General features: G+C 64.7%; 49 protein-coding genes and 1 pseudogene. 25 read left to right on the top strand and 25 right to left on the bottom strand.

What is annotated here, in order from left to right; genetic code table 11:
• The first annotated feature begins 13 nt into the window (after window positions 1–13).
• The 8 genes from JV551A3_RS24960 (at window position 14) to JV551A3_RS24925 (ending at window position 8,348) form a co-directional block, all read left to right on the top strand.
• Entirely contained in the window at window positions 14–910 is an 897-nt protein-coding gene (locus JV551A3_RS24960) for a nitrilase family protein (RefSeq protein WP_133974894.1), read from the top strand.
• Window positions 911–920: 10 nt separating this feature from the next.
• Window positions 921–2,075: a hypothetical protein gene (locus tag JV551A3_RS24955; RefSeq protein ID WP_133974892.1), complete on the top strand. Its 1,155-nt coding sequence runs from the start codon at window positions 921–923 to the stop codon at window positions 2,073–2,075.
• Window positions 2,072–3,061, top strand: coding sequence for an asparaginase (locus JV551A3_RS24950; protein WP_133974890.1), 990 nt, complete (start codon window positions 2,072–2,074; stop codon window positions 3,059–3,061). Before JV551A3_RS24955 ends, JV551A3_RS24950 begins: the two co-directional genes overlap by 4 nt.
• Window positions 3,062–3,153: 92 nt before the next feature.
• Complete coding sequence (locus JV551A3_RS24945; protein ID WP_133974888.1) at window positions 3,154–3,705, top strand: UPF0149 family protein; 552 nt, start codon at window positions 3,154–3,156, stop codon at window positions 3,703–3,705.
• A 5-nt stretch (window positions 3,706–3,710) separates the two neighbouring features.
• Window positions 3,711–4,268: a UPF0149 family protein gene (locus JV551A3_RS24940; RefSeq protein ID WP_133974886.1), complete on the top strand. Its 558-nt coding sequence runs from the start codon at window positions 3,711–3,713 to the stop codon at window positions 4,266–4,268.
• Between the two features lie 279 nt (window positions 4,269–4,547).
• Window positions 4,548–5,177, top strand: coding sequence for a glutathione S-transferase family protein (locus JV551A3_RS24935; protein ID WP_085622725.1), 630 nt, complete (start codon window positions 4,548–4,550; stop codon window positions 5,175–5,177).
• 27 nt (window positions 5,178–5,204) lie between these two features.
• Entirely contained in the window at window positions 5,205–7,241 is a 2,037-nt protein-coding gene (locus tag JV551A3_RS24930; RefSeq protein WP_133974883.1) for a pyridoxamine 5'-phosphate oxidase family protein, read from the top strand.
• A 210-nt stretch (window positions 7,242–7,451) separates the two neighbouring features.
• Window positions 7,452–8,348, top strand: coding sequence for a LysR family transcriptional regulator (locus JV551A3_RS24925; protein ID WP_133974881.1), 897 nt, complete (start codon window positions 7,452–7,454; stop codon window positions 8,346–8,348).
• A gap of 1 nt (window position 8,349) precedes the next feature.
• Here JV551A3_RS24925 and JV551A3_RS24920 read toward each other — a convergent pair whose 3' ends face one another.
• From JV551A3_RS24920 to tssA, 15 genes are all read right to left on the bottom strand, one after another.
• Entirely contained in the window at window positions 8,350–9,054 is a 705-nt protein-coding gene (locus tag JV551A3_RS24920; RefSeq protein WP_177421363.1) for a hypothetical protein, read from the bottom strand.
• Window positions 8,966–9,622: a hypothetical protein gene (locus JV551A3_RS24915; RefSeq protein ID WP_112253427.1), complete on the bottom strand. Its 657-nt coding sequence runs from the start codon at window positions 9,620–9,622 to the stop codon at window positions 8,966–8,968. Before JV551A3_RS24915 ends, JV551A3_RS24920 begins: the two co-directional genes overlap by 89 nt.
• Before the next feature lie 10 nt (window positions 9,623–9,632).
• Window positions 9,633–13,988, bottom strand: a complete 4,356-nt coding sequence (locus JV551A3_RS24910; protein ID WP_133974879.1) for an RHS repeat-associated core domain-containing protein — start codon at window positions 13,986–13,988, stop codon at window positions 9,633–9,635.
• Between the two features lie 9 nt (window positions 13,989–13,997).
• Window positions 13,998–14,432: a DcrB-related protein gene (locus tag JV551A3_RS24905; protein ID WP_133974877.1), complete on the bottom strand. Its 435-nt coding sequence runs from the start codon at window positions 14,430–14,432 to the stop codon at window positions 13,998–14,000.
• An 11-nt stretch (window positions 14,433–14,443) separates the two neighbouring features.
• A complete protein-coding gene (locus JV551A3_RS24900) occupies window positions 14,444–16,381 on the bottom strand; it encodes a type VI secretion system Vgr family protein (protein WP_133974874.1) in 1,938 nt (645 codons plus the stop codon).
• Window positions 16,382–16,392: 11 nt separating this feature from the next.
• Window positions 16,393–19,068 carry a type VI secretion system ATPase TssH gene (gene tssH / locus JV551A3_RS24895; protein ID WP_133974872.1) on the bottom strand — a complete coding sequence of 892 codons (2,676 nt, stop codon included), beginning with the start codon at window positions 19,066–19,068 and terminating at the stop codon, window positions 16,393–16,395.
• Window positions 19,061–20,077, bottom strand: coding sequence for a type VI secretion system baseplate subunit TssG (gene tssG, locus JV551A3_RS24890; RefSeq protein ID WP_112253432.1), 1,017 nt, complete (start codon window positions 20,075–20,077; stop codon window positions 19,061–19,063). The genes tssH and tssG overlap by 8 nt, the downstream gene beginning before the upstream one ends.
• The gene (tssF, locus tag JV551A3_RS24885; RefSeq protein WP_112253433.1) at window positions 20,074–21,936 is read right to left on the bottom strand and encodes a type VI secretion system baseplate subunit TssF; all 1,863 of its coding nucleotides are present in this window, start codon (window positions 21,934–21,936) and stop codon (window positions 20,074–20,076) included. Before tssF ends, tssG begins: the two co-directional genes overlap by 4 nt.
• Window positions 21,933–22,448 (bottom strand): type VI secretion system baseplate subunit TssE, encoded by a 516-nt coding sequence (gene tssE, locus JV551A3_RS24880; RefSeq protein WP_133979211.1) that lies wholly within the window; start codon window positions 22,446–22,448, stop codon window positions 21,933–21,935. The genes tssF and tssE overlap by 4 nt, the downstream gene beginning before the upstream one ends.
• A complete protein-coding gene (locus tag JV551A3_RS30850; RefSeq protein ID WP_177421361.1) occupies window positions 22,442–22,882 on the bottom strand; it encodes a hypothetical protein in 441 nt (146 codons plus the stop codon). Before JV551A3_RS30850 ends, tssE begins: the two co-directional genes overlap by 7 nt.
• On the bottom strand, window positions 22,879–23,319 hold the full coding sequence (locus JV551A3_RS24870) for a type VI secretion system amidase effector protein Tae4 (RefSeq protein ID WP_133974868.1): 441 nt from the start codon (window positions 23,317–23,319) through the stop codon (window positions 22,879–22,881). The genes JV551A3_RS30850 and JV551A3_RS24870 overlap by 4 nt, the downstream gene beginning before the upstream one ends.
• A 69-nt stretch (window positions 23,320–23,388) precedes the next feature.
• Window positions 23,389–23,877 (bottom strand): Hcp family type VI secretion system effector, encoded by a 489-nt coding sequence (locus JV551A3_RS24865; RefSeq protein ID WP_112253436.1) that lies wholly within the window; start codon window positions 23,875–23,877, stop codon window positions 23,389–23,391.
• Window positions 23,878–24,062: 185 nt separating this feature from the next.
• Window positions 24,063–25,559, bottom strand: a complete 1,497-nt coding sequence (gene tssC / locus JV551A3_RS24860; RefSeq protein ID WP_133974866.1) for a type VI secretion system contractile sheath large subunit — start codon at window positions 25,557–25,559, stop codon at window positions 24,063–24,065.
• An 11-nt stretch (window positions 25,560–25,570) separates the two neighbouring features.
• Entirely contained in the window at window positions 25,571–26,086 is a 516-nt protein-coding gene (gene tssB / locus JV551A3_RS24855) for a type VI secretion system contractile sheath small subunit (protein ID WP_025340314.1), read from the bottom strand.
• Window positions 26,087–26,158: 72 nt separating this feature from the next.
• A complete protein-coding gene (tssA, locus tag JV551A3_RS24850) occupies window positions 26,159–27,196 on the bottom strand; it encodes a type VI secretion system protein TssA (protein ID WP_133974864.1) in 1,038 nt (345 codons plus the stop codon).
• Between the two features lie 396 nt (window positions 27,197–27,592).
• Between tssA and tagH the strand changes: the two genes are divergently transcribed.
• From tagH to JV551A3_RS24775, 15 genes are all read left to right on the top strand, one after another.
• Entirely contained in the window at window positions 27,593–28,975 is a 1,383-nt protein-coding gene (gene tagH / locus JV551A3_RS24845; RefSeq protein WP_133979210.1) for a type VI secretion system-associated FHA domain protein TagH, read from the top strand.
• 39 nt (window positions 28,976–29,014) lie between these two features.
• Complete coding sequence (gene tssJ / locus JV551A3_RS24840) at window positions 29,015–29,512, top strand: type VI secretion system lipoprotein TssJ (protein WP_025340311.1); 498 nt, start codon at window positions 29,015–29,017, stop codon at window positions 29,510–29,512.
• 15 nt (window positions 29,513–29,527) lie between these two features.
• Window positions 29,528–30,862, top strand: coding sequence for a type VI secretion system baseplate subunit TssK (gene tssK / locus JV551A3_RS24835; protein ID WP_112253441.1), 1,335 nt, complete (start codon window positions 29,528–29,530; stop codon window positions 30,860–30,862).
• 6 nt (window positions 30,863–30,868) lie between these two features.
• The gene (locus tag JV551A3_RS24830; RefSeq protein WP_133974860.1) at window positions 30,869–32,176 is read left to right on the top strand and encodes a DotU family type VI secretion system protein; all 1,308 of its coding nucleotides are present in this window, start codon (window positions 30,869–30,871) and stop codon (window positions 32,174–32,176) included.
• Window positions 32,173–35,682 (top strand): type VI secretion system membrane subunit TssM, encoded by a 3,510-nt coding sequence (gene tssM / locus JV551A3_RS24825; protein WP_133974851.1) that lies wholly within the window; start codon window positions 32,173–32,175, stop codon window positions 35,680–35,682. The genes JV551A3_RS24830 and tssM overlap by 4 nt, the downstream gene beginning before the upstream one ends.
• The gene (tagF, locus tag JV551A3_RS24820; protein ID WP_112253444.1) at window positions 35,679–36,335 is read left to right on the top strand and encodes a type VI secretion system-associated protein TagF; all 657 of its coding nucleotides are present in this window, start codon (window positions 35,679–35,681) and stop codon (window positions 36,333–36,335) included. The genes tssM and tagF overlap by 4 nt, the downstream gene beginning before the upstream one ends.
• Entirely contained in the window at window positions 36,332–37,051 is a 720-nt protein-coding gene (locus JV551A3_RS24815; RefSeq protein WP_133974849.1) for a PP2C family protein-serine/threonine phosphatase, read from the top strand. The genes tagF and JV551A3_RS24815 overlap by 4 nt, the downstream gene beginning before the upstream one ends.
• Window positions 37,052–37,065: 14 nt before the next feature.
• Window positions 37,066–40,065 carry a serine/threonine-protein kinase gene (locus JV551A3_RS24810; protein ID WP_133974847.1) on the top strand — a complete coding sequence of 1,000 codons (3,000 nt, stop codon included), beginning with the start codon at window positions 37,066–37,068 and terminating at the stop codon, window positions 40,063–40,065.
• On the top strand, window positions 40,065–40,769 hold the full coding sequence (locus tag JV551A3_RS24805) for an ATP-binding cassette domain-containing protein (RefSeq protein WP_133974904.1): 705 nt from the start codon (window positions 40,065–40,067) through the stop codon (window positions 40,767–40,769). Before JV551A3_RS24810 ends, JV551A3_RS24805 begins: the two co-directional genes overlap by 1 nt.
• Entirely contained in the window at window positions 40,769–41,971 is a 1,203-nt protein-coding gene (locus tag JV551A3_RS24800) for an ABC transporter permease family protein (protein ID WP_133979208.1), read from the top strand. The genes JV551A3_RS24805 and JV551A3_RS24800 overlap by 1 nt, the downstream gene beginning before the upstream one ends.
• Window positions 41,964–43,751: a formylglycine-generating enzyme family protein gene (locus tag JV551A3_RS24795; protein WP_133974842.1), complete on the top strand. Its 1,788-nt coding sequence runs from the start codon at window positions 41,964–41,966 to the stop codon at window positions 43,749–43,751. The genes JV551A3_RS24800 and JV551A3_RS24795 overlap by 8 nt, the downstream gene beginning before the upstream one ends.
• 71 nt (window positions 43,752–43,822) lie before the next feature.
• The gene (gene tagQ, locus JV551A3_RS24790) at window positions 43,823–44,728 is read left to right on the top strand and encodes a type VI secretion system-associated lipoprotein TagQ (protein ID WP_133974840.1); all 906 of its coding nucleotides are present in this window, start codon (window positions 43,823–43,825) and stop codon (window positions 44,726–44,728) included.
• Window positions 44,729–44,854: 126 nt separating this feature from the next.
• Window positions 44,855–45,748, top strand: coding sequence for an NAD synthetase (locus JV551A3_RS24785; RefSeq protein WP_133974902.1), 894 nt, complete (start codon window positions 44,855–44,857; stop codon window positions 45,746–45,748).
• Window positions 45,745–46,185, top strand: coding sequence for a hypothetical protein (locus tag JV551A3_RS24780; RefSeq protein WP_133974838.1), 441 nt, complete (start codon window positions 45,745–45,747; stop codon window positions 46,183–46,185). Before JV551A3_RS24785 ends, JV551A3_RS24780 begins: the two co-directional genes overlap by 4 nt.
• A gap of 29 nt (window positions 46,186–46,214) precedes the next feature.
• Window positions 46,215–46,676, top strand: a complete 462-nt coding sequence (locus tag JV551A3_RS24775; protein WP_133974836.1) for a hypothetical protein — start codon at window positions 46,215–46,217, stop codon at window positions 46,674–46,676.
• 71 nt (window positions 46,677–46,747) lie between these two features.
• On the opposite strand, the gene JV551A3_RS24770 is transcribed toward JV551A3_RS24775, so the two are convergent.
• The 8 genes from JV551A3_RS24770 to JV551A3_RS24730 all read right to left on the bottom strand — a co-directional run bounded on the left by JV551A3_RS24770 (window position 46,748) and on the right by JV551A3_RS24730 (window position 54,820).
• Window positions 46,748–47,617 carry an aldose 1-epimerase gene (locus JV551A3_RS24770; protein ID WP_133974834.1) on the bottom strand — a complete coding sequence of 290 codons (870 nt, stop codon included), beginning with the start codon at window positions 47,615–47,617 and terminating at the stop codon, window positions 46,748–46,750.
• Between the two features lie 22 nt (window positions 47,618–47,639).
• A complete protein-coding gene (locus tag JV551A3_RS24765) occupies window positions 47,640–48,563 on the bottom strand; it encodes an EamA family transporter (RefSeq protein ID WP_133974832.1) in 924 nt (307 codons plus the stop codon).
• A 173-nt stretch (window positions 48,564–48,736) separates the two neighbouring features.
• Window positions 48,737–50,017, bottom strand: coding sequence for a TRAP transporter large permease (locus JV551A3_RS24760; protein WP_133974830.1), 1,281 nt, complete (start codon window positions 50,015–50,017; stop codon window positions 48,737–48,739).
• Complete coding sequence (locus JV551A3_RS24755; RefSeq protein WP_133974828.1) at window positions 50,018–50,545, bottom strand: TRAP transporter small permease; 528 nt, start codon at window positions 50,543–50,545, stop codon at window positions 50,018–50,020.
• Window positions 50,546–50,611: 66 nt separating this feature from the next.
• A complete protein-coding gene (locus tag JV551A3_RS24750; protein ID WP_133974826.1) occupies window positions 50,612–51,583 on the bottom strand; it encodes a TRAP transporter substrate-binding protein in 972 nt (323 codons plus the stop codon).
• 63 nt (window positions 51,584–51,646) lie between these two features.
• Window positions 51,647–52,528, bottom strand: a complete 882-nt coding sequence (locus tag JV551A3_RS24745) for a glucurono-1,5-lactonase (protein WP_133974824.1) — start codon at window positions 52,526–52,528, stop codon at window positions 51,647–51,649.
• Window positions 52,529–52,548: 20 nt separating this feature from the next.
• On the bottom strand, window positions 52,549–53,355 hold the full coding sequence (locus JV551A3_RS24740) for an NAD-dependent epimerase/dehydratase family protein (protein WP_112253459.1): 807 nt from the start codon (window positions 53,353–53,355) through the stop codon (window positions 52,549–52,551).
• 226 nt (window positions 53,356–53,581) lie between these two features.
• Entirely contained in the window at window positions 53,582–54,820 is a 1,239-nt protein-coding gene (locus JV551A3_RS24730; protein ID WP_133974822.1) for an OprD family porin, read from the bottom strand.
• An 851-nt stretch (window positions 54,821–55,671) separates the two neighbouring features.
• Here JV551A3_RS24730 and JV551A3_RS24725 point away from each other — a divergent pair.
• Entirely contained in the window at window positions 55,672–55,911 is a 240-nt protein-coding gene (locus JV551A3_RS24725) for a type II toxin-antitoxin system RelB/DinJ family antitoxin (protein ID WP_028700126.1), read from the top strand.
• Window positions 55,901–56,188 (top strand): type II toxin-antitoxin system RelE family toxin, encoded by a 288-nt coding sequence (locus JV551A3_RS24720; RefSeq protein ID WP_133979206.1) that lies wholly within the window; start codon window positions 55,901–55,903, stop codon window positions 56,186–56,188. The genes JV551A3_RS24725 and JV551A3_RS24720 overlap by 11 nt, the downstream gene beginning before the upstream one ends.
• A 293-nt stretch (window positions 56,189–56,481) precedes the next feature.
• Here the strand turns inward: JV551A3_RS24720 and JV551A3_RS24710 are convergent, their stop codons facing one another.
• Window positions 56,482–57,018, bottom strand: coding sequence for a BRO-N domain-containing protein (locus JV551A3_RS24710; protein ID WP_133979204.1), 537 nt, complete (start codon window positions 57,016–57,018; stop codon window positions 56,482–56,484).
• A 202-nt stretch (window positions 57,019–57,220) separates the two neighbouring features.
• Window positions 57,221–57,418: pseudogene (locus JV551A3_RS24705) on the bottom strand (ribonucleotide-diphosphate reductase subunit beta); the annotation flags it as partial.

Below are 57,418 nucleotides of genomic sequence, written 5' to 3'. Positions count from 1 at the left end.
AAAGGAAGCCGTCATGTCCGAACATTGCACGCCCGTCAGCCCTGTACGTATCGCCGTCATCCAGTACGACCCTCAGGTCGGGCTGGAGAATTGCGATGGCAACCTGAGCAAGGGCCTGGCATTGGCCCGGTGCGCGGCGCGTGAAGGCGCCAACCTGATCGTGCTACCCGAGTTGGCCAATACCGGCTACACCTTCCACACGCGGGCAGAGGCCTATGCCCATGCCGAAACGCTGGAGGAGGGTCGCAGCCTGAAAGCCTGGGCGGATTTCGCCCGGGAGTACCAGGTCTACCTGGCTGCGGGTTTTGCCGAACGCGAGGGACTGAAACTCTACGACAGTGCCGTACTGTTCGGGCCGCAAGGTCTGCTCGGGCACTACCGCAAGGCCCATCTGTGGAACCAGGAAAAGCTCTGGTTCACCCCTGGCGACCTGGGCTTCCCAGTGTTCGAGACACCAATCGGCCGTATCGGCCTGCTGATCTGCTGGGATATCTGGTTCCCGGAAGTGCCGCGGCTGATGGCCGCGCAAGGCGCCGACATCATCTGCAGCCTGAACAACTGGGTATGGACGCCACCACCGCTGTTCGATGAAGCAGGGCGCTGCATGGCGTCCTACCTGACCATGACGGCGGCGCACGCCAACAACGTCTACATCGCTGCCGCCAACCGCATAGGTAGCGAGCGGGGCGGTCGCTTCCTTGGCTGTTCACTGATTGCCGATACCAGTGGCTGGCCCATTGGCGAGGTGGCCAGTGCAGAGGAGGAGTGCATTCTTTACGCCGATGTCGACCTCAGCAGCGCCCGCTCGGCGCCGATCTGGAACAGCCTCAACGACCTGCCGCGCGACAGGCGCACCGATCTTTACGATGCCACGCTTGGCTATCGCCTTCATGCACCTATGCCTCGCTGAGGAGTTGCACATGAAAACGCTACTCTTCCCCAACCGGCAGCGTTCGTCGGTGTTGATCCTTGCCTGTCTGCTGGTGCTGCTGGTTGCCAGCCTCGTACACGGCCAATGGCCGGACTACATGCAACTGGCCGCGACGCTCGATCAACCGCTCAGCCGCCTGCGCTGGATCGTTGGTGATATCAGCGAAGTGGCCTTCTACAAGCATGAGTTGCCCGCTCTGGGCTTGCTATTGGGCGCTTGCCTGGCGCACTGGGCCCACGTGCGCGGGTATCGCTGGCACGGCTTTGCCATCTGCTACGGCAGCGGATTATGGCCGTGGGTGTTCACCAGTTCGCTGCTGGGCTTGTTGCTCAGTCACGCGTTGTGGGGATGGACATTGGCCAGTGGCACCTGGCAACCGACCTTCGTTGCTTTCGTATCGTTGCCAGCAGCCATGGTGCTGTTGTTTGGTGCGGGTTGGCGGGTGACGATCAGCGGCGCACTGCTGGGAGCGCTGTTGGTAACACCAGCCAGCCTGCTGATGGTCAACTACCTGTGCTACCCCCTGCAGTTGCCGGTGGTAGTCGGCAACGTAAGTGGCATGGCGCTGGCAAGCGTGGTGGCGTTCATGCTGTGCTGGCACTTTCCATCATGGGTACGGCCCAGCCATCCGCCCACCACACATGAACCCGTTGCGGCCCAAGCCGACTACGGGGTGGCCTGGACCCTGCGGCGTGTACTGGCCGATTTCAGCGAAGCGCCATTTTTCGGCAATGAACTGGCCAGCCTCGGGCTACTGCTGGGAGTGTTTCTGGCTTACATGCTGGCCCCCGCTGCGCCAGTCTACGGTTCGCTGCTACTGATTCCGATGGTTGCCGGGCAGGCGCTGGCATCACTGGTAGGTGTCGTGTTCTGGCGTCGCCAATGGCAGGCGCGAGGCTGGTACCCCACTTACATTCCCATCGTCTCGATCGTCCCTGCCGCTGTGCTCACCCACGGTGGAAGCTGGCAAGTGATCGTAGCCAGTGCAGTGCTGGGTGCGCTGGTAGCGCCACCGTTGGCAGTGGCCATCAGCCAGCGCTTGCCAGCCTACATGCATGGTTACGTCGGCAATGTAGTGTCGATGGCCATCAGCACACTGGCGATCGTTCCACTGGTCGGGCTGCTTGCTGGAGGTGGCGTATGAAAGCGCATGCAAACCTGCCCAGGTTATCGATCGCCAGCCTGGGAGGGACGGTGAGTATGCGGACAAGTGCAAGCGAATGCGGGGTGATGCCCAAGCTTGACTGCGCTGAGCAACTGGCCGAGTTGCCACAACTGCGTGAGATGGCCCATCTTGAGGCTGTCACTCTGGGCCTGCTCCCCAGTGCCTCGCTGGGCTTTGCGGCGATGCTCGAGGTGCTGGCCTGGGCCCGGGGCCAGATGGCTCGCGGGGCACACGCGGTGATACTGACCCAAGGTACCGACAGCCTCGAGGAAACGGCGTATTTCCTCGATTTGCTCTGGCCGTTCGATGCGCCATTGGTAATGACCGGTGCCATGCGCGCGGCCAGCCAGCCGGGCAACGACGGCCCGGCCAATCTGCTGGCTGCGGTGCAGGTGGCATTGGCGCCTGGCAGTCGTGGGCGCGGTGTTTTGGTGCTGATGAATGATCAGGTCCACTGCGCTGCAAGGGTTCGCAAGACGGCAAGCCTCGCGATGGCTGCATTCGAATCACCCGGGTGCGGAGCACTGGGCGATGTTGTGGAAGGTGTCGTGGTATATCGTCAACCGGCAGGCTCACGAGAGGTGCTGCCGTTACCGCATCGTACCGAGCATCGGATTGCAATGCTGGAAGCGTGCCTGGACGCAGATACGGCGTTGTTGAAGGCTGTAGCGACACTGGGCTACGAGGGACTGGTCATAGCCGGTTTTGGTGCAGGTCACGTTTCCGCTAGCTGGTCCGAAGTGCTTGGCCATCTCGCGCCCACCTTGCCTGTGATTGTTGCCACCCGCACAGGCAGTGGCCCCACAGCCTCGGCCTCCTACGGTTTTACCGGAGCCGAGATCGACCTGCAGGCCAAGGGGGTACACATGGGCGGGCAGCTCTGCCCGCGCAAATGCCGCATTCTGCTGTGGCTGTTGATCGGCACGGGCAGGCAGCAGCAGCTGCATGGCTGGTTGTCACGTTAGGTAATCTGCCCGCGTAGCTGCAAGCGCGGGCAGCCCTTCGGACGTTGCTGTGCTAGGGTGCACACACTTTTGCTTCCCAGGATGTCCACGCCATGCTCCCCCCTCTCAGCGAAAAAGAACTCGACCGCCTTGAAGACCTGCTGATCACCTACGGCAATGACTACTCGGTACTCAACCTGGCCGAGCTCAATGGCTTTTTCACTGCCCTGGCCAGCTCGCCGACTACCGTCATGCCTGAACAGTGGCTGCCTGCGGTGGCCGGCGGCAAGGTGCCGAAATTCAAGAAGCCGGCGCATGAAGAGGCGTATACGGCATTGATGCTGCGCTATGCCAGCCAGGTGGCGGAGGAGTTGGGCGACGATGTTGACCACTTTGAGCCGCTGTTCGAAGAAAGCGAAGGCGAAGAGGGCAGTGTAATCATCATGGAGGAGTGGTGCTTTGGCTACATGCGCGGCACTCAGGTCGCTGGTTGGGCCGAGCTGCCGCCGGAGCAGGACCAACTGCTCAAGGCCATTTCGCTGCATGGGCTGGAGGACAACTTCGAGCTGCTGGACCAGATGAGCGAAGCGGATATCCAGGCCTGCGTGCCTCAGGTGACCGAGGCAGCACGCAGGCTTTACCGTTACCACCGGCTGCAGGATTGAACTCTATGAGTAACCCCATCACCGACCAGGAGTTGGACGAGCTGGGAGAGCTGCTTTTCAAGTATGGCAATGATGACGCGATACTTGATGTCAGTGAACTCGATGGCTTTGTGAATGCCCTATGCAGCTCGCCGCATCTGCTGCTACCAAGTGAGTGGCTGCCGGAGGTTTCTGGCGGCAAACTGCCTCGGTTCAAAAGCAAGGCCCAGGCTCAGCGCTACACGGATTTGATCATCAAGTTTTACAACACCGTCGCGATTATGCTCAGCGAAGCCACGGATGAGCTGAATCTGTTCTTTGAGGTCAGAGATACTGCGCAGGGCGAAATTGTAGTGCTTGAAGAGTGGTGCTTCGGGTACATGCGGGGTGTTCGTTTGGGACGATGGACAGAATTACCTGCCCAGCTTCAAAAATATCTCGACGCTATTGCCTTGCACGGTTCGGAGGAAAATTTTTCCGTCCTGGACAAGATGAGCCTCGAAGAACACCAGGCCACTGTGCCGTTGGTGGTTGATGCTGTGCATGTTCTTTACCTCTACCAACGGCAGCAGCGATTGGGCTGATTTCTCTGATGTAGCAGGGACCTGTGGGAGCGGCTTTAGCCGCGAACACCGGCGCAGCCGGTGCCAGGCACCGTGTTGGATTCTTCGCGGCTAAAGCCGCTCCCACGGGAGGGTGTAGTGCTTTTGGAGCGGGCTTGCCCGCGAAGAGGCCAGAAGCCGGAGTGCATTATTCCGCCCCGCGAAATTATGGTTTCCCCGCCACGCGGATTCTGCTGTCAGCCGAACCAGTGCAGCATGTGCTCCACCAGCCCATCCCGGTGCTGACGAGGAGCCAAGCCCATGTCGAACCCGATCAAGCTTTACAACTTCCCCAAGTCCGGCCACGCCCACCGCATCGAGCTGATGCTCTCGCTGCTGAATCTTCCTACCGAGCTGGTGTTCGTCGACCTCGCCAAAGGCGCGCACAAGCAGCCGGACTTCCTCGCCCTCAACCCGTTTGGCCAGGTCCCGGTCATCGATGACAACGGTACGGTGGTCGCCGACTCCAATGCCATCCTGGTGTACCTGGCCAAGAAGTACGACAACGGTACCTGGCTCCCCGAGGAACCCGCTGCCGCCGCCCGCGTCCAGCGCTGGCTGTCGGTCGCTGCCGGCCCGTTGGCCTTCGGCCCCGCTGCGGCGCGTCTGGTCACGGTGTTCGGTGCCTCGTTCAACACCGATGAAGTGATTACCCGCGCCCACACCCTGCTGAAAGTGATCGACGCCGAGCTGGCCAAAACGCCCTTCCTGGCCGGTAGCACACCCACCATCGCCGATATCGCCAACTACTCGTACATCGCCCATGCACCGGAGGGCAATGTGTCGCTGGAGCCCTATGCCAACGTACGCGGTTGGCTGGCCCGGATCGAGGCGCTGCCGCGCTTCGTACCCATGCCACGCACCGTGATCGGCCTGCAGACCAGCGCCTGACATCCCGCCACTGCGAGGAACGCCGCCATGCAACAGAACCCGGACCACCACTCCTCGCCCTGGCATGCGGGAGAGAAAACCCTGCAGGAAAAAGCCGGTGTCGCGGAGCGCATGGAGGCGTTCGGGCAGAAGGTCATTCGTGACTACATGCCCGAGCAGCATCGTATTTTCTATCACCAGTTGCCGTTCATGGTCGCCGCCAGCGTGGACGCACTGGGGCGGCCCTGGGCGACGCTGTTGGAAGGGCCGGAAGGTTTCGTCAGCTCGCCGGACCCGCGCCAGCTGACGATCGACACTCAACTGCCGGCAGACGATCCCGCTACCCCGGGGCTGTCTGCCGGGCAGGCGGTCGGCCTGTTGGGGATCGAACTGCACACCCGCCGGCGCAACCGCCTCAACGGGCAGATTCGCGAGGCCGGCGACGGGCAACTGCAGGTGACTGTAGAGCAGTCGTTCGGCAACTGCCCGCAGTACATCCAGCTGCGTGACTACACCCGCGTCACAGAACCCGCCCAGGGGCGTGTCGATGCGACGACACTCGATGCCTCGGCTGTCAGCATGATCCAGGCAGCCGATACTTTCTTTGTCGCCAGCTATGTCGAGCATGACGACGGCCAGCGCTCGGTGGATGTCTCACACCGTGGCGGGCGGCCCGGGTTCGTCAAGGTCGAAGGCAACCGCCTGACCATTCCCGACTATGCTGGCAACCTGCACTTCAACACCTTGGGCAACCTGCTGGTGAACCCGCAAGCAGGGTTGCTGTTCATCGATTTCAGCAACGGCAACGTGTTGCAGCTTTACGGGCATGCCGAGTTGCTGCTGGACAGCCCGGCCATCCAGGCGTTCGAAGGCGCCGAGCGCTTGTGGACGCTGGAGGTCGAGCAGGTGGTATGGCGCCCGGCTGCCGTTTCCCTTCGTTGGGCCTTCAAGGAGTACGCGCCGACCAGCCTGATGACCGGGACCTGGGCCGAGGCCGACATACGCCTGCAGCAACGCCAACAGCAGCGCCAATGGCAGGCTTGGCGTGTGCTGCGGGTGGAGCAGGAAAGCCGCGATATCCGCTCGTTCTACCTTGAGCCTCCTGCTGGCAGTGCGATGGCTTTTGCGCCAGGGCAGCATGTTCCGGTGCAAGTCCAGCTCGAGGGCGGGGCAGCACTGATCCGTACCTACAGCCTGTCCAGCGCGCCTTCGGACGGCTACCTGCGCATCAGTGTCAAAGCCCAGGGTCCTGCTTCGCGGCACCTGCATGAGCGTGTCGTGCCCGGCGATGTGCTGAACGTGCGCCCGCCGATGGGCAGCTTCACGCTGGACCAGCAGAGCACACGGCCGCTGGTGCTGATTGGCGCGGGTGTGGGTATCACGCCGTTACTGGCCATGCTGCGCGAGCAGTTGAGCAAAGGGCAGGCACGGCGCATTCATCTGTTCCATGGGGCGCGCAGCCTGGCCGACCTGCCGTTCCGTGAGGAGCTGGCAAGCTTGCGGCATCAGGCCGGCGGCCTGCTGCACGTGCACCGCGCCCTGAGCCAGCCGGAAGAGCATGCGCTGGTGGGGCGTGATTACGAGTTTGCCGGTCGGCTGGGTATCGAACAGGTCAAGACGACGCTTGCGCTGGACGACTACGATTTCTACCTGTGTGGCCCGGGCAGCTTTACCCAGGACCTGTATGAAGGGCTGCGCGGGGTGCATGTGCCGGACGCGCGGATCCATGCCGAAGCCTTTGGCCCGTCGACGCTTCGGCGGCACACCGACGATGACCAGCCCACCCTGCAACAGCCGCCGGCGGCCAGCGAGCCGGTGCCGGTATACTTTGCGGCTTCGGCCAAGGAGGCGCGCTGGGCGCCCGGTAGCGGTACGCTGCTGGAGTTGGCCGAGGCGCGTGGGCTGGCGCCGGAGTTCAGTTGCCGAGGTGGATCGTGCGGTACCTGCAAGACTCGGTTGGTCAGTGGCCAGGTGCATTACCCGAATCCGCCGGCCGAGCTGCCGGAGGCGGGTTCGGTGTTGATTTGCTGTGCAGTGCCTGCCCGGTCGGAGGAGGGGGCGCAGCCGTTGGTGCTGGATATCTGATGGTTCACGATCCCCTGTAGGAGCGGCCTTGTGTCGCGAAGGGCCGCAGCGCGGCCCCAGGATTCAAGTAGTGAAACACCAATTGCTGGGGCTGCTGTGCAGCCCTTTCGCGACACAAGGCCGCTCCTACAAGGGACCGCGTACGGGACAGGCTGCACAAGAAGCCCAGATGAAAGATAATCCCGGCACTTCATGGCCTCAGGAGCCCGCATGGACCAGATCCACCTGATGAAGGTGTTCGTCGCCGTAGGCGAGCTGGAGAGCTTCGCCGCCGCTGCCCGCCGCCTGGATATCTCCCCAGCCGCGGTCACCCGCGCCGTCAGCGCCCTGGAAGAGCAACTCGGGGTCAAGCTGCTGCTGCGCACCACCCGTAGCGTGCGCCTGACCGAAGCCGGTGGCCGCTACCTGGAAGATACCCGGCATATCCTCGCCAGCATCCACGAGGCCAACGAAGCCGCCGCCGGCATCAACGCCACGCCCAAGGGCGACCTGGCCGTCACTGCGCCCATCCTGTTTGGCAAGAAGTTCGTCATGCCGTGCATCGTCCGCTACCTGCAGCAGTACCCCGAGGTTGACGTTTCCGCCTACTTCCTCGACCGCATCGTCAACATGGTAGAGGAGGGCATGGACGTGGCCGTTCGTATCGGCCCCTTGCCCGACTCCGGGCTCAAAGCACTGCGGGTGGGCAGGGTCCGACGCATGCTGTGCGCCTCTCCCGAATACCTGGCGCGTCATGGCGTGCCAAAGCACCCGTCCGACCTGGCAGAACATGCGGTGATCGGTACCACCAACCTGTCGCCCCGAGCCGGCTGGCGTTTCGGAATAACCGATGAACCGACCCTGGTGCGCATGAAACCCCGCCTGATGGTGACCAGCAATGACGGGGCGATCGCTGCGGCCAGCGGCGGGTTGGGCATTGCCCGCCTGTTGTCGTATCAAGTCGCGGATGAATTGGCCAGCGGGCAGCTGCAGGTGATCCTGGCCGATTACGAAGAGGCGCCTTGGCCGATCCATATACTGCACCGGGAGAGCAAGTACGGTTCAGCCAAGGTCCGGGCCTTCATAGATATGCTGGCGCAGGCGCTGAGGGCTCGGCAGCTGGACTGATTCAACCGAGCAGGGTGAATGTAAAGCAACCTGGGCACTGCTGTTCCAGCCATTCCTTGGCTCGTTCGCTCAGGAAGTACCCGCGATAGACATCGCCTTTGAAGAAATCGGCTTGCTCATCGGCCTTGAGCACCTTGAGATACTGGCCGAGGTCAGCAGGTTCGTGCTGTGAGTCCTTGAACAGGTTGAGCTTGCCCACGACGAATGCTTGCCAATACTCCGGCATGCGTTTGGCCAGTGCCGGGTCATGCGGCAAGGTATCGATGATCGAGGTCGGCCCCCCTTTCAGATCGAGGTAGTCGGTAATGGGCTTGCTGGTATCCCAGTGCAACCAGTCGATGTGCACGATGTGGGTTTTTTCCAGGTGCTCATAACGGCTGATGCCCTTCAAGCCGCTTTTTTCCAAGGCTTGTTTGACCGGCTCGGTGAGTACCAGCGAACCCGACCGGATATACGCGGCCGGGGTATAGGGGCCGGCGCGCTTGATGCTGTCTATGTCGGTATCTTCATCCCAGGCGATCATCCCCTGAAGCAGTGCCGCGCCCCAGTCTCCCCAAGGGGATGGCAGGTTGTCCAAATAGTAAATGTTCATATCAGAGGCATGTTCTTTCGGCCATTCAGGCGTACTGAACGAAAAAGAACCCGGCTTCGTCGCCTTGGTTTTTTCGTCGGGCTTGCTTGTCCAGATAGATGTAACCGATGCCATCCAGGAAGATCCCTTCCTGCTGGGGGGCCCAGCGGCTGATTTCGTAGTCGGTCAGTTGTAAAAGAAGCAGGTACCGGCTTGGAACATAGATAGGATCTTGCATCCAGGCTGCTCGACCGAGTTGCTTGCTGATGCCAAGACCGGAGTCCTCGTCATCGTGCTCTTCGGCGAATTCCTCTTCGGTCATTGGCTCGAAGTCGATAAAACGTCGCTCCAGCAAGAGCGTTCCAGGCGGGGCTGGTAACTCCTCCTCACACAGCCGGTGGAGAATGAACCGTGCGTAACCATTGTGGATACCGGGTAGCTCCGCTTGCTCATGAAGTGAGTAGCGGCTGACGACGGATTGCTTGAAGCCGCCGGCGCGCTGTTTTCGAGCTGTGATGAATACCGTGGCAGCCATGCCGGGCGGAAAGATTTTAGCCGGCAGGAAGTTTTCCGTGACCGTACACAGAGGCGTCATCGGCTCCTGGGTGTCGGGCGACAAAGGCCACAAGCCTGGGTCGTCCATGCGGACGCTGCCACCCACCTGACCGAAGCCTTTGTCTTCTTCGGTAAACACGATCTTCATTGAATGCACGTCAATAACATCCCTTGCTTTTTGCATATGACCGGGCTAGCCGCCTGGCGGTGCGGAGTTGGTCCTGGGTCACGATATTACGGGTAACCAATGTGTTGTAGATAGCTTCGGACATCAGTCGGATTTCCAGTTTGCCGCGCTTGAGCATCTGGTTTGGCCCCAGTCCTCGTAGTGCTCGCAAGCGGCGCTCCTCGTCGTGAACCATGGTGTGGTTGCTACGCTTGAGCGCCATTGCCGGGTTGCCTTTTACCCGGTTAGTCGTGGCGATACCTTTGTCCTGCATGAACTTGTGACGCATGATTTCATGGGCATCGTGGCCGTCTTTTTTATGAGCATCGGTGCCGAAGCCTGCGGATTCGCCTTCTTTGAGCAGCCCCCATGGGTCGATCCAGGTAAACGGGTTGGGCGCATACTCGTAAAGGTTCAAACCACCGGCCAGACCAATTGGGTCAGGCTGGGTAAAGCGGCCTATCTCTGGGTCGTAGAAGCGGAACAGGTTGTAGTGCAGGCCGGTTTCGCGGTCCAGGTACTGGCCCTGGAAGCGCAGGTTCTGTTCTTCCTGCAGACGGGTAGCCCGCTGTTCATGCCAGCTTGCGCCCCAGGTCAGGTAGCGCGCCGACCACACCTCCTCGCCAGCGCCATCGGTCAACTGCTCCGGCAGGCCGTTGATGTCATTGTGGTAATGCAGTACCTGCTGGTGAGCACCCAGGCCGTCCACCCGGGCCAGCGGTTCGTGGCCATCGTCCTCGTACAGGTACAGCGCCTGCCGGCCATTGTGCAGCTCGCCGAGCAGGCGCAGGCCACTCCAGCTGAAGCGGGTGCGGCTGACCACCTGGCCGTCGAGCGTTGATTCGATCTTCTCGGTGCGCCGGCCCATCGGGTCGTAGCGCATGTCGATGATGCGTTCCCGCCCGGGTTGCAGGTTGCGCACCTGGACCAGCCGGTGCTCGGCGTCGTAGCGAAAATGCTGCGTACCGCGGCGGCGGCTGCGCTTTTCCACCAGGCGACCGAAGCCATCGTAGCGATAGCGCTTGTCCTCGAAAGTGAGCACGCGGTTGTGCCGGACCAGCCCGGCACCTGCCGCCAGCGGGTCGAGCAGGTTGCCGGCCGGGTCGTAGCGGAATGCTTCGCGCTGGCCGACAGGGCTGTCCTGGCGCCCCAGCACATGGCCGCAGCCATCATGCTGATAAGCCTGCAAATAGCCGCTGCCCGGGTGCTGCACCTCGCGTACGGCCAGTTGGTCGGCCGCGTCGAACTGGTACCGCTGCTGGTCTGGCGCCGGCAGCTGGCTGGGTTGGGCTGCCGGGCGGCGCAGCAGAGTGCGCAGGCGCCCGCCACGGTCGTACTTGCGTTGAATCGCCAGGTTGCCCTGCAGGCGCAGCGTCTCCCGGTGTACGCGGTCACGCTCGAAATCGCACACCACCTTGCCATCGAGGTTGATCTGGTGCAGGTGCCCGCTGCCGTAGTACAGGCGGTTGATCCAGCGGCCGTCGGGTACTCGCGTGCGGGTGACGTTGCCGAGCGGGTCGTACTGGTACTGCACGCTGCCCTGCGCGCTGTGTTCTTCGAGCAACTGGCTCAGGGCATCGAAGGCGAAGCCCAGTTCCTCGACCTGGCCATCCACGGCGGTACGGCGGATCGCAACCACGTTGTCCAGTGGGTCGTTGCAGTAGTCGGTGCGTCCCTCATCGGTATGGCGGGTCAGCAGCCGACCGCCGGCGTCGTACGCCATGCGATGAATAATGGGCGCCTCTGCGCTGCCCGGTGCAGGCAGGAAGGTCACCTGGACAAGGTTGTCCAGTGGGTCGTACTGGTAGCGCCGCAAGCCGCCGTCCAGGTCGCGTTCGGCGATCAGCCGGTCGCCTGCATCCCATTCGAAACCGTAGGCTTCGCCATTTTCGTTGTACAGAGCGAGCAGGCGCCCATGGTTATCGTACTGGTAGCGCACCTGCCGGCCGAGCGCATCGATGCGCAGTTCCAGTTGCCCGCGGCGGTTACGCCGGTATTGGGTAACGTGACCTGCCGGGTCGAGGTGCTGAACCAACAAGCCGCTGGCATCGAGGGCAAACGCTTCGCTGCGGCCATCGGGAAAGGTCACGCTACGCAAGCGACCCTTGCTGTCATGCTGGTAGTCGGTGCGCTCGCCCTGGGCGTCGGTGATCGATCGCAAGTGGCCCAAGGTGTCGTAGGCGAAGCGGGTCAGGTAGCCCGAGCAGTCCCGCTGTTCGACCAGCAGCCCTTGCTCGTTCCAGCGCAGGTGGCGGCTGGAACCATTGGCATCGATGATTTCGACAGGGTTGCCCTGGCTGTCGTGGCGATACCGTGTGTGCTGGCCCAGCGGGTCGGTTTCGCGCGTGCAGTTTCCGCGTTGGTCGTAGGCGAATGTCCAGCGGTGGCCGGCCTGGTCGGTCTGGCTGCGAGGCAGCGACCAATGCTCGAGCCACTCGGTCGACTCGCTACGCCCCAGCGGGTCGACCGTTTCGGCAAGGTTGCCCGACTCATCGTAGAAAAACTGCCAGCGTCCATCCATGGGGTCGCTCGCCGCGAGCAACTGGCGCTCGTCGTTCCATTCGAAGCGCCAGGTCCGCTCGAGTGCATCGGTGTAGGCGGTGATCTGATACTGCGGGTTCCAGTGGCGCACGGCGACGCGGCCAAGGCTGTCGGTCACCCGGGTGGTGCCTGCGGCCACATCGTATTCGAAGGCGTAGCTGTCGCCGCCGTTGGTCCAGTGTCGCACCACCCGCCAACCGTCCTCATGCTGCGCCCATTCGTAGTTGCAACACAGGCCGCCGCCAGTACGGTGTTCGATCATGCGTCGGGCGGCGTCGTAGGCAAAGCCGCGCAGCGGCTGGCTTGCGCCATCCAGCACCTGAGCGAGGTCACCGTTGGTATCGTAGCCATAGCTGGCCAAGCGTTGCGATTCGCCGCTCGCCGCGTGGACGTCGACGTGGCTCACCCGCTGTGGCCATTGCTCGCTGTAGCCGAGCCGGACACGCACCTGATCGAAGGTATCGCGCAACTGGCAAAGACGGCCCTGGTCGTCGTAGTCCAGGTAGATCCGGTTGTCGTTGCGATCACCGATCTGGCTCAGGCGCAGTCGGTCAGGCCGCCCCGGGGTCGGCTGGAACAGCCGATACTCGCCTTCGCGGCTTTCGGTCAGCAGCTCGCCGTTGTGCGCCCGGCGTACGCTCAGCCCTTCACCGACACTGAACACCGCATCACCCAAGGTGATGATGCCCATGTCCACCCGGCGGGCCTGCTCGTCGACCAGCACCAGGTGATCGTCTTCGCCAACCTCTACCGAAACTTCGTAAGGCAGGCTCCAGCCCGCGCCGAACAGGCCATCGACCCGCTCGTCGTGGCTGTTGTAGAAGCGTTGCCAGGCGATCGGCAGGGTGGCCTGCACGGTGAAGTCGAGGTCTTCATCGCCACACAGGACCTTGCCGCCGGTCGCCGCATGTACCGGGTTGGGCGAACCGGCCATGGCCTGGGTGAGGGCGCTGGTCACCTGGCCGGTTACGACGCTGCTCACCCCGCCCACCAGCATGCAGCCGAACTTGCTGTAGAACTTGCCGCCACGCCCGCGCAGCAGCATCAGCGCGGTCACTGCCAGGCCGATGCCCGGTGTCTTGCCGCTGCGGATCTCGCGCACCACGATTGGCTCGCCGCCGATGCGCACGTTGCTCGATACCAGGCCACCGTCGACGATCACCGCTTCGCAGGTGCTGCGGTCACCGCTGCGGCAGGCCGGGTGGCCATTGATCAGCACCTTGCTCGACCCCTCGGCCAGGTACTGCGGTGGCATCGGCGGGTGCTTGCTGCACAGTACCTTGTCGTCCGGTGCTGGCAAGGTATTGGCAGCGGGCGTGGCCACGGTCGGCCGCCACATCTGCGAGAAGAAGCCCTTGGCCATGTCCAGGAAGCTTTCTTCCTTCGCCGCGCCAGCTTCGGCACCGGCCTGCTCCAGCGGTGCCGGCGGGCCGGTGACGACGCCTGCAGCACGCGCCGCGCGCATGCCGTTGGTGCGGGTGTTCGGCGAGCCACTGATGATGGTGGCCTGCACCGACGGCGGGAACAGGAAATTGCCGATACCCTCGCATAATCGGCTCAGGCCGGTATCGGCGCCGGTCTTGGCCATGACCACACCGACCACCAGGCCGACCACCGCGCCCAGCACGAAGCAGCCCAGGCCACCGGTGGCCACGGTCAGGCCGAACGCCGCCGCCACGGCGGCAGTGGCCAGGGCGCCGATGGCCACGGTGGCGGCGATTTCCAGTACACCGCCGACAATGTCCGCCAGCATCGAGGTGTGCATCAGCGCGTCGCCTTCGCGGGCGGCCCACAGGGCGTCGGACATGGTGCGCGATCAGCCCAGGTTGTCGAAGTCGAGCGACTGCTTGATGGTTGCCCAGTGCGCCGCTTCGGCCGCGCCCAGCGGGCTGGCCTTGACGTAGCTCAGGGCAAACATCTTGCGCGTGCCCGGCAGCACCAGGGCCAGCTGGTACTGGTAGACCTTTTCCTGGCCCTTGCTGAACTGGCTGCTCAGCTCGATGGCGGCGATCGCCTGCTCGGTGCCTACCTGCACCGCCTGTGCAGGCTGCATGCGCAGGTCTTTTACCTGCTGCTGCAGGCGCTGCAACTGGCCGTCGAAATTGCTCTGCAAGGTCTCGCCTTCGGCCAGCAGGCTGCGGCTGATGATCAGCGAAGTGGCCAGCGCCTCGAAGCGCAGGATGTTGATGCTGCTGTCCTGCACGGCGGCATCGGGCAGGGCCAGGCGGAATTCGTTGACGCGATAACTCATGACAGGTCTCGTTACTGGTCGGAGCCGGAGAAGATCGCCTTCACCGAGTCGTCGATGGTCTTTTTTACACCCTGGTTGTCAGGCGCGGTCTGCGCGCCACTGCCGACGTTCAGGTCGAGGGTGCCGTCGGTGTTGATCTCGCCGTTCTGCTTGGCATGGAAGCTGAACTGCTCGCAGCTGATGTTGATCTGGCCGCTGGCGTTGAGCTCGATGACGCTCTTGCCGCACACCAGGCGCAGGTTTTCACCCACTTCGATCAGGTAGCTGGTGCTGACGCTATCGGTCTTGCTGGCGCCGACCAGCAACATGTCGTCGCGGCGCACGGCGCGGATGCGGTCCTGGCCGATGGTGATGGTTTCCAGCATGCCCACCGTCTGGGTGCGATTGATGCCGACGGCAAGCGTCTCGCTCTGCTCGACCACGGTGTCCATGTTGCGCTCGGCATGCACGTAGATCTGCTCGGCGCCCTTTTTGTCTTCCATGCGGATTTCATTGAAATTGGCCGGGCTGCCGCCTTTGCTCGAGCGGCTTTTCATGCCGCTTTGCGTAGCATTGGCGGGCAAGTCGTAGGGCACGCTCTGTTCGGCGTTGTAGACGCGGCCAGTGATGATGGGCCGGTCGGGGTCGCCTTCGAGGAAGCTGACGATCACCTCCTGGCCGATGCGCGGGATCTGCATCGAGCCCCAGTTCTTGCCGGCCCAGGCCTGGGATACGCGGATCCAGCAGGAGCTGTTCTCGTTGGACTGGTCGTGGCGGTCCCAGTGGAAGTGCACTTTCACCCGGCCATATTGGTCGGTCCAGATCTCCTCGCCGGCGGGGCCGACTACCACGGCGGTCTGCGGGCCCTTGACGATCGGCCGCACAGTGCTGCCCTGCGGGCGGAAGCTCTGCTGTGCGTCGATGCAGCTGAGGTTGCTTTCGAATTGCGCCGCGCCGCTGCCGGTGCCGCTTTCCAGGCGCTCCTGATGCACGTAGTAGCGTGCGCCGACGATCAGGTATTCGCGGTTCTGGTCCTGGCGGGTGAAACCGCTGAGGCTGAACAAGTGACCGCTGCCCAGGCCACGGGCATTACCGCGCAGTTCGACCCGCTCGTGCAGGCTTTGCAGCGATTCCAGGCGCGTACGCGCGTAATGCTCGCCATCCTGGCTTTGCTGGTAGGCGCCGGGGTAGTCGTACAGTGGGTAATCACCGGCCTGATGCGGGCGCGGCATGGCCGAGCGCACGTCGATGCGCGCGCTTGGGCGCTGGAAGTCGTAGTCGTTGAGCTCCAGGGAACCTGGCTGGACTTCCTGGGCCAGGTGCCAGTCGTTGATGTGGTCACGCTCGCGGTGCTGCCCGTCCGGCGGGTAGTAGGGCACGCTTTCGTAGCCCGGCACCTGCGGGTGTGCGCCGTAGGCGTCGGCCAGCACCAGCACGTGGCGCTGTGCTTCATGGCGGAAGAAATAGTAGATGCCTTCCTCTTCCATCAGCCGGCTGACGAAGTCGAAGCTGGTCTCGCGGTACTGCACACAGTATTCGCGTTCGCGGTAGCTGCGGCTCAGGGCATCCTCGAAATCGGAAAAGCCCAGATCGCGAAACACCTGCTTGATGATCTGCGGCGCGCTCAGGTGCTGGAAGATGCGGCAGTCGCTGGTGCGGGTCAGCAGCCACAGCCATGGGCGCAGGGTGACCCGGTAGCTGGCGAACTGGCCCTGGTCCACCGACTGGCTGCAGCGGGCGACGATGCCATGGAAGTAACGTGACGTGCCGAGGCCCTGCTGCACGCTCAGGCTCATCGGCTTGCCCAGCAGGGCGTTGAGGTCGATGGCCGGGTCGTCGCTGGTCAGCTGCAGCTCATAGTCGAACAGGCGGCCGAGCTCGTCGCTGCCGCCCATTTCGGCCAGGATCAGCTTGTCCGGACCCAACGGGCTGTTAATCTGCGCCAGGCGCGTGAACTGCGTGAACAGCATGGTCGGTCCTGTCAGTCGGCTGCGCCGAAGTCATAGTGCAAGTCGTTGTCGCGGCGGCTGATACGCACGCTGGCCAGCGGCTTGCCTTCGAGCATGCGGGTGAGGAACTCGCGGCTCATGTCCGGCAGCAGGCCGTTGGTGAGGATGGCGTCGATCATGCGGCCACCGCTTTCGGTCTCGCTGCAGCGCGAGACGATCAGCTCCACCACCCCTTCGTCGTAGGCGAAGCCGACCTTGTGCGTGCCTTCCACGCGCTTGCGGATGCGCTCCAGTTGCAGGCGGGTGATGGCCTTGAGCATGGCGTCGCTGAGCGGGTAGTAGGGGATGGTCACCAGGCGGCCGAGCAGCGCCGGCGGGAAGATTTCCAGCAGCGGCTGGCGCAGCTGGCTGGCCACCGTGTCCGGGTCGGGCAGGGCCTGCGGGTCGCTGCAGGTGCGCGCGATGAGCTCGGTACCGGCGTTGGTGGTGAGCAGAATCAGCGTGTTGCGGAAGTCGATCTGGCGGCCTTCGCCGTCCTCCATCACGCCCTTGTCGAACACCTGGAAGAAGATTTCGTGCACATCCGGGTGGGCCTTTTCCACCTCGTCCAGCAGCACCACGCTGTACGGCCGGCGGCGCACGGCCTCGGTCAGTACGCCGCCTTCGCCGTAGCCGACGTAGCCAGGCGGGGCGCCCTTGAGGGTCGAGACGGTATGGGCCTCCTGGAACTCGCTCATGTTGATGGTGATCAGGTTCTGTTCACCGCCGTACAGCGCCTCGGCCAGAGCCAGTGCGGTTTCGGTCTTGCCCACGCCAGAGGTGCCGGCGAGCATGAACACGCCAATCGGCTTGTTCGGGTTGTCGAGGCCGGCGCGGGAGGTCTGGATGCGCTTGGCGATCATTTTCAACGCGTGGTCCTGGCCAATGATGCGCTTGGCCAACAGGCTGTCGAGGTTGAGCACGGTCTCGATCTCGTTGCGCGCCATGCGCCCCACCGGGATCCCGGTCCAGTCGGCCACCACCGAGGCGACTGCCTGGTAATCCACGGTCGGCAGGATCAACGGGCTCTCGCCTTGCAGGGCGCTCAGGCGCCGTTGCAGGTCGGCCAGCGTTTCGCGCAGTTCAGGGTTGCCAGGCACCTGCGCGTCCTGGTCGACCACCCCGGCCTGCTCGCGCAGCTGGGCACGGGTGGCCAGCAACTGGTCGACCAGGGCCTTTTCTTCGGCCCAGCGGCTTTCCAGCGTGGCCAGCCGTTGGCGCTCTTCGGCCAGCAGGGTTTCGGCCTGGGCCTGGCGCTGCGCGGTAGGCACGCCGATGGCGGCTTCACGGGCGATGATCGCCTGCTCGACCTCCAGCGCCTCGATACGCCGGCGGCTGTCGTCGACCTCGGCCGGCACCGCGTGCAGGCTGATGGCGACGCGCGCGCAGGCGGTATCGAGCAGGCTCACCGACTTGTCCGGCAGCTGGCGCGCCGGAATGTAGCGGTGCGACAGTTTGACCGCGGCTTCGAGTGCTTCGTCGAGGATCTGCACCTGGTGGTGCTGCTCCATGGTCGATGCCACGCCTCGCATCATCAGCAGCGCCTTGGCTTCGCTCGGCTCGTCCACCTGCACCACCTGGAAGCGGCGGGTCAGCGCGGGGTCCTTCTCGATGTGCTTCTTGTACTCGGCCCAGGTGGTTGCCGCCACCGTGCGCAGGCTGCCACGGGCCAGGGCCGGCTTGAGCAGGTTGGCTGCATCGCCGGTGCCGGCAGCGCCACCGGCACCGACCAGGGTGTGCGCTTCATCGATGAACAGAATGATCGGCTTGGGCGAGGCCTGCACATCCTCGATCACCTGGCGCAGGCGCTGTTCGAACTCGCCTTTCATGCTGGCGCCGGCCTGCAGCAGGCCGACGTCCAGGCTGCGCAGTTCGACGTCCTTGAGCGCCGGCGGCACGTCGCCGGCGACGATGCGCAAGGCGAAGCCTTCGACCACGGCGGTTTTGCCGACACCGGCCTCACCGGTAAGGATCGGGTTGTTCTGCCGGCGGCGCATGAGGATGTCGACCAGCTGGCGGATCTCTTCGTCACGGCCGACGATAGGGTCGAGCTTGCCGTTGCGGGCCTGTTCGGTCAGGTCGACGGTAAAGCGCTTGAGCGCCTCCTGCTTGCCCATCGCCGCGGGCGCCACGGCTCCGCTGGCTTCGCCAGGCTGCGCAGCACTGAAACCGTCGGTGGCGCCCAGGTGGTTCTCCGGCGAGTCGCCCACGAATTCGCTGAAGCGTTCGCTCAACGCCTCGACCTTCAGCTTGGCGAACTCGCTCGACAGCCCCAGCAAGGCATGGCGCAGGCTCGGGGTCTTGAGAATGCCAACCAGCAGGTAACCGGTGCGCACCTGGCTTTCGCCGAACATCAGGCTGCCGTAAACCCAGCCGCGTTCGACGGCTTCTTCCACCTGCGAGGACAGGTCGGTGATCGACGTCGAACCGCGCGGCAGCCGGTCCAGCGCATCGGTCAGGTCGCGGGCCAGGCGCGCCGGCTCGATATCGCACTGGCGCACGATACGGTGCAAGTCGCTGTCCTGCAGTTGCAGTAACTGGTGCAGCCAGTGCACCAGTTCGACATAGGGGTTGCCCCGCAGCTTGCAGAACACCGTTGCGGCCTCGATGGCCTTGTAGGCGATGCTGTTGAGTTTGCCGAACAGCGCGGCGCGGCTGATTTCACCCATGGTCCTGGTTCCTTGTATGGTGGGCGGCGGCCGGCTGGTCGGCGTAGTACCGGGCCAGCTTCAGGTCGCGTGCATCGTGCGGAGGGCGGCCGAGCCAGGTATCGAAACCGAGGCGCTGGCCGGCATTGAGTTGCAAGGCAGGCACCTGGTCCTGCGCGAGAATCAGGTTAAGGTCCCAGTCCAGTTCCTGGCCCAGGTATTCGGCGACCCATGCCGCCAGTTCGACGAAGGCCTGTCCGCCGGGCAGCAGGGCGTGGTACTGGTCGAGGCTGAGCGGGCCGAGGCACAGCCGGAACTTGTGCTGGCGGTCCCAGACGTAGCGGCCCAGGCACAGGTCCACGCCCAGGCGGTTGGCGCGCACGCCGAGCTGGCTGCGTTCGGGCAGTTCAAGCCATTGGCCGACGTATTCTTCCAGCGCCACAGGTACGCCGAAATACCCGCTGAGGATGCTGCACAGGCCGTCCGGGTAACGGGTTTGCGCGCTCAGGTGGCCGGACCAGTGCAGTTTGGCAGTGTCTGCCAACGCGCCCTGGCCTTGCAGTTCTGGTTGGCCACGGCCACTGAGCGCCGCCAGGCGCGCGGCCCAGTAGTCATCACCCGGGCGATCGTGGCTGACGGTCGGTCGGGCTTCGGCCCAGGCACGGTAGAACAGGCTCAGCAGGCGGTGGTGGAAGACGTCGAGGAAGGCCTTGCTGGTCGAATCGGCATGGTTGCGCTGGCGCTCGCGCATGTATTCGGTCAGGTGCAGTGGCAACGGCCCGTTGGGGCCACCGAGGCCGAAGAAGAACTGCTCCAGGCGCGCCGGCTGGTTGCCGTCGGCGCTGACCGAGGCCAGGGTCGCCGGGGCGAAACCGCAGTCCAGGCGCTGGCCCAGGCGCACTGGCTCGTCGGCCAGGCGCAGGGAATGGCCGAAGCGTGGCAGCTCGGGGTATTGCGCCTCGAGGCGGCGCAGCGCCTGGAAGAAGTCGTACGCCCAAGGCTCGTCCTGCATGGCCTGCAAGGTGTTCATAAGGTCGGCCTGCGCCCCGGTTTGGCCGCCCAGCGCATGATCTCGCCGCGTTCGCTGGTGCGCAGTACCGTTTCGGTGAAGCTGTTGATCGACACGTAGCGGGTCAGGAAGCGCTCGAACACCGCGCCGAGCAGGAACACGCCGGTCCCGCGGAAGGCGTTTTCGTCGAAGGTCAGGGTGATCTCCAGGCCACGCCCGAAAACGATCGGCCCCGGCATCGGCAGGCGTCGGGTGCAGGGCTTGCTGCTGACGTCGCGCAGGCCGTCGATCTGCAGGTTCAAGGCGCTGTCCTGCGGGTCGCCATACAGGCGCAGCAATTCGCGCAGGGCGGCGGCGCCCTGGCCATGCTCGGCCAGCGACAGGTAGTTCAGCGACAGCTGGCTGATCAGGCGCCAGGCGCGGTTGTCATGGGCATGGCTGGCCTTGGGCCGGCTCGGGCCGGCCAGGCATCGCACGCCGGCGACCGGCGCGCTGTCGGCCAGGCTGAAGTCGCTGCGCCCGTCGCCAACACTCATGAACAATGGCAGGTCGCGGTTGCTGCACAGGGCGCTGATACCCAGCTGGCGCAAGTCGTGGCGGTAGGGCGCCTGCTGGCCATCGACCAGGCTGATGAACGTTTCGCTGCCCATGTAGCTGGAGCGGGTGCCATTGCGTCGCTGGTCGCTGGACAACACCCGCGGCTCGCGGCGCACGATGTAGTAGGCCTGGTCGCGGCCGTAGCGCGACGGGTCGCGCACCGCGTAGAACGGCAGGAATTCCTGATCCGGGCCGGTGCCGTGGCCGGTGACCCGCTGCAGGGAATGGATCTCGAAATCGGTGGGCCGGGTGCGGTCGGCGATCACGTGGTGTTCATGCACCCGATCGGAAAGGTGCAGGCGGTCGACACGGCGCGGGAACAGGTTGATCGCCGGGGTGCAGAACGGCACGAACTGGCCCGCGCCGACGCTGCCCTCCAGGCTCTGGTCGAAGCGCTCGAACAATACCAGCACTTCCAGCGTCTGGCCGGTGCAGCGCTGTACGGCCGGCTCCAGCCCGGCAAAATCGACGAACAGGAAGCGCTGCGGCAGGGCGAAGTACTCCTGCAGCAGGCGGTAGCCCTGGAAGGCCTGGGGCACCACCGGCAACGCCGCTTCGCGGTCATCGAAGCCACACGGGCGCAGGGCCTGTTCGACCGGAATACGTTCCACCCAGTCGGCGCCGGGTTGGCGCACGAACACCGCACAGGCGCTGCCCAGCAGTTGCTCGTAGAGGCGGAACGGGGTTTCGTCGGCGCCGTTGAGGTACAGCGGCAGATGGCTGAGCGGCAAGCTGGCGAATGGCACCTCAGCGCCACTGCGCAGGGTCAGGCGCAGGCCGGCGCGGGCCTGCGGCACGCTGCTGGCCAGGCGCCCGAGCACCGCGCCGGGGTTGCCGAAGTACTCGGCGCGGGCTACCTGCAAGGGCCAGAGGGTGACGTCCTGGGTGCTGCGGAACTCGCACGGGGTCTGCGAGTTGCGCCCCAGGTTGGCGCGCAGCACGCTGTCACGCGGCAGGCGGAAACCGGCGGCCAGGGACCCCTCGTCGGGGTCGGTCTGCAGTTGCACCACGGTCATCGACGGGGTCGGCGCCAGGTAGTGCGGGTAGGCGATCTCCAGCAGGTTGTGGGTGAAGGTCGGGTACTCGGCGTCCAGCTTGAGCTGCACCCGTGCGGTGAGGTAGGCGAAGCCTTCGAGCAGGCGCTCGACATAGGGGTCGGCACACTCGACCCCGGACAGCGTCAGGCGCCCGGCGATTTTCGGGTATTCCCGGGCGAACTCCGCCGCACTCTCGCGGATGTGCTGCAGCTCCTGGTTGTACAGCTCGAGCAGGCGCGGGTTCATGCACGCCTCCGGCGTTCGGCAGGGGCCACGCGCACATGGCCGGATTCAAGGTCCACCTCGGTCTGCAGCAGCAACGGCAAGGCCGCCGGCTGGGCCCACAGGTCGCCTTCGATTTCGAAACTCAGGGCGTTGGCATTCATCTCGCCGGGTGCGGCCTGGGCACGCACCTTGAGGGTATGAGCGAGGATGCGTGGCTCATAGGTGGTGATGGCCTGGTGGATGATGCGCTCCAGGGCGGCCAGGTCGATGTTCGAGGCGCTGTTGCCGGCCAGGGCCGGCAGGCCGTAGTTGATCACCGAAGCCCCGGCCTGGGTGCCCAAGGTAGTGGCGCTGTCGAGCAGCGAAGTGGTATTGAGCAGCCAGGCGAGGTCGCGCAGTACCGAGACCTTGAGCTGGTGCAGGCTGAGCACGCGCTTGTCGGGGGCTTCCTGCGGGTTGCCCGGGTCGTCGTCGGTCAGGCGGTCCAGCAGCGAGGGCTGCAGGCGGTCGCGGGCGGCGATTTCGGCTACCACTCGAACAACCCCACGAAGTTCTTCTGGTCTACAGGGCCGTTCCAGCAGCTGGCGCCACGCGCCAGGATGGAGGGCTCCAGGTGCTCGCCCAGCTGGCGAACAGCCTGGTACTGGCTGTCGCAACGGCCGGGCTGTGACGGGTCTGGCTGCACATGGCTGACAATAATGATCTGCGCGCCATTGAACTGCTCCACGCGAGGCTTGCCGCCATCTCGCTCCGGGCTGAGCTGGCAGGGCCAGGGCATGTCCAGCTGTAGCAGCGAGGCATCGGCCTTGCGCAGCGCGCAGCGGCCTTCGTGGTTCACCAGCGCAAGCGTTTTCCCGGCAAGGGTAACCTCAGGCGCCGCGCTCGACGAGGGAGCGGGGGGCTGGGCACATGCATTCAGGGCGAACGCGACCAGCAGGGCCGGGATGGCTTTGGGTGCAGGTTTCATTTCAGCTCCCAGAACCAGACGGCCTTGGAACGATGGGCCTGGTCGGCGAAATAGCCCGTGACCCGGCCTCTGTCCCACAGGTCGATGTGGTCGCCGGTACGGTCGTCGAACGCCTGCCCGGCACGGGCGAAGCAGTCCTTGAAGAAAATGATGCCGCGCTTCTGGCCGAGCTTGAGGCGGTCGCCTGCACTGCCGCTCAGTTGCAGCGGGGCGCCGAGATGGTGCTTCCACAGCCAGTTGGCCAGCGACTCGGCACCCCGGGCATGGCCATGGGCACAACGTGGGTCGCTGTAGGTACCGGCGTTCACCTTGATGGTGTGCTCGCCGTTGAGCGCGATACTCATGCGAATGGCGCACTGGTTGTCCCAGCCGCCGTCGCAAGGCGAGGAGTCGGTCGGGTAGGCATTCCAGAGGTTGATGAAAGAAGGCTTGGCCATTGGGGTTCACCGTGAGCGGGTGAGGTGGGGAAGGCGCCCGCGCCAGCCAGGCGGCGCGGGCGCGGTCGGTCAGATCTTGACGTTGGAGCGGATGTTCCAGCCGTACTTGATCGGGCCGCCTTCCTTGGTGCCGTCGGCTTTCTGCGGCTGATAGTCGACGGTGACCTTGGCGAAGTTCAGGGTCACGTGCTCGGTCAGGCGGTCGTCGCTGCCCGAGCCACCGGTGCTCAGCGAGCTGATGATGACTTCTTCAAGGTTGATGATCAGGTACTCGACCTGGCTCTCGCCACCGGCCTTGCGCACGGTCAGCTTGACCTTGTCGATGTGCTTGCCGCTGGAGCAGTGGGCCATCAGGTTGGGGCTGGACTTGTCGATGTACTTGGTGATCGACAGGTCCTGGATGTTGACCTTGCCCGAGCCGCCGCCGCTGCCCATGTGCATGTTGCCGGACTGGGACATGCCCCAGCTCCAGTTGAGCACGTCGATTTCGTCCTTGTGGCCCTTGTCGTGGGACTCGCCCTTGATGTCGCCGATCTTGATGAAAATATCTACAGCCATGATGTCCTCGGTATTACGCGTCAGGTTGGCGGTTTGGTGCAGTTGGGGCTGCTGCGCAGCCCTTTCGCGACGCAAGGCCGCTCCTACAGAAGCTGCGTCGGTCTCTCACTCAACACACGACGTCGGCCCTCTGTGTAGGAGCGGCCTTGCGTCGCGAAAGGGCCGCGAAGCGGCCCCGAAGTCTGTCAGGCCCCTTTGGCCGAAGGCAGCTTCGATACCAGGCGCAGCGACACGGTCAGCCCTTCGAGCTGATAGTGCGGGCGCAGGTAGAAGCGCGAGTTGTAGTAACCCGGGTTACCTTCGACGTCCTCGACCACAACCTCGGCCGCTGCCAGCGGGTGCTGCGCCTTGGTGGTCTCGGTGGAGTGCGCCGGGTCGCCGTCGACGTAGTTGAGGATCCAGTCCTGCAACCAGCGCTGCATCTCGTCCTTCTCCTTGAACGAGCCGATCTTGTCGCGAACGATGCACTTGAGGTAGTGAGCGAAGCGGCAGGTAGCGAACAGGTACGGCAGGCGCGCAGCCAGGTTGGCGTTGGCGGTGGCGTCCGGGTCGTCGTATTCGGCCGGCTTCTGCAGCGACTGGGCACCGATGAAGGCAGCGAAGTCGGTGTTCTTCTTGTGCAGCAGCGGCATGAAACCGTTCTTGGCCAGCTCCGCTTCGCGGCGGTCGGAAATGGCGATTTCGGTCGGGCACTTCATGTCCACGCCACCGTCGTCGGTGGGGAAGGTGTGCGCCGGCAGGCCCTGCACTTCGCCACCCGACTCCACGCCACGAATGCGCGAGCACCAGCCGTAGTACTTGAACGAGCGGTTGATGTTCACGGCCATGGCATAGGCGGCATTGGCCCAGGTGTACTTGCTGCTGTCGGCGCCGTCGGTGTCTTCTTCAAAGGCAAACGCCTCGACCGGGTCGGTCTTGGCGCCATAAGGCAGGCGCGCCAGGAAGCGCGGCATGGTCAGGCCGATGTAGCGCGAGTCTTCGGACTCACGCAGCGAGCGCCAGCCGGCATATTCCGGTGTGGTGAAGATCTTGGTCAGGTCGCGCGGGTTGCTCAGTTCCTGCCAGGAGCCCATGCCCATAACAGTCGGCGAGGCGGCGGCAATGAACGGCGCGTGCATCGAGGCGCAGATCTTCGACATCTCGCCCAGCAGCTCGACGTCGGGCGGCGACTGGTCGAAGTAGTAGTCGCCAACCAGGCAGCCATAGGGTTCGCCGCCGAACTGGCCGTATTCTTCCTCGTACAGCTTCTTGAACACCGGGCTCTGGTCCCAGGCGGTGCCCTTGAATTTCTTCAGGGTCTTGTGCAGCTCGGTCTTCGAGACGTTGAGCACGCGAATCTTCAGCTGCTCGTCGCTCTCGGTGTTGTTCACCAGGTAGTGCAGGCCACGCCAGGCGCTTTCCAGCTGCTGGAAGTCGTCGTGGTGGATGATCTGGTTGACCTGCGCGGTCAGCTTGGCGTCGATGGCGGCAATGATCTGCTCGATCGAGCCGATGGCATCGTCGGATACCAGGCTGGTCTGCGCCAGGGCCTGCTCGGCCAAGGTACGCACGGCGCTTTCAACCGCTTCCTTGGCACGTTCGGTCTTGGGCTTGAATTCCTGCAGCAGCAGGTTGGCGAACTCGCTCGGGTCCTGGGTGGCAGCTGCCGGCTGGCCCTGGGCGTCGCGCAATGGATCGTTCATGAGCTGTCTCCTCAGGCCTTGGGCTCGTTGTCGACGGGTTTCGGTGCGCTGGCCAGGGCCTGCAGCAGGGCCGGGTCCTTGATGGCCTTGAGGATGATGTCCTCGGCACCGGTCTTGCCGTCCATGTAAGTCAGCAGGTTGGCCAATTGGGTGCGGGCCTCGAGCAACTGGTTGAGGGCATCGACCTTGCGTGCCACGGCGGCCGGGCTGAAGTCGTCCATGCTCTCGAAGGTGATGTCCAGGCTCAGGTTGCCTTCGCCGGTCAGTTCGTTGGGCACGTTGAAGGCCACGCGTGGCTTCATCGCCTTCAGGCGCGAGTCGAAGTTGTCGACGTCGATTTCCAGGAACTTGCGCTCGGCCACCGCTGGCAGCGGCTCGGCCGGCTTGCCGGCAAGGTCCGACAGCACGCCCATGACGAACGGCAACTGGACTTTCTTCTCGGCGCCGTAGAGCTCGACGTCATATTCGATCTGCACCCGCGGCGCACGGTTGCGCGCGATGAATTTCTGGGAGCTGTCTTTCGCCACGTTGTTCCTCCTGGTCGCCGGTGCGGCGGGGCTGTTTGTTGCGGGCGTCGGTGTTGATGCGGGCCGAGGACGTCAGTTGTCCTCGGGGCCGCGCAGGTTCTCGAATTGCGACCAGCCATCGGGGATCAGGTCGCGCACAATGGTTGCGAAATCGGCATTGACCAGCTTCTTCGCCCGGTGCAGCAGTACCGGCAGCGGGCTGGATGGTTCGTGGCGGGCGTAGTACTGCAACAGGCGGTCGAGGCTCAGCTGCACATCTTCGCGGCTGTTGACTTCGCCGGGGCGGGCAGCCGGCCGTGTGTCGGGTGCAGCACCGGCGATCGTCAGCCGGTCGTCATGGCTTTCGGCAGCCGGCGCGTTACCGGCTTCCGGGGCTGGGCCCACCCCGTCGGGGCAGTAGTCGGCCAGTACCTGCTGCACCTGGCGCAGCGGCTGGCGCAAGGCTGACAAATCGATACCACTGGCCGATCCGACCTGGTCGTTTACCCGGTTCTCGATGGCGTCCACGGCCTCGCGGGCCAGCCGCAACGCCTCTTGGCATTGCAGCAACTGGTCGGCGTCGGCGTCACGCAGGGCGGCGGCCAGTTCCTCGGCGCTGAGCTGTTCGCTGGCGAAATGCTGCACGCCGGCGGCGTGCAGCGCCGCGCGCAGGGTGACCGGGCCAAAGGCACGTGAGCGCACCAGCACGGCGTCACGCAGCAGCGCGATGTTGGTGTCGCAGGTCAGGCCGGCCAGGGCGTTGACCCGTACCGTTGGGTCGTTGTCGTCGGCGGCGTCCAGTTGTGGGTGCAGGTGCAGCCAATACTCGCCAAGCAGGTCGCGGATCAGCTCCAGGCTGGCGGCAAGCCCTGGCAGGCCGTGCAGGGCCAGGTTGGCCTGAAGCAGGAAATGGGTGATGCGCAGGTCCTTGCTGCGTTGCAGCAAGGTCGTGCTTGCCTGCTCGATATCGCGCCACTGCGGTGGTTCGGCAGGCTGCACAGCGTCGCCCATGACGCGCTCGGGGCGGCCCTGGGCGTCACGTTCCAGTTGCAGAAACTCGGCGTCATATTCGAGGTCATCGCCGCAGGGGAAGTCAGCGGAAACAGCGGCGAGCAACGGCGATGCGTTCACCAGAATTCGATCTCCATATCGGCCCTTGGTGAGGGCGTGTTGTGTGTGCGTAGTTGCAAGTGTGAACTGGCGCACAAACTTTCCAAAGAGTGCCGAGGTGATATCATGGTGATATTATTTTGGCACTTCGAAGTTGCGCATTTATGGTTTATTTATTCGCGAGTGTCAAGGTAAGCTACGCGCCCCCGAGTGCCACCTGTGAATTCGTTGGCAGTTACCAGGCACCGCTCGTCCGGTTCTACTCGGTTAGCCTCGGCGTTGGCTTTGAATAGCCTCGGTATGTTCGGTTTTTTGTGCAAGGCCCCGTAAATCAAGGGGTTCAGCCATTTTTGAGTGGCTGCGAAAAAATAACTCAAATGGATGGATCGACGTTTTAAATGGATGCATGGAGGCGTGATGGCACTTTGCCTAACTATCACTAGTTACCACAAGATTACTCCCGGCCAATGCCCGGAGATGCGGTTGGAAACCGGTGCCATCACGCTTGGCCGCGCGGCGGACAATGATTGGGTACTACCTGATCCCGAGCGGTTGGTATCGGCCAGGCATTGTGTGATCCAGTTCAAGGATGGACGATATTATTTGACCGATGACAGTACGAACGGTGTGGAATTAGTTCGCGCCGGTATTCGCTTGCGTCGCGGTAACAGTGAGCAGTTGCTGGATGGCGAAGTTATCCGCATTGGGGAATACGAGATACAGGCGCGCATCGACGCGAACCTGCCCGGCGCCCTGGATGGCGAACCCCAGGCGCACAGTTTCGAGGCGCTGATGGCCAACCAGGTGGCGACCCCAGCCGCCCCAGCCCCGGCGATTTCCGGTGCGCCGGCTGCGTTCCTGCAAGGTGCGTCGAACCACGACACGCTGCCTGACCTGTTCGACTTCCTCGGCCCCTCGAGCGTGCCGCCGGTCAGCCAGCCCGACCATGTGCCGGCTCAGCAGCACGACTTCCGCCCGCCAACCCCGCTGGTGGCGCCTGCCCCAGCCGTCGAACCGGCTGCACCGGGGATGATCCCGGAAGACTGGAACCTTTTCGGCTCGGCGCCGGCATCGGTACATACCCCGACGCCGACCCCGACCCCGACCCCGACAGCGCCCCCTGCGCCAGCCGTTCCGGCAGTATCCGCACAGCCGGCGGCGAGTGCACCGGTCGCAGCACCGGCCGCTGCGCCTGCGCCGGCTGCAAGCAGCGACGCATTGCTGCAGGCGTTCCTGCGCGGCGCCGGTATCGAGCACCTGCGCATCGATGCCGCCGACGCCGCCGCGCAGATGGAGGCCATCGGCCATAGCTACCGTCTGATGGTAGAGGGCCTGATCGATGTGTTGCGTGCACGCAGCAGCCTGAAGGGCGAGTTCCGCATGCAGCAGACCACCATTGCCCCGGTGCAGAACAACCCGCTGAAGTTCGCCCCCAATGCCGACGAGGCGTTGCTGCTGTTGCTGCGCCACGGCAACCAGGCGTTCATGGCGCCGGACCAGGCCGTGCGCGAAAGTTTCGATGATTTACGCGCTCACCAGTTGGCGGTGATGGCGGGTGTGCAGGCCGCAATCAAGCACTTGCTCGCGTGTTTCCAGCCGGCGCGCCTGGAGCAGCGCCTGGCACCTGCGGCCGGGCTGGCCAAGTTGTTCGGTGGTTCGCGCCAGGCCCACTGCTGGCAACAGTTCACCGAGCTTTACGGGCAGATCTCCCGTGAGGCCGAAGACGATTTCCAGGAACTGTTCGGCCGCGAATTCAGCCGCGCCTACGAGGCCCACAGCAGCCGTTTGCAACGTAGCTGAGCGCCCCCAGGAAGACCACGGTACGTCAAGAGGACAAGGATGAAAGCAATACGACTGGTCGCAGCCCTGAGCCTGGTGCTGCTGGCTGCCTGCAGCAAGGACACGCCGGTTGCCCCCGCTGCCGACAGTGCCCCGGACAGCGCAGCCGTGACCCTGTATTTCAGTGCTGCCGAGGGGCTGAACCCCGGCCCTGGCGGCACGCCTGCGCCGGTACGCGTGCGCCTGTACGAGTTGAAGAACAGCGCGGCTTTCGCCCGCGCCGACTACTTCGCCCTGGCCGAGCGCGCCCAGGCCACCCTCGGCGCCGACCTGATCGACCAGGACGAAGTGCTGCTGCAGCCCGGCGGGCAATTGCGCCTGGAACGCCCGCTCGATCCTGCCACTCGCCACATCGGCCTGGTGGTCGGTTACCGCGAAATCGACCAGGCCCAGTGGCGCAGCGTGCTGCCGGTGCCGCCGCGGGACTACCAGATCAGCCTCGATGTGCGTGCCGTGCGCAGCGCCGTGGCCACCCCACAACCTGAACCTGCCCGCTAGGCAATCGGAGTCCCCATGTCCTGGAACAATCGCGTGGTGTGGTCGGAAGGCATGTTCATCACGACCCAGCATTTCCAACAGCATGATCGCTACCTCGAACACTTGGTCGATGCCCGCAGCCGCCCGCTTGGCGTGGCCGCTTGGGGGTTCTCCGAGCTGCTGCTCGACCAGGGCCTGCTGGCCCAGGGCAAGGTGGCGATCCTCAGCGCCCGCGGCCTGCTGCCCGACGGCACGCCGTTCGACATCCCCCGTGACGACCTGCCGCCTGCGCCGCTGGAAGTGCCCGACGATCTGCGCGATGGCGTTATCCACCTGGGGCTGCCACTCAAGCGGGCGGGGGCTCGCGACACCGTCGACGAGGGCGAAGCCGTCGCTGGCGCCCGTTACATCAGCCGAGTCAGCGAAGTGCGTGACGACAACGCGCCGTTCGAAAACCGTGCCCCGCTGGCCCTTGGCAGTCGCGCCCTGCGCCTGCTGCGCAGCGAGGATGGCCTGAGCGACTACGCCGCCCTTGGCATGCTGCGCATCCGCGAAAAGCGCGCCGATCGCGCGCTGGTAGTGGATGACAGCTACATCCCGCCGGTACTCGATGTGGCAGCCAGCCAACAACTGTCTGGCTTCTGCGGCGAGTTGCTGGGCCTGCTGCACCAGCGTGGCGAAGCGCTGGCAGGCAGGGTGGTCGCCTCGGCCAATGGCGGGGCGTCGGAGATTGCCGACTTCATGCTGCTGCAACTGGTCAACCGCGCCCAGCCGCTGGTCGAACACCTCAACCAGCTGAGCCCGCTGCACCCCGAGCGACTGTACAGCGAGCTGGTGGCCCTGGCTGGCGAGTTCGCCACCTTTACCCGCGATGGCCGCCGCCCGCACAGCTTCCCGGTCTATCAGCACGACGACCTGGCGGCGACCTTCGCCCCCGTGATGGCAGCCTTGCGCGAGGCCTTGTCGACGTTGATCGACAGCAAGGCGGTGGCCATTCCCATCGTCGAAAAGGCCTACGGCATCCACGTTGGCATGCTTGCCGACCGCAGCCTGCTCGACAGCGCCAGTTTCGTCCTGGTGGTGCGTGCCGACGTGCCCAGCGAGACCCTGCGTAGCCGCTTTGGTCAGCAGAGCAAGATCGGCTCGGTGGAACACATCCGCGATCTGGTCAACCTGCAGCTGCCGGGCATCGGCCTGCTGCCGTTGCCGGTGGCGCCCCGGCAGATCCCGTTCCATGCCGGCGCCACCTATTTCGAACTCGACCGGGGCAGCGAGCACTGGAAGCAGTTGCAACACTCCGGTGGCTTTGCCTTCTACGTCGCCGGCGAGTTCCCCGGCCTGAGCCTGGCCTTCTGGGCCATTCGAGGATAACCCGTGATGCACCCGGACGATCCGCAGGCCAACGACCGTACCCAGTTCATGCCGCGCCCCGGTGGCCGTGCTGCGCCGCAACCCGCTGCGCCAGCACCGCAGCCGCCGCCGTTGCAGGTACCGGCCGAGCCCCTGGCGCCTGGCCAGGGCAAGGGGCTCAACCCGCTCGAGCAGGCTGCCGGGCCGTTGCTGGCCTTGCTTACCCGGCTGCGCAACACCATCGCCCACTCGGCACCGGCCAGCCTGCGAGCGCAGTTGCTGGCCTATCTGCGCCAGTTCGAGACCCGTGCCGAAGCCGCCGGGGTGGTGCGCAACGAGGTGCTGCTGGCGCGCTATGCGCTGTGCACCGCGCTGGACGAAGCGGTGCTCAGCACGCCGTGGGGCAGTGCCAGCGACTGGAGCCGGCAGAGCTTGCTGATCACGGTGCACAACGAGGCCTGGGGCGGTGAGAAGGTGTTCCAGCTGATGGAGCATTGCCTACAGAGCCCTCGCGAACGGCTCAACCTGCTGGAACTGTTGTACCTGTGCACCAGCCTCGGCTTCGAAGGCCGCTATCGGGTCATGAACGATGGCCGCAGCCAGCTCGAAGCGCTGCGTGAGCGCGCCGCTGCGGCGATTCGCAGCGCCCGTGGCGAGCGTGAGCGTGAACTCTCGCCACACTGGCGTGGGGTGGCCGTCAGCCGTGACCGCCTGGCCCAGTTCGTGCCGCCATGGGTGGGCCTGGCGGTGGCCGTGGCGTTGCTGTTGCTGTTGTTGTTCGGCCTGCGCCTGAAGCTGGCGGCCGATGCCGAGCCGGTGTTCCGAGGTATTCACGCGCTGGGCGAAATCCCGGTACAAGCCATGGACCGCCCGGTGTTGCAGCCCAAGCCAGTGGAGCGCCCGCGCCTGGCCGGGTTCCTCGCCGATGACATCAAGGCTGGCCGGGTCGCTGTAGAAGACGCGGTCGACCGCTCGGTGGTGACCATTCGCGGCGACGAGCTGTTTGCCAGTGCCAGCGCCAGCATCAAGGGCGATTTCCAGCCGTTGATGCTGCGCATCGCCGAGGCAGTGGCCAAGGTCAAGGGCAATGTCCGGGTCACCGGGCACAGCGACAACCAGCGCATCGCGACGCTGCGCTTCCCGTCCAACTGGGCGTTGTCGCAGGCGCGCGCCGAAGAGGTCAGGAGCATCCTCGCCGCGCGCACCGGGCAACCCGAGCGCTTCAGCGCCCAAGGGTTGAGCGACACCGAACCACGGGCGTCGAACGACACCGCGCAGGGCCGGGCGAAGAATCGCCGGGTTGAAATTACCGTTCTGGCGGAGGGCGTCGAGTGAAGGCGTTTTTCAGTTTTGTCATTCGCTGGGTAATCCCGCTGCTGGGCCTGATCGCCCTGAGCCTGATCATCTGGTTCGTCGGGCCGTTGCTGGAAATGCTGGCGTCGCCCACGCCACGCTGGCTGCTGATTGTCCTGCTGTTCGCCCTGTGGGGCGCTTACCGCGCCTGGCGCATCGTGCAGGCGCGCCGGCAGGCGGCCAAGGTCATGCAAAGCCTGGCGGCCGAGACCGCCCCGGACCCTGCCAGCGTGGCCACCGCCGAAGAACTGTCAGCCCTGCGCCAGCGCATGGACGAAGCACTGGCCCTGCTGAAGAAGGCCCGCCTGGGCGGTGACGAACGGCGCAACCTCTACGAGTTGCCGTGGTACGTGATCATCGGCCCGCCCGGTTCGGGCAAGACCACCGCGCTGGTCAATTCCGGCCTGCACTTCCCGCTGGCCGCGCAACTGGGCGAGGGCGCCATCCGCGGTGTTGGCGGCACGCGCAACTGCGACTGGTGGTTCACCGACCAGGCGGTGCTGCTCGACACTGCCGGCCGCTACACCACCCAGGACAGCCACGCCCAGGTCGACAAGGCGGCCTGGCTGGGCTTCCTCGACCTGCTCAAGACCCAGCGCTCGCGCCGCCCGATCGACGGTGCGTTCATCGCCATCAGCCTGTCCGACCTGTTGCTGGGCAGCGACGCCGAGCGCGCCGCACACGCTGCGGCGATCCGTGCGCGCATCCAGGAGCTGTACAGCCAGCTGGGCGTGCGCTTCCCCGTGTACCTGATGCTGACCAAGCTCGACCTGGTACCGGGCTTCATGGAGTTTTTCGACAACCTGGGCAAGGACGAACGCGCCCAGGTGTGGGGCATGACCTTCCCGCTGGATACCCTCGAGCAGGGCGGTGATGGCCCGTTGGCGCAGTTCGACAACGAGTTCGGGCTACTCGAGCAGCGCCTCGGAGAGCGCCTGGTCGAGCGCCTGCAGCAGGAGCGCGACCCGGCCCGGCGCGACCTGATCTACGGCTTCGTGCAACAGTTCGCCGCCCTGCACGGCAACCTCAAGGGGTTCCTCAATGGCATCTTCAAGCCCAACGCCTTCGAGGCGCGGGCGTTGCTGCGCGGTGTGTATTTCACCAGCGGCACCCAGGAAGGCAGCCCCATCGATCGGCTGATCGGCAGCATGGCCCAGAGCATGGGCCTGGACCGTGCGCACCTGGCCCGCCAAAGCGGTAGCGGGCGTAGCTATTTCATCGAGCGGCTGTTCACTGCCGTTGCCTTCGCCGAGCGTGGCCTGGTCGGCAGCAACCCCAAGGTGGAGCGGCGGCGCCGATGGATCGCCCGTGGCGCGCTGGCCCTGAGCGTGGCCCTGGTGCTGCTGGTCGGGACCTTGTGGGCCGTCAGTTACCGGGCCAACCAGCAATACATCGCCGAGGTCGACAGCCGCCTCCAGCCGCTGGGCAAAAGCGTGCAAGGCCTCAGCCCTGCGCAGCGCAACGTGGTCGACGTGCTGCCGCTGCTCAACGCTGTGCGCCATCTGGCCGACGACCCTCCCGGCTGGGCCGAGGGCCTGGGCCTGTACCAGGGCGACATGCTCGAAAGCGAATCGCAGAGCCTGTACCGCAAGCTGCTGATCGCCATTTTCGCCCCGCGCTTGGTCACCCGCATCGAGGAACAGCTATACGCCGGCGGCCCGTCGGACTACCTCTACGAAGGCCTCAAGGCCTACCTGATGCTGGCCGATGCCGAGCACTACGACCCGGACTTCATCAAGGCCTGGATCACCCTCGACTGGGAGCGCCAGTTGCCTCGCGACCTGGCGCCGGATCTGCGTCAGGCCCTGGAGCAGCACTTGGCGGCGCTGTTCGAGAAACGCCCGCCAAACGCACGCCTGGACCAGCGCCTGATCGACGACACCCGTCGCCAGCTGCAGCAACTGCCGGTGGCCCAGCGCGTGTACGACCGGGTCAAGCGCCAGAAGCTGCCAGGCGGGGTCGAGGACTTCCGCGTCAGCGACGCGGCCGGGCGCGATGCAGCCCTGGTGTTTCGCTTCAAGAGCGGCAAGCCGCTGAGCGAGCCGCTGCCGGGGCTGTTCACCGTGCAGGGCTACCGCCTGGCGTTTCTTGCCGCCAGCCTGGCGCAGAGCACCACGCTGGCCGAAGAGCGCTGGGTATTGGGCCGCGCGCCGGGCGAGGCAGGTGATGCCAGGCGCCTGGCCGATGATGTGCAACAGCTCTATTACCAGGACTACATCCGCCACTGGGATGCCCTGCTCGACGACCTGGACTTCGTGCCGATCACCAGCGTCGGCCAGGCTGCCGATGTGCTGCGGGTGCTGTCCAGGCCCACTTCGCCAATGAAGCAGCTGCTGCAGGCGGTAGCCCGGGAAACCAACCTGGCGCAGCCGACCACGCTCGACAAGGTCCAGGACAAGGCCGAACAGGCCGGTGTCGACCAGTTGCGCCAGCGCCTTGGCGGGCTGCTCGGCGACGCACCACTGCCGGCCGACAGCCCCGCGGCCCGCACGCAGGACCCGGTGACCGCGCACTTTGCCGAACTGGCTGCGCTGGTTGACAGCGGCGAAGGCCAGCCAGCTGCGATCGACGGCCTGCTCACCGATCTCAATGCGCTCTACGTGCAGGTCAGCGCCATGGTCGGCGCAAGCGGTGACGCCCTGCTCGGTGAGGCCAAGAACCAGGCCCAGGCGGCGGCGCAACGGGTTGCCCTGGGCGCGGCGCGCCAGCCCAAGGTGGTGCAGAACCTGGTCAGCTCGGTACTCGGCTCGACCCACGGCGTGGTCATGGGTGGGGTGCGCAACCAGCTCAACGCCGCCTGGGCCAGCGAAGTGCTCAATGTCTACCGCCAGTCGCTCAGCGGCCGCTACCCGATGGCGGCCGGCAGCTCGCGCGATGCCACCCTGGAAGACTTCGGCCAGTTCTTCGGGGTTGGCGGGGTGATGGACAGCTACTTCCGCAAGTACCTGCAGCCCTACGTCAACACCTCCAGCACACCCTGGAGCTGGCAGCCGGGTGCGGCGCAGAAGCTTGGGATCAACAGCAGCGTGCTGTACACCTTCCAGCGCGCGGCGACCATTCGCGATGCCTTCTTCCGCAGCGGCAACGGGCTGCAGCCAGGCGTGCGCTTCGAGCTCAAGCCAGTGGCGATGGACGCCAGCATCACCCAGTTCCTGCTCGACCTCGACGGCCAGCAGGTCAGCTACGATCACGGGCCGAGCCGCCCGGTGGCGTTGCAGTGGCCCAACCCCAACAGCATCGGCGTGGTGCGCCTGTCGATCGCGCCGCCAGCGGCCAGCGGCCGGTCGGGGCTGACCGTGGAGGGCCCATGGGCGTGGTTCCGCCTGCTCGACCAGTCCGACCTGGTGGCCGGCAGCTCGCCGGAGCGCTTCAACCTGCGCTTGCGCGTGGACGGCGCCAGCGTGTCATACGAGCTGCGTGCCAGCAGCGCCTTCAACCCGTTCCGCAGCCGAGTGGTCAGCGGTTTCAGCCTGCCGGAGCACCTGTGAACGACGTGGGTTTCTACGGAAAACTGGCCTGCCGCGGCGACTTTGTCAGCCGTGGCTTGCCGCAGACCTTCATCCAGCCCTGGGACCAGTGGTTGGCCGCCGGTATCCAGGCCAGCCAGCAGGCGCTTGGCGAGGCCTGGCTGCAAGCCTACCTAGTCAGCCCGTTGTGGCGCTTTGCCCTGGCGCCTGGGGTGTGTGGCCCGGATGCGGTGGTCGGCGTGCTGATGCCGAGCATCGACCGGGTGGGGCGGTATTTTCCGCTGAGCGTGGCGCAGGTGCTGGAGCCCGGGGTGGCGATCGCAGGCGTCGTTGGCGGCGCGGATGAGTGGTTCGAGGGGGTTGAGGCGGCGTTGCTGGGCACACTTGAAGCAGAGGCAACCTTCGAGCATTTCGAGGCGGCCCTGCAGCCTTTTCGCCACGACCGGCCATTGTTGCCAGGGCCACGTGTGACCGTGGGCGGCTTGCAACGGCTGGACGGCACTACCCCGCAGGGCCGGGCCCTGGCTCTGGCCGAATGCGCATGCGAAGGCATGAGCCTGTGGTGGGGGCAGGGCAGCGAGCGGATCGCGCCAGGCCTGCTGCGTAGCCAGGGCCTGCCGCGCAGCGAGCAGTTCGCCGCGTTTTTGCTGGGCAGCGAGGCGAGGCCGGCATGAGCAGCGTGCACTACAGCGCGGCCAGCTACAGCCATGTAGGCATGGTCCGCAAGATCAATGAAGACGCCTGCCTGGAGCTGACCTGGGATGGCCTGTGGGCCGTTGCCGATGGCATGGGTGGGCATGCCGCCGGCGACTATGTGAGCAGCCTGGCCGTGGACAGCCTGCGCCAGTTGCCGCTCGTCGATGGGCTGGAGGATTTCACCCAGGTCTTGCGCGACACCCTGGCGCGGGTCAACCGCGTCGTGCGCGAGGAAACCTTGCGCCGGGGCGTGGCGATGATGGGCAGCACGGTGGTAGTGCTGGCCGCGCGCGGCGACCGCGCCATAGGCCTGTGGGCCGGGGACAGCCGGCTGTATCGGCTGCGCGATGGCCGCATCGAGCGCCTGTCGCATGACCACAGCTACGTCCAGGAACTGCAGGACAGCGGCCTGCTCAACGAGGCCGAAGCCCGCGTGCACCCGCGCGGCAACATCGTCACCCGCGCCATCGGCGTCGAGGACCAGCTTGAACTGCAGGCGGTGAGCGTGCAGGTGCAGCCCGGCGACACCTACCTGCTGTGCAGCGACGGCTTGAACAAGACCGCCGAAGACCACGAGATCGCCGACGTGCTCGGCCATGCCGACCCCTACCAGGTGGTCCGCAGCCTGGTACACCTGGGGCTGACCCGTGGCGCCCCTGACAACATCACCGCCGTGGTGGTGAAGGCGAATTGAAGAGCACCCCGAACATGCAGATCCCCGGATTCGACATCGACAGCGAGATTGGCCAGGGCGCCATGGCCAGTGTCTACCTGGCCACCCAGCGCTCGCTGCAGCGCAAGGTGGCGTTGAAGGTGATGGCCGCGAGCCTTGCCGCCGACCCTACCTTCTGCGAGCGCTTCCTGCGCGAAGGGCGCACCCTGGCGCGGCTGTCGCACCCGCACATCGCCACCATCCATGACATCGGCAACGTCGGCGAGCTGTACTACATGGCCATGGAGTACCTGCCCAGCGGTACCCTCAAGGAGCGCATCGCCGCCGGGCTTACACCCGAGCAGGGCTTGCTGTACGTGCGGCAGATCGCCCAGGCGCTGGGGTATGCCCACGACCAGGGGTTGGTGCACCGCGACGTGAAACCGGCCAACATCCTGTTCCGCGCCGACGGCACGGCGGTGCTCTCGGACTTCGGCATCGCCAAGTCGCTGGACGACCGCACCCAGTTCACCCAGGCCGGTTTCGCCGTCGGCACCCCGAGCTACATGAGCCCGGAGCAGGCACGTGGCATGGACATCGACGGCCGCGCCGACCTTTATGCGCTTGGCGTGGTGCTGTACGAGATCCTTGTCGGCGAGCTGCCGTACCGTGGCACCGATGCCTTGTCGACCGCGCTGGCGCACCTGACCGAGCCGCTGCCGGAACTGCCGATCGAGCATGGGCGCTACCAGAGCATCCTGCGCGGGCTGCTGGCCAAGGACCCCGAGCAGCGCTTTGCCGATGCCGCCGCGTTGCTGGCGGCGCTCGACCGCTTGCCTGTCGATGACCAGGACAGCACAGTGATCCGGCCATTGCCGGTGGCGATGCCGGGCAAGGCTGAGCTGGGCGGACTGACGCCGGTATCCATCGATATCCCGCAGGCCGTGGCTGCGCCAGTCGCCAGCCCCGCGCCTGCGCCCGAGCCGACCCGGCCGCAACCGAGCGTGCCAGCGAAAGCCAGCACCGGCAAACCGGCCAAAGCCCTGCTGGCCGTTGCCATCGCTGCGGCGCTGGGCCTGGGGGCGACCTGGTTGTGGTGGCCCGCTGACAACGACCAACCGGCTTCGCTGCCACCCGTGGCGCAAGCCGCGAGCGAGCCGCAGACGCCGGCCACGCCGCCGCTCGCCGCCAGCGAGGACGGCCGGCCATTGCTGATGCCGGGCAAGAAAACCCTGTTCCAGCGGGTGCTGAGCAAGCCCGAAGCGCAACTGCTGGCCAGGCCCGGCGACAACGCGGGTGAGCCCCTGCCGGCGTTCTCGGTGTTGTATGTGTACCAGCGCAAGGACATCGACGGCCAGCCATGGCTGGAGGTTGGCGCCTCCAGCAGCGGCCAGCGCGATGGCTGGTTGCCGGCGGCACAAACCAGCGACTGGAAGCAAAGCCTGGTGCTGAAGTTCACCGAGCGCTCCGGCCGTTCGCCGGTGATGTTCATGCGCCAGGCCGATGACCTGCAGCAGTTGCTCGACGACACCAGCAAGGCCCGCGCCGACTTGCTCAAGGCGCAGAACGAGCCCGACCAGGTGCCCCAGGTGCTGGCCCTGGAGCCGGCCGCCAGCGCGGTGCCGCAGAACCAGTTCTACCTGATGCCGATCTTCGACTACCGCGAGAGCTTCGGCGCCGACGGCCAGCCGGTGCAGTTGCTCAACGTCGCCTCCATCGACCCCGGCAGCAGCGTTCGCAGCCAGGCGCCCACGGCTGCCGGTGCGGCCGTGGCGGCGGACAACCGCTTCCGTACCGGTATCGTCCTGGTGGTCGACACGTCGGTGTCGATGCAACCCTACATCGACCGCGTGCGCCAGGTGGTCAGCGAACTGCAGGCGCAACTGGCCGCTCAGGGCGAGCTGGACAACGTCAGCTTCGGCCTGGTGGGCTTTCGCAACAGCGTCAAGCGCACCCCGGGCCTGGACTACCTGAGCAAGACCCTGGTCAGCCTGGAGGAGGGCCGCGACCCGGCGCGCTTCCTCAAGGCTGCCGCGCAGGTCAAGGCCACCAGTGTCTCCAGCCATTCGTTCAACGAAGATGCCTTTGCCGGCGTGATGCAAGCCGTGGAAGGCATGGACTGGTCGGGCTATGGCGGGCGTATCGTGCTGCTGGTCAGCGATGCCGGTGCCCTGCGCAAGAACGACCCTTACAGCAGCACGCAGATGAACGAGGCCGAGGTTCGCCAGGCTGCGTTGAGCAAGCAGATCAGGATCTACGCCCTGCACCTGCGCACCCCGGCCGGTGTGAAAAACCATGGCGCTGCCGAAAGCCAGTACCGCGTGCTTACCGCCGACAGCAACCCGCAGATCGGTGACCTGTACGTGGGTGTGCCGGGCGGCGATGTGGGCGCCTTTGGCGAGCGCGTGCGCGAGATCGGCTCGACGTTCGCCCAACTGGTGCACCAGGTGCGTGAACAGCAGCCACAGCCGTTGCCCCAGTTGGGCTCGGGCGCGAGCCTGGCGGCGAAGTCCCAGGCGATCGGTTATGCCATGCACATGGACTTCCTCGGCCGTAACGGCGCCAGCCAGGCGCCGCAACTGGTCAGCGCCTGGGCTGCCGACCATGACCTGGCCAACCCGGCGTTGCCGAGCCTGCAGGTGTGCGTGATGCTGACCAAGCTGCAGCTCAATGACCTGCAGCAGTCGCTGAAGCTGATTGTCGACGCCGCGCGCAAGACCCGCAGTTCGCCGGGTGATTTCTTCAACGAGATCGCCAGCGCCAGCGCCTACATGAGCCGCGATCCGGGTGCCCTGCGCAAGGGCGCCAACCTGGCCCAGGGCGGGGTGCTGGGCGAGTACCTCGAAGGCCTGCCGTACCGCAGCAAGTCCCTGAGCATGACCGAGGACCTGTGGCTGTCGCTGTCGGTGGCCGAACAGGAGGATTTCATCGACGAGCTGGACTCGAAGATCCGCCTGTACGAAACCTTCCACAACGACATGGCCAACTGGGTGCGCTTCGGCAAGGCCGAGCCGGGCGATGCGCTGTACCGTGTCCCGTTGTCGACGCTGCCGTGATGATCAGCCTGCACGGGGTGCGCAAGACGCGCGGGCAGGGCGCCCAGCGCTACAGCCTGCAGATCGACCGGCTGCAGCTGGCGGCGGGCGCGCGGGTGGCGCTGGTCGGCCCCAGCGGTTGCGGCAAGAGTACCTTGCTCGACCTGCTGGCGCTGGTGCTGGCGCCGGATGCCGCCGAGGGCTTCGTCTTCGCCGGCACCGATGTGGCTGGCCTGTGGCGCCAGCGCAGCCTCGACCAGTTGGCGGCGCTGCGCAGCCGGCAGCTGGGCTACGTGCTGCAGGCTGGCGGATTGCTCGGTTTCCTCGATGTGCGTGGCAATATCCGCCTGCCACGGCAGCTGTTGGGGCTGGGCGAGGACGGCAGCGTCGAGCGCCTGGCCGAGGCGCTGGACGTGCATGACCAGCTGGCCAAGAAGCCTGCCGCGTTGTCGCTGGGGCAACGTCAGCGGGTCAGCTGCGCCCGGGCCCTGGCGCATGCGCCGGCCTTGTTGCTGGCCGATGAGCCTACTGCGGCGCTGGACCCGGTGAACGCCGAGCGGGTCATGCAGTTGCTGCTGCGCGAGGCACAGGCGCGCCAGGTGACCTGCGTGCTCGCCACCCATGACGAAGCGCTGGCGCGCCGGGCCGGGTTGAGCGTGCTGCACATGGCCTGCCGGCGCGATGCCGACGGCGGCGTCACCGCCACATTGGCGCAGGCGGTCTGATGCGCCCGTGGCTGATCGCCGGCCTGGCCTGGCAGGACTACCGCAACGATGCGCGGCTTTCGGCGTGCAGCGTGCTGGCGCTGGTCGCGGTGATCGCGCCCTTGCTGGTGCTGTTCGGGCTCAAGTTCGGCCTGGTCGGCAGCCTGACCGAGCGCCTGCAACGCGACCCGGCGGTGCGCGAGATCGTGCCGCTGGGCGGTGGTCGTTTCCGCGCCGATTTCATCCATGAGCTGGCGCAGCGACCGGACGTTGCCTTCGCCATCGCCCGTACCCGGCAGATCGCCGCCACCGCCGAGCTGTTGCTGCCGGCACGCGGGCGTGCGGTGACCGTCGAGATGCTGCCGACTGCTGCCGGCGACCCGTTGTTGCAACAGGTGGCGCCGCCGCAGGGGCTGCAGCAGGTGGTATTGAGCTTTACCGCCGCCGAAAAGCTCGGTGCCGCGGCCGGTGATGAACTGCAGGCCAGCTTCAGCCGGCAGCAGGCCGGGCACCTGCAATGGCGCCAGACCCGCCTGCAGGTGGCTGCGGTGCTGCCGCTGGCGGCGTTCGAGCGCGATGGCCTGTTCGCCTCACTGGCCCTGCTCGAGGCGGTCGAAGACTACCGCGACGGGCGCGGCGTGCCAGCACTGGGCTGGCCGGGCGATGCCGCAGGCAGCGATGCCCAACGGGTGTACCCGGCGTTTCGCCTGTATGCCAAGGAGCTGGCCGACGTCGAGCCGCTGCGCGCCTATTTCGCCGAACGCAAGTGGCTGGTGTCGACCCAGGCGGCGCAGATCGCCCAGGTGCAGGCGCTCAGCCGCAACCTCGACCTGGTGTTCTGGATCATCACCAGCCTGGCCGTGGCCGGTGCCGTGGCTGCCGTCGCCGCTGGCGCGGTGGCGGCGGTACAGCGCAAGCAGCGTGAGCTGGCGGTGCTGCGCCTGCTGGGGTTCGGCACGGCGGCGCTGCTGCTGTTCGTGGTGCTGCAGGCGCTGTACAGCGGCGTACTGGCAGCCGCAGTTGCCGGCGGCCTTTACCTGTTGGCCGAGCAGGGCCTTAACCGGATCTTCACGCAGGTGCCTGGCGAATACGCCAGCCATCTGTTGCCAATGCATTACTTCGTTGCGTTGTCCGCGGTGCTGCTGGCCAGCACAGCCGCTGCTGCCCTGGGTGGCTGGCGGGTGACGCGCATCGACGCCAGTCAAGGAATCCGTGATGTCTGAATTTCGCCTCGGGGCTACGGCCCTGCTTCTGACAACGCTGGGCCTGGCGGCCTGTTCGCCGGGCGCCGACGAGCCGCCTGCCAAGCCGGTCAACGCCGCTGCCGCCAGCGCCCCGGCACAGGCGGTCGACACCAGCAAGCTGGACAACCCCAAGCCCTTGCCGGGCGACGTCAGCCTGCCGCTACCGTGCGGCGGCGAGCTGGTGCTGCGCAGCGTCTACGTGCTGGCCCAGGGCAGCCTGGACGACCGCGAGGTCAACCTCGGCTACCCGTTCAGCGAGGGTGAGGCCGGCTACCAGCAGTCGTTCATTTCCGGTTATCGGCGTGACTTCATCAATGGCCAGTTCAGCCTTCAGGACCTTTCTGCCGATTGGCAGAAGGCCGTGGCCCCCAGCTTGCCCAAGCTCGACCAGGCAGGCCCGCTCAAGCCGATGATGTATTTCATCGGCAAGTACGAGGTCACCGCCCGCCAGTACGCTCAGGTGATGGCCCAGGCGCAATCGCTGGCCAGCGGCGAGGCGGCGCCGGCCTGCCAGCCCGATACCACGGCGGCGGGGCGCCTGCCCAAAGTCAAGCTGTCGCGCTTCGAAGCCGAGCGCTTTGCCGCGGTCTATAGCGCCTGGTTGCTCAAGTATCACCGCGACCTGCTGCCGGTCAGTGGCCGGGGCAGCAAGGCCGAGGACGGCGGGGTCGGTTTTGTGCGCCTGCCCACCGAAGTGGAGTGGGAGTTCGCTGCTCGTGGCGGTTCTGCGGTGAGCCGCCAGGAACTGGAAGGGCGCCTGTTCCCGCGCAAGGTCCAGGGTAGTGACAGCGACGGGCCGCTCGGCGACTGGGCGGTATTCAACCAGGTGGCTGGCGGCACCGGGCAGGCCGCACGCCTGATGCCGATCGGTACCCGGCTGCCGAACCCGCTGGGGCTGTTCGATGTGATCGGCAATGCCGCCGAAATGGTTCAGGAGTCGTTCCAGCTGGTACATGCCGGCCGCTTGCAAGGCGCCTATGGCGGCTTCGTGGTCAAGGGCGGCAACTACCTGGAAGGCGAGGGCACGCTGTTCACCGGCATGCGCCGCGAGTACCCGCTGTTCGGCGCTGACGGCACCGAGCAGCGCAACGAGACCACCGGCTTCCGGGTGGCCATCGGCGCCCTGTCGGCGCCCCGTTCGCGTTACCAGGAGCTGTTCGAGCAGTGGCAGAAGGTAGGGCGCCTGGCCAGCCTGACCGACGACATCGATGCCGCACAGGATCCGACCAAGCGCCTGGACAGCATCATCGCCGCCACCGCCGACCCGCGCCAGCAGGCCGAGCTGGGGCTGGTCAACGAAGAGCTCAAGCGCAGCGTTTCGCTGATCGGCCGCCAGCGCGAAGAGGCTGCCGGCAACCTGATCCAGTCCGCCGCGCTGGTGGCCGAAACCATCAATAACTACAACATCCGCCTGACCAACCTGCGCAACACCCAGGCCGAGGCCAAGGCGCGTGGTGACCAGACCACCGTGCGCATGTACGCCGCAGCCATCACCAACGGCCGCGCCGCCCTCGATGGCGCCGTGGCGATCTACATCGACAACCTGGCCAGTGGTACGCGCTACACCGATGCGGTGATCCAGGCGCAGTTCCAGCGGGTCAAGGAAGAACTCAACCGCAAGCCGGTCCTGGGCAAGAGCCTGGTGAGCCGCGCGACCCTGTTCGTTCGCCACGTTGGGGAGTACCGCCAGAACCGGCGGGCCGACCCGGCGACGATCCTCAAGGAGCTCCTGGCATCGGCCGCCGCGCGGCCCTCGTAGTGGCTTCTGCCTGACGCAACCGCGGGGTGGCATGAAGCCCCCCGTTTTAACCACCCACGTGAGAAAGTGACATGTTCAAGACCATCTTCACGGCTACCCATGCCCGTTCCGCCCTGCTGCTTGCCGCCGGTTTCAGCACTGTCCTGCTGGCGGGCTGCTCCAGCTCTCCGGTGTCCAAGGTTGGTGCCACGACCAAGGTCGAGTACTACCCGAGCTGCTACCAGCCCGTACAGCACCTGCGCTCCACCGACGGTGACATGACCCGCTCGGTTGCTACAGGCGCCGTCATCGGGGCCCTCGGCGGTGCCTTGACCGGCGCCCTGGTCGATGGCGACAACCGTGGCCGCAACGCTGCCATCGGTGCGGCGGGTGGTGCCCTGGTGGGCGGTGCGGCCGGTTACTACACCGAGCGTCAGAAGCAGATCAGCGACGACAAGCAGCGCATTGCCTCTTACGCCACCGACATCGACAAGAGCGCCGCCGACCTGGACCGCACCACGGCCTACGCCAAGGCTTCGCAAAGCTGCTACCAGCGTGAGTTCACCAGCCTGATTGAAGGCCGCAAGGCCAACCGCATCAACGACACCGAAGGGCGCAAGCGCCTGGCCGAGATCGTCTCGGGCCTGCAGGAGTCGAACAAACTGCTGGCTACCGTCAACGGCCGCGTTGCGGAAAACCTCGACAACTACACCCAGGCCTACGAGCAGGACCTCAAGCAGGTTGGCGTGGCCCGTACCGACGTAGCGACCGTGGCTGAACCGCCGAAGACCACCACCGGCAAGAAGAAGACCCAGGCCGTCAAGGTGAACAAGAACGTACCGCAAGAGGCGGTCGCCACCGAGAAGACCCTGCAGAAGGCAACCACCAAGAAAGCCGAGGCCCAGCAGGTGGCCAATGCTGGCGTCGACCAGGTCAACAAGATGTGCCGCAGCCCCGACATGGGTGACTGGGCGCCGGTGCCTTGCCCGAACGTGTAACCCACGCTCCGTTGCGCTTGCGCCGGTGCACGTGCTGCTCTCGGCAGGTCGCCTGACCTGCACGGGGCATGCGTGGGCCGGCGCAGCGGCTTTTCGAAACAAAGGAGAGTTGTCGTGACCGATCTGATGACCGGCGTCCTGGGCGGCTACCAGCAGCAAATGGCCCGTCAACGGCTGCTGTTGACTGTCGACCAACAGAAGCTGTTCAGGGCTATCGATGCCGACCCGGGTATCGTTGGTGCTGGTGTTGTCTATATCGATGCCCAGTACAACGTGATCGTCCTGCGCGAATTCAAGCCTATCTGCAGCATTGCGCCCAAGCGTGTGATTCTGCAGGAGGCACCACCATACAAGTCGCCTGAACAGTTCATGACCCAGCTGCAAACCGGCGCGCGTGAGCGCAAGGTGATGGCAGAGGCCGTGAACGCCAGTTTGGGTTGCCTGTCCGCCTATCTTGGATGGGTCGTCATGTTCAGCGGCACCATTGCTGTACCTTTCACTGGCGGCGCCAGCATGGTGTTGACGGCGGTCGGTTATGCTGCCGCGGCTGCGGGTACCGGGCAGTGCATGATGGGCGGGTACCGGGTGTTCAACGAAGTGTTCGACCCAGGGCAGAACGACTGGCTCGACAGTAATGACACGGTCCAGACGGTAATGAGCATACTCGACGGCGTAGCGCTGGCAGGTGTGGGTGCATCGAGCCTGAACACCGTGCGTTTCCTGCAGGCTCGCAAAGCGGCGACCGGCAAGGGCTGGAGAGAGCTGTTCCATAGTCTGTCCCGGCAGCAACGCAAAGCTTTGGCCGAGGAACTGTTGCTCATCAAGCATCCGTCGCTCACTGCCAAGCAGCTCAAGCTGAAGCAGGCGGCGGGTACCGCGATCAAGCGTTTCACCCCTACCGAAATTCAGCACGCCACGCGTACCCTGATCAAGGACTCGATAGGCGGCTTGTCGGGTTTTGCCAGCAGTAGCTTTGTGCAGTCGGTTGCCGTGGGGCTTTACGAGGAAGTTGACGAATGACCCAGGGCCAGGAACTGAAAGCATTTCTTTCCCGCTACTTCGGCGTGTTCATCGCCGAGTTCATGCTGTCCTGCTTTGCCATTGGCGGCTGTGTTTCACTGGTGTTCTCCACCTGGCTGCGCAGCCCGGACCGGTCGCTGTCGGTGCTGGTCCTGGCGCTGGCAGGGGCGCTGAGCGTCGCCTCGCATATCGCCATGGTGCGGGGTTATGCCTGGGGCGTGCGCGGGCTGGTCGGCCTGAACGGGCTGGCCGTGCTGGCCGCGTTGCCCAGCTACGCTTACCGGCCGCACATGGGCGGCTACGTCTCGGTAATTCTGTTCGGGCTGCTGGCCTTGTTGGTGATCAATAGCCAGCGCTACCGGGAAATGCGCGTGCGCCTGGTGGGCTACCGAGAAACGCGCAGGGCCAACCGCCAGGCGGCGAAAGCTGGCAAATGATGGCATGGCTGATGTAACGAGGCTTCTGGATGAATTTGCGCCGAATGCGTAGCGGGTTCGCTGCTTTGCTGTTGCCCTTGCTCGTTGCCTGCAACGGGCACAAGGTCGAACGCGTCGTGGTTTATGAGAACAACGTCCATCACTGGCGCATCGAGCATGTGGTGGAGCAGAACTGGCCGGTGGGGCCTCGTCAGTACTACGAGGTGTTTCTCAAGGACCGCTTGCTGATCCTGCCTGCCAGTGTTTTCAATGACGAGCGCGACATTCGTGAGTTCGTTGCTGCGGGCGGTTTCGACATCAGCAACTGGCGCAATGACACGATCATCGTGGCGTTCGAGAACGTGCAAAAGCGCGAAGGCGGCAACGAGCATTTTGTCCGCACGCTGATGATCACCCCGGAGTACAAGGAAGGGGAGGTGATACTGACGGACATGGCGAACCATATGCAAATCGTGGTGCAGCGGGTGGAGCCGGTTGATGAGGGGAAGTAGCTGTTGGGCTGCCTGAACAGTAATTAGCTGCGCATGGCACCGGCTCAAACCGCTCCCAGAGGGCACCCCGGTTACAACGCCCGATATTGAATCCTGAACGCCAGGCTCATCATTTGCCCACGCTGCAACAACCGCAACCCCGGCCGCCCCGGCAGGTGATGCGCATTGACCGGGTGGCTAACCGGCTCAAAGCAGAAAAAACCTTGCCCCTGAGGGCAGAACAGCAAGAAGTGCTCAGCCCCGCTGGCGCTGCATTCCAACCGATACCCGGCCCCTGGCTGTTCGATCACACATGTCCCCGGCCAGCCACTGAAGGCGTGATCAACCACCGTTTCGGGCAGGCTGGCCAGCGTTGCAAAACTCCACTGTTCAGGTACTTCGGCCTGGTACGACGGCAAGCGCCCATCCTCGGCCAGCCACACCTTGCGTGCCGCTGCATGCAGCCTGGTATCGGGATAGCGTGGAAAGTAAGGGTGCAGCCCCAGCCCATACCAGTTAGCCGATTCCTCCAGGTGCGTTACATGCAGGCCCAGGTTCAGGCAACCCTCTTGCAAATGCACATCCAGGGTGGCGTGGTAGGCAAACGGTACGGAACTGTCCAGCGCCAGTCGCGCCCGCCGTTCACTGTAGTGCTCCACCTGCCAGGCCTGCTGCCAGGCGCTGCCATGAATCGGGTAAGGGTCATGCGCGGTATTCGGCGCCAGAGCCTGCCAACCTTCGGGCCGGGCAAAGCCTCCTTCGGCGATACGGTTGGACCACGGCGCCAGCGGGTAGCAAGCTAGCCGTCGCGGCGTACCGCTGGCCAGCGCGTCGTGGTCGGAATGACGCAGCAGCGCCTGCCCGGTCGCCTTGACCTGCCAGTTGACCAGGCTGGCGCCCAGTTCCGGGGCCAGGCTCAGGCGGGTCAGGCGGTCCTGCAGGTGCAGTTCGGTCACAGCCATTCAAGGCTCCTTTGAAAAAGCGTCAGGCGGGGCGCCGGTAAGTGAGCAGCACGATGCCGCACACCACCACGGCACCGCCGAGCAGTTGCAGGGTACCCAGCTGTTGGCCGAGCAAGGCCCAGCCAAGCAGTAAGGTCGCGATAGGTTCGACGTTCATGACTGGTGCGTTCTGTGCCATGTTCAGCCGCGGCACGCAGACAAACAGCAAGGTGAAGGCCAGGCCATACAGCACCACCAGGCTCGCCAGCGCCGCCCAGCCGCTGCTGCTGCCCGGCAGCGACAAGCCGGACGGCATTACGCCGCTTGCACCTGCGACCAGCATGCTGGAAAACACGATCAGCAGCGTCAGCAGGCTGCGCACCGGGCCGCGTACGGCGGCCAGCTTGTGGTCGGTGATCCACAAGGCGCAGGCAAAGGCACAGGCGGCGCCGAAGGCCAGGCCGACACCCAGCGCCCAGTGCGGGTTGGCATCGCTGCTGTCGGCCAGGCGTGCCGGCACATCCAGCGCCAGTACCAGGCCGCACAGGATCAGGCCCATGAACAGCACGGTGCGGCCAGTGGGGCGAGCACCACCCAGCGCCCAGGTGAGCAGTGCGAGCAGCATCGGGAAGGTGTTGCCCACCAGCAGCGCCAGGGCCACCGGAATGCGCGCCACCGCCGAGTACAGGCATAGGCTCTGGGTGGCGATCAGCAGGCCGAGCAACAACTGCCAGCGGCGAGTGCCGGCGGGCAGGGCCAGAGCCTGGCGTTGCCATAGCAGCAGGCTGGCCAGGACCAGGAACGTGATGCCCGAGCGGCAGAGGATGGCCAGCAGCACGCCGGTGCCGTCATCGAAGGCGATGCGTGCGGCGATGTGGTTGCCGGCGAATGAGCAGGCCAGCAAAGCCAGCAGGGCGATGGCCAATTTGCGTGGGAATAGAGGGATAGCAGAGGAGGGGACAGCCATGTGCAGGATCCGTTTGCAGAAAAATCGGGCCCCTGTGGGAGCGGCCTTGCGTCGCGAATGGGCCGCAAAGCGGCCCCGGCAATATCAGCAGCAACGCCGAAATTCGGGGGCTGCTCTGCAGCCCTTTCGCGACGCAAGGCCGCTCCCACAGGGGCAGTCCATGCCGGTAGCCGTTACAGCACCACGCTAGGCAGCCACAACGAGATGGCCGGAATGTAGGTCACCGCCATCAACACCAGGAACAGCGCCAGGTAGAACGGCAGCATCGCCTTCACCGTCGATTCGATGCTCACCTTGCCAACTGCCGAGCCGACGAACAACACAGCCCCCACCGGCGGCGTGACCAGCCCGATCCCCAGGTTCACCAGCATGATCATGCCAAAGTGCACCGGGTCCACGCCGATACCGGTTATCACCGGCAGCAGGATCGGCGTAAGAATCAGGATCAGCGGTGCCATGTCCATGACCGTGCCCAGCAGCAATAGCATGAAGTTGATGCACATCAGGATCACATAGCGGTTGTCCGACAGGGTCAGAAACGCCGTGGTGATCTTCGACGGAATCTGCATCAGCGTCATCACGTAGCCAAAGCTTGCAGCGAAGCCGATCAGGATCATCACGATCGAGATGGTGCGTACCGTGCGGTGCATCAGCTTGGGCAGGTCGCGCCACTTGTAGTCGCGGTAGACGAACATGGTCACGAAGAACGACCACACCACCGCCACGGCTGCCGATTCGGTCGCGGTGAACACCCCGCTGAGGATGCCACCGAGAATGATGACCATGGCCATCAGCCCCCACAGTGCTTCACCGGCAATCTTCAGCGCCTGGCGCATCGGGATCACTTCGCCCTTGGGGTAATTGCGCTTCTTGGCGAACAGCAGGCACAGGCCCATCATCACTGCGCTTAGCAGCAAACCGGGCATCACCCCGGCCATGAACAGCGAGGCAATCGATACCGTGCCGCCTGCCGCCAGCGAGTACAGCACCGAGTTGTGGCTGGGCGGGGTCAGCAGCGCCTGTACCGAGCCGCTGACGGTCACTGCGGTGGAGAACTCGCGCGGGTATCCCCTGCGCTCCATCTCCGGGATCAGTACGGAACCCACCGACGCGGTGTCGGCCACCGACGAGCCGGAAATCGCCCCGAAGAAGGTCGAGGCCATGATGTTGACCAGCGACAGCCCGCCGCGCACGAAGCCCACCAGCACACCGGCAAACGCCACCAACCGGCGTGACATGCCGCCTTCGGCCATGATCGCGCCGGCCAGGACAAAGAACGGAATCGCCAGCAGCGAGAACTTGTTAACCCCACTGGCCACCTGGATCATCATCGCCTGCAGTGGGATGTCGATCCACCAGGCTCCGATCAGCGCCGACAGGCCCAAGGCGTAGGCCACCGGCATGCCCAGCAGGATGAGAGCGATGAAACTGCCCAACAGAATGAACGCATCCATTTATGCCGCCCCCTCGTTTTCTTCCAGCTGGTCGAAGCGCACCACCTTGCGGTGGCTCTGGTCGCCCAGCAGCAGTTTCTCCAGCACGAACACCAACGTCAGCACGCCGCCGACCGGGATCGGCGCGTAGGTCATGCCCACCCGCACCCCGGGCAACGACGCCAGAAACTGGTTCCAGGTGGTGATGCACAGCTTGCTGCCGTAATAGGTCATGAACACGCACACCAGAATCATCAGCAGTTGCACCAGCAGCGCCACCAGCTGGCGCTGCAGCGCGGGCAGGCGGTCGGTGATCATCGCCACCGCCATATGCGCCCCGGCACGGTAACTGGCCGCTGCGCCGACGAAGGTGAACACCACCATCAGCAAGATCGCCACGGGTTCCGGCCAACTGGCGCCAGTACCGAGCACGTAGCGGGCGAAGATGCCCCAGGGAATGATCAGCGACATGGTCAGGATCGACAGGCCGGCGACCCAGATACAGGCGCGGTACAGCGTGTCGTTGGCACGTAGAAAGAGGTTTTTCATCGGCATCACCAAAGCGGCAGGGCGGCGGGCGCCGCACTGCCGGGGTCGTTCAGGAAGGGGCCGCGATTACTGGACGGCGTCGATACGTTTCATCAGGTCGGCGTACTGCGCACCGTATTTTTCGCGGACCGAAGCGGTAGCTTCGTAGAACGGCTTCTTGTCGACGGTGATGAACTCGACACCGGCGGCCTTGAGCTTCTCTTCGCTGGCGGCGGACTTGGCGTCCCACAGCGCGCGCTCCTCCATCTGCGCCTCACGCGCGACCTTCTTCACCAGCACCTGCTGCTCGGGGGTGAGCTTGTTCCAGGTGGTCTTGGACATCACTACCGGCTCCGGCAGGATCAGGTGGCCGGTCAGGGTGTAGTACTTGGCGCTCTGGAAGTGGTTATGCTCGAGCAGGGTTGGCGGGTTGTTTTCGGCGCCGTCGATCACCCCGGTCTGCAGGGCGCTGAAGATTTCCCCGGTGTCCATGGCGATGCCATTGCCGCCCATGGCGTTCATCATGTCGATGAACAGCGGGTTGCCCTGCACGCGAATCTTCATGCCCTTGAGGTCTTCCAGGCTGCGCACCGGCTTCTTGGTGTAGATGCTGCGTGAGCCACCATCCATCCAGGCCAGGGCCACCAGGTTGAAGTCGGAGTTGGTGATCTTGTCGAGGATCTCCTGGCCTATCTCGCCGTCGATGATCTTGCGCATGTGGTCATGGTCGCGGAACACGAACGGCATGTTGAACACGTTCACATCCGGTACCACCGGGCCGACGATACCCAGGCTGACGCGGGTCATCTGCACGGCGCCGATCTGTGCCTGTTCGATCACTTCCTTTTCCGAGCCCAGCACGCCGCCCGCGAACATCTTGAAGGTGATATCGCCATTACTGGCTTCTTCGAGCTTTTTACCCATGTTCTGCTCGGCGACCACGGTCGGGTAGCCGGCGGGGTGGATTTCGGCGAACTTGATGTCCAGGGCCGAGGCGGGCATGGCCACGCTGAAGGCGAACGGGAGAACGGCAAGAAGCAGCTTGCGTTTGAAGGTCATGATGAAACTCCGTGGTTTTTATTATCCGGTTTCGAGCGTGCAAGTGTGGTGGTGGATGGGGGCTTAGCCCCGGTAGACAGGTTCCTCCAGGCCCTTGGTGCCAGGTTTGAGGGCAAATACCCCGCCAGCCAGCGGCTGGTCGCCGAGGTCGATGCCCGAGGGGCGGATCGAGGTGACGTACAGGGTGTCGAGGCAGGCGCCGCCGAAGGCACACATCGCCGGCTTTTTCACCGGCACGCTGAGCGAGCGGTCGAGGCGGCCATCGGGGGTGAAACGGTGGATCTGCCCGGCGTCGTTGCCGCAGACCCAGTAGCAGCCATCCTGGTCCATGGCGGCGCCGTCGGGGCGGCCGGGGTGGCTGCGCATGTCGACGAACAGCCGCTGGTCGTGCGGGGTGCCGCTGTCGATGTCGTAGTCGAACGTCCAGACCTTTTGCACATCGGGGTGTGAATCGGACAGATACATGCGCTTGCCGTCGGGGCTGAAGGCCAGGCCGTTGGGCACGATCATGCCGCCCTGCTGCAGGTGCAGCCGACCTTCGCCGTCATGCCGGTACAGCGCGCCGACATGCGCGCCTTGCTGCATGTCCAGCAACATGGTGCCGGCCCAGAAGCGGCCCTGGCGGTCGCAGCGGCCATCGTTGAAGCGCATGCCAGCCTGGGCATGTTCCACGCTGCTGAGTAAACGGCTATCCAGGCTGCCATCTGCTTTGGCCTGCAGCTGGAAGATGCCACTTTCCATTCCCGCCACCCAGCCGTCACCGTAGCGGGCGATGCAGGCTAGCATCTCGTCGCCTTGCCAGACCCGGTGGGTGCCATCGGCCGCCTGCCAGCGGTGTAGCTGGCGAGCGGGAATGTCGACCCAGTACAGGGCCTGTTCGCCTGGGTGCCAAACGGGGCTTTCGCCGGTGCTGTTGCGGGCGTCGACAATCAGTTCGCAGTTCATGGCCGTGCCTCCCCCTCAGGTCAGTTGAACGGGCCGGCCACGGCGAAGGCACCGCCCTGATAGACCATGCTCGGGTCGTCGGCAGCGAGCGCCGGCTGGGCTTCCACGGCGGCGCGGAAGGGTTCGGAGCTGTCCTTTGGCACGTAGCCCAGGTGCTCGGCATGGCGGTTGTCCCACCACACGGTGCGGTTGTCGGAGGCGCCGTAGACGATGGTGTGGCCAACGTCTGGCGTGAACAGCCCGCGCTCGATCAGTTGCACCAGGTCGTCATAGCTCAGCCAGGTGCAAAGCATCCGCCGGTTCTGTGGTTGCGGGAACGACGAGCCAATGCGGATGCTGACGGTCTCGATGCCGTAGCGGTCGAAGTAGAAGCTGGCAACATCCTCGCCGTAGCACTTGGACAGCCCGTAATAGCTGTCCGGGCGGCGTGGTGAATGGGCGTCGATGCGCTCATCCTGGCGGTAGAAACCGATGGTGTGGTTGGAACTGGCGAAGATGATGCGTTTCACGCCATGCTTGCGTGCTGCCTCGTAGATGTGGAACACGCCGCAGATGTTAGGGCCGAGGATCTCTTCGAAGGAGTGCTCGGTAGACACGCCACCGAAGTGGATGATGGCGTCCACGCCTTCGACCAAGGCATGTACTGCAGCCTTGTCGGCCAGGTCGCAGGTGATGACCTCTTCATGCGGACCTGCGGCAGGTGCCATGGGGCTGATGTCAGAAAGGCGCAGGACTTCGGCGTAGCCCTGCAGGCGTTCGCGAAGGACCTTGCCCAGGCCGCCTGCGGCTCCAGTGAGCAGCAGGCGATTGAGGGGAGTAGTGGTCATGGCCGGCTCTTGTTGTTAGTTGTTGTAGGTTGTCGTATGACTGCGGTGAATATTGGCGGTCGTTCTGGTGGTTGTCAATGAGGCATGCACAGCCCTCGACGGGTTACGCGGTCTCTTGTGGGAGCGGGCGCGCCCGCGAACACCGGCGAAGCCGGTGCCATGCACCGAGTTGCCGGCTTCGCGGGCATGCCCGCTCCCACAGGGATCGCGTTCGCCTCGCCCTTGGTTACAGCAACGACAACGGATAGTTAAAGATCAACCGGTTCTCATCAAACTCGTTATTGCTGTAATCCCGACGAATCGACGAATTGCGCCATTTCACACTCAAATCCTTGAACGCCCCGCTCTGGATCACATACGCCAGTTCCGTCTCACGCACCCACTCCTTGCCATCGGTCACCACCCCGCTGTGCACATCGCGCCCGCTGATATAGCGGTTCATCAAGGTCAGCCCCGGCACCCCGACGGTGACGAAGTTGAAGTCATGGCGCACCTGCCACGAGCGCTCGTTGGCGTTGTCGAAGCTGGAGTTGTAACTGTCGTTGGCCAGGGTGCCGCCACTGGTGCCGTTGACCCGCATCCAGGTATCGCCATCGACTTTCTGCAGCCCGACCCAGAAGGTGTTGCCACCGTACTTGGCCGAGAACATTCCCGAGTAAGTCTTGTTGTCCAGCTCGCCAGCGCGTTTGGCGCCATCGTCATCGCCATTGAAGTAGCCCAGGTTGGCGCCCAGGGTCCAGCCACCCACCGGCTGACTGTGGCTCAGTTGCAGGTACTGCTGCTGGTACACATCCTTCAGCGCCGCATTCCACAGCCCGACCAGGGTGCGGTCCTGATTGAACTTGTACTCGCCACCAACAAAGTTGAAGCGGTCCGACACGCCACCGCCGTAGCTCATGTCGCCCATGCTGGCGTCGTTGCGCGGGCTGTTGCCGCGGAACTGCCCGCCATACAAGGTCAGCCCGGCAATCTCGTTGGACGTGACCTGCCCGCCACGGAACGTCTGTGGCAACGAACGCCCGTCGTCCGAGCGCAGAATCGGAAGCACCGGCATCCACTCACCGATCTTCAGTTCTGTTCTGGAGATGCGTGCCTTGCCCGCCACTGCCAGGCGCCCGTAGTCATCGGCCGGCTTGCCATCGTCATGGCGCGGCAACAACGCCGTGCCATAGGTACCACCACCGCCATCCAGCTTGACCGACCACAGCCCCAGTACATCCACGCCGAAGCCGATCGGCCCCTCGGTGAACCCCGAACGGGCGTCGAGGATGAAGCTTTGCGTCCATTCCTCGGCCTTGCTTTGCGGGTTGCTCGGGTTGGTGAAGTTGCGGTTGATGTAGAAGTTGCGCAGGCCGAGGGTGGCCTTGCTGTCCTCGACAAAACCCGCCGCCAGGCTGGTACCTGGCAAGCCGGCGATAACCCCGGCGCCAAGCAGCGCGAAGGGCAGGGTATGGCAGATCTTCATTATTGTTATGCTCCCGAAGGGTATGGCAGCCCGTCCACCGGGCACGCGCAAGCGGCCTGCGGCAGGGGCGGGTAAGTAACGGGCCGGTCAGGGCCAGGGGTGAATGCAGTAACCGGGCGCTAGGTACTCGAGGGGGTACGCCAGCAGACCGTGGGAAGAGACAGACGTGGGTGCAGCGGGATGAGTGTCGACATGGGTTCGTCCACGGATTGTTGTTTTTGTTATGTGTTGTCGTACAACTGTGGGCGATTATTAGCAAGGGTGAGAGGGACTGTCAACGCATAATGGCCTGGTGATTAAAGGCAAGATCCCCGTAAATTAACGCGTAGAGGCTCTATCGTGCACTCTGTAAAGAGATACGATGACAACAGCTTTGCAGGCAAACAAATCAACCCGACCTGGCAGTGGACCGCGCTGCTCCCCTGCGCTATCTTCAAATCAGGCCTCGCCCTCGACCACGTAGACTGGCATGTCCAGTCCCGGCATCCTCGTTGATGCCGTACCCCCTTGTCGGCGTGGGCGGGGCCCCTTTTTACGGCGCGCTTGACCGGCTGAGATCGAGCGCTTGGCCCCCCGCTGTTTACCAACCCTCGAAAAAAGCGCCCATTGCGCTTTTTTCGTTTAAGGCCCTGGCGGATTCTGACCGGCAACTGCCACACAAATTCCCAGTGATACGCGATCCCGTGTAGGAGCGGCCTTGCGTCGCGAAAGGGCCGCAAAGCGGCCCCGGCGATGGCACAGGCTATGGGTTTTTGCGCAGCTATTGCCACTGCTGGCGCAAATATCGCTATTGCAGAGCCACCAATACCAGTGCATTGTAATGACAAACGTCTTTACCTGAGGGCGAAGCCATGGCTTCCATCAACATCCGCGTCGACGACGATCTCAAAGCCCGCGCCTACAAGGAGCTTGAGCGCTTGGGCGTAACGCCCTCCGAGCTCATGCGGCAGGCGCTTCAATATGTAGCCGAGCGGGGAAAGCTACCCTTCCGGCCGGTCCTGATGACCGAGGAAGATGAAGACCTCATCGCCACCGTACAAGAGCGGCTTGCTTCTCCGCAGCGCGTGAGGGTGCAGCTGGATGACCTATAGCCTCGACTTCGATTCCCGTGCATTGAAGGAGTGGAAGAAGCTGGGCGATACCGTGCGTCAGCAGTTCAAAAAGAAACTGGCGGAGGTTCTGCTGAATCCTCGGGTTGAAGCCAATCGCCTTCACTCGCTACCAGACTGCTACAAGATAAAGCTGCGCAGCAGCGGGTATAGGCTGGTCTATCAGGTCATTGATCAAGAGATCGTGGTCTTTGTAGTAGCTGTTGATCGTCGTGAAAAAGATCAGGCATACAAGAAGGCTGCCGACCGGCTTGAATAGACTTCGTAGATTTGCAAGCCTTTGCTCTCAAAATACAGCTCAGTTCAAATGCTTGCACTGTACCTGTGGGAGCGGGCGCGCCCGCGAAGAATCCAGCTCGGTGCATGGCACCGGCTTCGCCGGTGTTCGCGGGTAAACCCGCTCCCACAGGTCTGGCGCCAACTCAAATAGCGCATTACCAAGGCAAGTAGCGACCTGCTCTTGACCGGCTAACTAAGTCATTCCAGCAGACTAAGTCCCCCTGTGGGAGCGGGTTCACCCGCGAAGAGGCCAGCACAGACAAAAACAGCCCCCTAAACTCCATGCATCCGCAGCGCCCGCTGCGCACACTCCCGCCAACTCAACTTCCGCTTCTCCACCTGCGGTAGCTGTTCCACCTCCCCAGCCAGCACCACCGGCATCTCCCGCATCCTCACCCAAGGCTCACTCTGCCAATACAACAACGTCGCCGACCGCCCACCAGGCCAGCACATCTGCCCCAGCCGCGGCGCATCCTCAACCCCGTCCGCCTGCCGATCACGCAGCACCGCCACCACCTCATGCGTCAGCCACCAGCGCAAATGGCGGTTCTCCGGCACATGATGATGTGCCAACAAGGTATAGGCCCCGGACTCGCTGACCATGGTGGTCTCCTGGTACTTGCCATAGCGCAGCAACTGCACCGTGCGGTACTGGTCCGGGTCGAGCTTGCGCATGCAGTGCTCATCGAAGAAGTGCCCGCTCAGCCGGCCGAGTTCGTGGGCGCAAAACCAGGCTTGGGATTCGAGCCAGAGGGTGTGAAGAGGACGGTTGTGGCGAAAGAAGAGGGTAGGGGTATTGAGACTGTCCATGTTTGGCCATCCTGATATTGGAGAGCCGTTGCTAACGGGAACGGTGTTCCGCTGCGTGAGCGTTCTTAAGCGCCATGAAACGTTATCGCTATGCGTTCAAAGTGACAACGGTAAAAGTTGTAGGATGCTTCCTGTTCTGCCATTCCCCAGCCAATAAAAAAGGCTGCCAATCGGCAGCCTTCTCGATGCTCAGCCCGGACGATCAATCCCAGCTCAACGCCCCACCAGTCTGATACTCGATCACACGGGTCTCGAAGAAGTTCTTCTCTTTCTTCAAGTCCATGATCTCGCTCATCCACGGGAACGGGTTGGTAGTCCCCGGGTACTCTTCCTTCAACCCAATCTGGGTCAGGCGACGGTTGGCGATGAACTTGAGGTAGTCCTCCATCATCGCTGCGTT

Source organism: Pseudomonas inefficax (assembly GCF_900277125.1).
GTDB lineage: Bacteria > Pseudomonadota > Gammaproteobacteria > Pseudomonadales > Pseudomonadaceae > Aquipseudomonas > Aquipseudomonas inefficax.
This window is presented reverse-complemented; position numbering and strand designations above follow the sequence as displayed.

Bases quoted from the DNA above. Each gene is read 5' to 3' on its own strand.
- JV551A3_RS24960 (WP_133974894.1), top strand. From the start codon at position 14: ATGTCCGAACATTGCACGCCCGTCAGCCCTGTACGTATCGCCGTCATC.
- JV551A3_RS24955 (WP_133974892.1), top strand. From the start codon at position 921: ATGAAAACGCTACTCTTCCCCAACCGGCAGCGTTCGTCGGTGTTGATC.
- JV551A3_RS24950 (WP_133974890.1), top strand. From the start codon at position 2,072: ATGAAAGCGCATGCAAACCTGCCCAGGTTATCGATCGCCAGCCTGGGA.
- JV551A3_RS24945 (WP_133974888.1), top strand. From the start codon at position 3,154: ATGCTCCCCCCTCTCAGCGAAAAAGAACTCGACCGCCTTGAAGACCTG.
- JV551A3_RS24940 (WP_133974886.1), top strand. From the start codon at position 3,711: ATGAGTAACCCCATCACCGACCAGGAGTTGGACGAGCTGGGAGAGCTG.
- JV551A3_RS24935 (WP_085622725.1), top strand. From the start codon at position 4,548: ATGTCGAACCCGATCAAGCTTTACAACTTCCCCAAGTCCGGCCACGCC.
- JV551A3_RS24930 (WP_133974883.1), top strand. From the start codon at position 5,205: ATGCAACAGAACCCGGACCACCACTCCTCGCCCTGGCATGCGGGAGAG.
- JV551A3_RS24925 (WP_133974881.1), top strand. From the start codon at position 7,452: ATGGACCAGATCCACCTGATGAAGGTGTTCGTCGCCGTAGGCGAGCTG.
- JV551A3_RS24920 (WP_177421363.1), bottom strand. From the start codon at position 9,054: ATGGCATCGGTTACATCTATCTGGACAAGCAAGCCCGACGAAAAAACC.
- JV551A3_RS24915 (WP_112253427.1), bottom strand. From the start codon at position 9,622: ATGAAGATCGTGTTTACCGAAGAAGACAAAGGCTTCGGTCAGGTGGGT.
- JV551A3_RS24910 (WP_133974879.1), bottom strand. From the start codon at position 13,988: ATGTCCGACGCCCTGTGGGCCGCCCGCGAAGGCGACGCGCTGATGCAC.
- JV551A3_RS24905 (WP_133974877.1), bottom strand. From the start codon at position 14,432: ATGAGTTATCGCGTCAACGAATTCCGCCTGGCCCTGCCCGATGCCGCC.
- JV551A3_RS24900 (WP_133974874.1), bottom strand. From the start codon at position 16,381: ATGCTGTTCACGCAGTTCACGCGCCTGGCGCAGATTAACAGCCCGTTG.
- tssH (WP_133974872.1), bottom strand. From the start codon at position 19,068: ATGGGTGAAATCAGCCGCGCCGCGCTGTTCGGCAAACTCAACAGCATC.
- tssG (WP_112253432.1), bottom strand. From the start codon at position 20,077: ATGAACACCTTGCAGGCCATGCAGGACGAGCCTTGGGCGTACGACTTC.
- tssF (WP_112253433.1), bottom strand. From the start codon at position 21,936: ATGAACCCGCGCCTGCTCGAGCTGTACAACCAGGAGCTGCAGCACATC.
- JV551A3_RS30850 (WP_177421361.1), bottom strand. From the start codon at position 22,882: ATGAAACCTGCACCCAAAGCCATCCCGGCCCTGCTGGTCGCGTTCGCC.
- JV551A3_RS24870 (WP_133974868.1), bottom strand. From the start codon at position 23,319: ATGGCCAAGCCTTCTTTCATCAACCTCTGGAATGCCTACCCGACCGAC.
- JV551A3_RS24865 (WP_112253436.1), bottom strand. From the start codon at position 23,877: ATGGCTGTAGATATTTTCATCAAGATCGGCGACATCAAGGGCGAGTCC.
- tssC (WP_133974866.1), bottom strand. From the start codon at position 25,559: ATGAACGATCCATTGCGCGACGCCCAGGGCCAGCCGGCAGCTGCCACC.
- tagH (WP_133979210.1), top strand. From the start codon at position 27,593: ATGGCACTTTGCCTAACTATCACTAGTTACCACAAGATTACTCCCGGC.
- tssJ (WP_025340311.1), top strand. From the start codon at position 29,015: ATGAAAGCAATACGACTGGTCGCAGCCCTGAGCCTGGTGCTGCTGGCT.
- tssK (WP_112253441.1), top strand. From the start codon at position 29,528: ATGTCCTGGAACAATCGCGTGGTGTGGTCGGAAGGCATGTTCATCACG.
- JV551A3_RS24830 (WP_133974860.1), top strand. From the start codon at position 30,869: ATGCACCCGGACGATCCGCAGGCCAACGACCGTACCCAGTTCATGCCG.
- JV551A3_RS24815 (WP_133974849.1), top strand. From the start codon at position 36,332: ATGAGCAGCGTGCACTACAGCGCGGCCAGCTACAGCCATGTAGGCATG.
- JV551A3_RS24810 (WP_133974847.1), top strand. From the start codon at position 37,066: ATGCAGATCCCCGGATTCGACATCGACAGCGAGATTGGCCAGGGCGCC.
- JV551A3_RS24805 (WP_133974904.1), top strand. From the start codon at position 40,065: ATGATCAGCCTGCACGGGGTGCGCAAGACGCGCGGGCAGGGCGCCCAG.
- JV551A3_RS24800 (WP_133979208.1), top strand. From the start codon at position 40,769: ATGCGCCCGTGGCTGATCGCCGGCCTGGCCTGGCAGGACTACCGCAAC.
- JV551A3_RS24795 (WP_133974842.1), top strand. From the start codon at position 41,964: ATGTCTGAATTTCGCCTCGGGGCTACGGCCCTGCTTCTGACAACGCTG.
- tagQ (WP_133974840.1), top strand. From the start codon at position 43,823: ATGTTCAAGACCATCTTCACGGCTACCCATGCCCGTTCCGCCCTGCTG.
- JV551A3_RS24785 (WP_133974902.1), top strand. From the start codon at position 44,855: ATGACCGGCGTCCTGGGCGGCTACCAGCAGCAAATGGCCCGTCAACGG.
- JV551A3_RS24780 (WP_133974838.1), top strand. From the start codon at position 45,745: ATGACCCAGGGCCAGGAACTGAAAGCATTTCTTTCCCGCTACTTCGGC.
- JV551A3_RS24775 (WP_133974836.1), top strand. From the start codon at position 46,215: ATGAATTTGCGCCGAATGCGTAGCGGGTTCGCTGCTTTGCTGTTGCCC.
- JV551A3_RS24770 (WP_133974834.1), bottom strand. From the start codon at position 47,617: ATGGCTGTGACCGAACTGCACCTGCAGGACCGCCTGACCCGCCTGAGC.
- JV551A3_RS24765 (WP_133974832.1), bottom strand. From the start codon at position 48,563: ATGGCTGTCCCCTCCTCTGCTATCCCTCTATTCCCACGCAAATTGGCC.
- JV551A3_RS24760 (WP_133974830.1), bottom strand. From the start codon at position 50,017: ATGGATGCGTTCATTCTGTTGGGCAGTTTCATCGCTCTCATCCTGCTG.
- JV551A3_RS24755 (WP_133974828.1), bottom strand. From the start codon at position 50,545: ATGAAAAACCTCTTTCTACGTGCCAACGACACGCTGTACCGCGCCTGT.
- JV551A3_RS24750 (WP_133974826.1), bottom strand. From the start codon at position 51,583: ATGACCTTCAAACGCAAGCTGCTTCTTGCCGTTCTCCCGTTCGCCTTC.
- JV551A3_RS24745 (WP_133974824.1), bottom strand. From the start codon at position 52,528: ATGAACTGCGAACTGATTGTCGACGCCCGCAACAGCACCGGCGAAAGC.
- JV551A3_RS24740 (WP_112253459.1), bottom strand. From the start codon at position 53,355: ATGACCACTACTCCCCTCAATCGCCTGCTGCTCACTGGAGCCGCAGGC.
- JV551A3_RS24730 (WP_133974822.1), bottom strand. From the start codon at position 54,820: ATGAAGATCTGCCATACCCTGCCCTTCGCGCTGCTTGGCGCCGGGGTT.
- JV551A3_RS24725 (WP_028700126.1), top strand. From the start codon at position 55,672: ATGGCTTCCATCAACATCCGCGTCGACGACGATCTCAAAGCCCGCGCC.
- JV551A3_RS24720 (WP_133979206.1), top strand. From the start codon at position 55,901: ATGACCTATAGCCTCGACTTCGATTCCCGTGCATTGAAGGAGTGGAAG.
- JV551A3_RS24710 (WP_133979204.1), bottom strand. From the start codon at position 57,018: ATGGACAGTCTCAATACCCCTACCCTCTTCTTTCGCCACAACCGTCCT.